The sequence below is a fragment of the Amycolatopsis sp. NPDC051071 genome, from assembly GCF_040682875.1.
Classification (GTDB): domain Bacteria; phylum Actinomycetota; class Actinomycetes; order Mycobacteriales; family Pseudonocardiaceae; genus Amycolatopsis.
In genome coordinates, this window is the sequence record NZ_JBFBBY010000066.1 from 1 (window position 1) to 42,779 (window position 42,779).

Here is a 42,779-nt window from a genome sequence, read left to right on the forward strand (position 1 = left end):
CGCCGCCCGCCCCCACCCCCCCGGGAAACGTCATGTGGGGTCCCCATAGGACGAAAAGTGTCCTATGGGGACCCCTCATGACACGTGGTCAGGCGAGAAAGAGCGACACGGACGGGCCGTCGCTGGCCTCGGGTTGGTGGTTTCGCGCGGACACCCGATGGTCGTCTTGTGTCGTTGCCTGGCGACGTCTAGCCAGATTGTCAGACAATATGGCAATCTGATGACCGTGACAGATCCGATCACCGGCCTGGGTGCGAGCATCCAGCGGCAGAGCGCCACCGAGCAGGCCGCCGAAGCCATCCGGCAAGCCATCTTGTCCGGTCGGCTGCCGCCAGGCACGCCGCTGCGTGAAGCCGCGCTCGCCGCCGAGCTCGGCATCTCCCGCAGTACTCTTCGCGAGGCCGCGCGAACCCTCGAAAGCGAGGGCCTGGTCCGCTACCAGATGAACCGCGGCATCGTCGTCGCGGACATCACCGGGCCGGATATAGCAGACATCTACGCCGCCCGCGCCGCCGTGGAACTGGCCGCGGCCGACGCACTGACCGAGCACCGGGACCCGGCGATCTACGCGAGTCTCGCCGACCTGGTCGACCAGATAGAACACGCCTTCGAGCACGGCGACACCGACGCCGCGCTCGACGGTGACCGGCTCTTCCACACCACCCTCGTCGCGGCCACCGGCAGTCCCCGGCTGCGCCGCATCCACACGCAGCTCCAGCAAGAGCAGCGCCTCGCCCTGGCGCTGGCCGAGCGATCCCGCCGTGAACTCGGCCGCGTCGCTGACGACCACCGCCAGCTGTTGGACGCGCTGCACGGCAGCCCGGAACAAGCCAGGGCGGAACTCACCGCGCACCTGCAAGCCGGCGCCGCCGAACTGCAACGGCTGCTCGACCTGCTCGCCAACCGGAACGAAAGAGAGACACCTCGTGGCTGACCACAGCACCGATGGCACCTGGGATCTGATCGTCACGCCTTGGCACCTCGACGAGCACCTCCCGGCCTTCCCGATCCCCGCCACCGCGACCGAGGTCGGCCGCCCGATCCTCCCCGACGGCCCCGTCCCCGCCCGGATGAACCTGCTGCACCGGGCCGCCGCCGACGCGGTGGCGCAAGCGGCCAAGCCGCTGGTGCTCTCCGGCGACTGCCCCACTTCCCGCGCGGCAGTGGCCTCGTTACAACGCCGCCATCACGACATGGCAGTGCTGTGGATAGACGCCCACGGCGACTTCAACACCCCGGCCATCTCGACCAGCGGTTACCTCGGCGGCATGGCACTGGCCATGCTGACCGGCCACACATCCGGCCTGTTCGACGACACGCTCGTCCTGCGCCCGGTCCCCGAAACCAGCGTCGTGCTCGCCGACGCCCGCGACCTCGATCCCGCCGAGGGCGACGCGCTCACCACCAGCCAGGTCCGGCGCGTGCCCGCCGACCCCGCCGCGATCACCGCCGCCCTCAGCCGGCTCGGCCCCGTCCCCGTCTACGTCCACCTCGACATCGACGTCATCGACGGCGCCGAACTGCCCGGGGTGCGCTTTCCCTCCGGTCCCGGCCCTTCCCTCGCCCGCATCGAGGAATGCCTGGCCGCCGCCTGCGAAACCGCCGACGTCGTCGCCGCCTACCTCGCCTGCGCCTGGCTCCCCGAGCACGTTGGCGACCAGACCAGCCGCCAGACGATCAGCCGTCTCACCGCGGCACTCGGCGCCCGCCTGGCCTGGCCCGCACCCGCCGGCAGCTGACCGCCCGCCCACCAAGGAAAGCCGATGGCCATCGAGATCATCCAGCCGGCGGGTCTAGACACCCCGCAGACCTACAGCCACGTCGTCATCGCCACGGGCAGCCGCATGGTGTTCGTCGCCGGGCAGCTGTCCGACGACGAACACGGCGACCTCATCCACCCCGGGGATTTGGCGGCACAGGCTCGGCAGGTCTTCGCCAACCTCGGCCGGGCCCTCGCCGCCGCGGGCGCGCGGCCGGACCAGGTCGCCAAGATCACGATCTACGTGGTCGGGCACCGCAGGGAGTACCTGCCGGTCATCGAGCGGGCCAGGGTCGGCCTCTTCGGCGACCACAAACCGGCCGACGTCCTGCTCGGCGCGGAAACCCTTGCCGCGCCGGGCTACCTGATCGAAGTGGACGCCATCGCGATCGTCTAGCGGCGTGGCGGGCCGGCACAGACTTGCCCCCGATCGGCGACGAACGAAGACCGATCGGATCGGCGACACAAGGCCCTGCGGTCCGGCGCGATGCGGCTGGCGTGGTCGAGGCGTGATCAGTCGGCTGGCTGCCGCGCCCCGGAGACAACTCCCCGCGCGCCGCCGGCGGGGAGTTCGCAGAGCCGCCGCGATGACGTCACACGGCGCTGAGACATCCCCCGTGAGAGCTACTCGGATTGTCCGCTCGCTGGTGATTCGTCGGCGTCGGTGCGCTTCTAGCGTTTCCCGCGGGTCGCTCAATCGTGCGGCCGTGGTCAACTGGAGGTCACCATGCAGACGATGCCGGACGCGCGCCAAGATCACCGACCTGGGCGAGCGGGCCGCATCTTGCGGTTTCCGATCGTCTGGACGCTGGTCGGGATAGTCGGTGTCGGCGGGGTGTCGGCGCTGTCCTCGGGTGGGTCGCCGGTGCTGGCGGTCGTGGGCGCCGTTGCCGCGGTTGCCGTCTACTGGGTGGTCATGCGCTACGTCGCGCGGCGAAGCACGCCGGAGATCGCGAGGGCGCGGGCCGGGATCCACGCGTTGCTCGGCATCGGGATTGGCGTCGTGTTCATCGCCACCTCGATACTCATGGTGATCAGCGAGTTCTCGTTCACCTGGGCGTCCGGGAGCGCCATGGCGACCGTGGTGAGCATCGCGGCGGTGCAGTTCGGTGCGGCGGTGACCGAGGAACTGCTCTTCCGCGGCCTGTTGCTGCAAGGGCTGGAACGGCTGTGCGGCAGCTGGGCGGCGCTGACGATCACCGCGGTGCTGTTCGGTGCCATCCACCTGGCCAACCCCGGCGCCACGCTGTGGACCGGGTTCGCGATCGCCGTCGAGGCCGGTGTCCTCATGGGCGCCGCGTTCCTGTGGCTGCGCAGCATCTGGGCGGTCGTGGGCCTGCACTTCGCCTGGAACACCCTCGAAGGGCTGATCGGCGTCCCGGTCTCGGGTCACGCGTCGCCGGGTTTGCTGATCGCCGAACCGACGGGCCCGGAGTTGCTGACTGGCGGCCAGTTCGGCTTCGAGGGGTCGATCATTCCCGTCGTCGTGGGCCTGCTGATCGCCGTGCCCATGCTCATCGCCGCTCACAAGCGCGGCAAGCTCGTGCCCATGCGGCGGCGCTTGGTTGGTTAAGGACTTTCGAAACCGACCACTAAGCTCGCCGAATGCTTGCCAGCGTGGCATCCCGCCTCAGTACCACACTCGACGGGTGGCGACACCTCTCGCTGTCTACAAAGGACAGTGTGTTGGCGGCGGTGGTGACCGTGCTGGCCTTCGCGCCTACCGTCGCCCATATCGGGCCGGAGATCGGCGATCTCCCCCGGCGCGAGCCTGGCGACCTCGGCGCGGTGGTCGGTGCGGCGCTGACGCTGGCGATGTGCCTGCCGCTCGCGGTACGCAGCCGCAGGCCGGCCGTGTGCCTGTCGGTCATCGGTACCGCGTTCGCGATCGGTCAGATGCTGAGCTACCCGGACACGTTCGGCAAGGTGGGAATTCTCCTCGCGTTGTACGCCGCCGGCGCGCACCTGGCGCGGTTCCGCCGGGGGCTTGCCGCGGTGCTGACCGCGGGTTATGTGGTGCTCACCGTGGCACTGCACAATCTTGGTTCACCGCAACGGCTTCCGGATTTTCTCGCGTTCTATCTCGTGTTGGTGGTGATCTGGCTGGCTGGCACCGGCATGCGTCGATGGCGCGCGGAAGAGGCCGAACGGAGACGGTTGGCCGGTGAGGTGGCCGCGGCCACCGAGCGGGCACGCATCGCTCGGGACCTGCACGACGTGGTCACCCATCACGTGACCGCGATGGTGGTTCAGGCCGACGCGGCGCAGTTCCTTCTCGACTCCGCGCCGGAACGAACCGGGACAGGCCTGCGCGCCATCAGCGACACCGGACGCCGGGCGTTGACGGAGCTGCGGACCCTGCTCGGCATCCTCGAGGCGACCGGCGAGTCCAGGACCGCGGACCGGACGCCGGCCATGGGAAGGGTCGCTGATCTGGTGGAACAGGCCCGGCTGTCCGGTCAGCCCGTCGAGTGGACCGAGCAGGGCGAGCAACTACCGCGGTCCGTCGATGTGGAGCTGACCACCTACCGCGTGGTACAAGAGGCGCTCACCAACGCCCTCAAACACGCGACCGGAAACTCGACCAAGGTCCTGGTCCGACACGGCAAGGACCACATCGAGGTCGAGGTGATCACCCTCGGTCCCGCGGTCGGCAGCGCGGCCACACCATCCGGTGGCCGAGGCCTGACAGGACTGCGGGAACGGGTACGCATGCTCGGCGGGGACCTGGTTTCCGGCGGCCTGCCCGACGACGGCGGCTTCCGCGTCTGGGCCATGATTCCAGGGAGCCCGACATGACCGAGCCGATCCGGGTGTTGATCTGCGAGGACCAGGAACTGGTGCGCACCGGGTACGTCACCATCTTCTCCGCGCAGCCCGACATCGCGGTCGTCGGCGAGGCGGCAGACGGCCGCGCGGCGGTGGAGGCCGCGCGACGGTTGCGGCCCGACGTGATCGTGATGGACATCCGCATGCCCGTTCTGGACGGCATCGAGGCGACCCGCCAGCTGACCGGTCCCGGCGTCGAGGTACCGGTGAAGGTGCTGGTCGTCACCACGTTCAACGTCGACGAGTACGTGTACGAGGCACTTCGCGCCGGCGCCAGCGGGTTCCTCCTCAAGGACACGCCGCCGGCGCAACTGGTCGACGGCGTCCGCACGATCGCCCGCGGCGAGTCCCTGCTGGCCCCCGCGGTCACCCGAAGCCTGATCGGCCACTTCGCCGAACGGCTCCGCCCCATCGACACCTCCCGCCCAGCACTGGACACCGTCATACGAGCACTGACCCCCCGCGAGCTGGAAGTGCTCGAACACCTCGCAGCCGGCCTGTCCAACGCCGAAATCGCCGCGGAACTGGTCATCTCCTCCGAGACCGTGAAGACCTATGTGTCCCGAATCCTCACTAAACTCACCTTGCGGGACCGTGTACAAGCAGTCGTCCTCGCCTACCGGATCGGCCTGGTATCCAACACAGACTGACACCCGCCACTTCGCACGCACGGACCGGTCTCGGGCTTCGAACCTCGATGAAGGTGATCATCTCGAGCGAGAACACCTCTCTGAGCGGATTCAAGTGGTGAGGTCCGCACTACGTGCACACACTGCGCGGGGATGAGGATCGGCCGCGCCGCCAGACCCGTACATCGAGACTCTGAGCGCGGCAGCACACCAAAGTAGGGGCGAGGGACCACTGAGTGCTGATGGGAACGGGCATGACGAACACGTTCGTCATGCCCGTCCGGTCTGCCTCTCCCGTGTTGCCGGATACTCCGGAACGGAGCGCCGACTGCGAGGGTGTCCCATGGCTCAGACCCCGCCCCCCGAGTTGTCTTCCCTTGGCCGATCCGCCCTGAGTTCGTCGGCGACCGCCGCTGCGGTGTTCGGCGTCCTGGTCGGCTGCGGCGCGGAGCTACGAGGATTCAAGTCGGCTCCCGGTCACTCGGGTTCGCTCCGCAGACCGTTTTGGTCATTGCGTTCTTCGCGCTGGTCCCGACCGCATGAAATCTACTTGCGGGACGGATGTTTGAATACTTTATTCCTGGGTATAGCGCGCCCGCTTGGGTGCGGAGACATTCCTTCCGGTTTCGTTACGTGCTGAGCGAGTGAGTTTTCGCACTGAAGGAGAAGTTGTGAATCTTCTTCCCATGTGACGGCGCCCGGCACCGGTCGTGGCGGCGCGATACCGCAGGTGGGGCCCGGATGCAAGGGTGCCGGACCATGGTTCCACGGCATGGAATTGACCGACGGCCAATTTATGATTTACTCGCTCGAATTGCGATCATGGCAATTCTATGCTTATTGATTGCGAACAAGACGATCTTCGGTTGTTTACGAATTGGTCCACTTGGTGGTATCGAAAACGGATCCAGGTAGGCACTGTGTAAGACATCTCTTGGCGAGAATGATGCGCGGCGAACTTCTCAGTGCGCCACAGCGGTCATTGGTATGTGCGCTTTTTTCCTGTGGCAGTTGATGTGCTCGGAAGGTCAGTCAAGTGTTTTCGTCAGTGGCAGAATCGTGTGTTCCCGCAACGTCCGGAAGGCAGTCGATCCGCCCCATCCCGCCAGGCAGGCTGGCCGGGGTTCTCAGTTCACTGATCCAGCGGCACCAGGTGCCGGGAGCCCAGCTCGCGGTGTGGCACGGCGACGAACTCTCGGTGGCCGAGGCCGGTGTGGAAGACGGTGACCGGCCGATGAGTGCGGATTCGACGGTGCCCGTCGGGTCCATCACCAAGGCCTTCACCGCGACGCTGGCGATGCTCCTGGTGGCCGACGGCGATCTCGAACTCGACACGCCCATCGGCGAGTTCGTCCCGGAACTGCGCGGCAGTGAGCTCGGTGGCCTGCTGACTCTTCGACAGCTGCTCGGGCACACCAGCGGCCTGCCTTCCGACCCCGCCGAACACTGTTCCAGCCGCCGCGACCTGCTCGGCTGGCTTCGCCCGGACCTGCTGGTCTGCGCCCCCGCCACCGCCTTCTCCTACTCCAGCGTCGGCTACGCGCTCGTCGGCATGCTCATCGAAGAAGCGACCGGGATGCCATGGCAGGAGGCCCTCGAAACGATCCTGATCCACCCGCTGGGCATGAACGCCGCCTTCATCGGCCGCACGGCACGGGAGCCGACCGCCAAAGGACACGCCGGCCGTCCCGGAGCCCGGCCACTGGTGGTCGAGCAGATGCTGGCCCCGGTGCTGGCTCCCGTTGGCGGCCTGGCACTGAGCGCCCGCGAACTGATCAAGTTCGGGCAGGTCCATCTGGGCAAGCCCTGTTTGCTCGATGAAGCGACCGCGAGGCAGATGTACGCCCCGGGCGCCACCGAACCGTTCGGCCTCGCCGACGGCTGGGGGCTGGGGCTGGCACGGTTCAAGGGCAAGCGCACCACGTGGCTGGGCCACGACGGCACGGCGGACGGCACGTCGTGCCACCTGCGCATCGACGGTGAAGGACAGACCGTCGTCGCGTTGACCACCAACGCCGTCGGCGGAGCGGCGCTGTGGTCCGCGGTGCTGCGGGAACTGCGTGTGCTCGGCCTGGACATCCCGGACTACCGGGCGCGCGGTGAGCGTGCCCGGCGGGTCACGGTGCCGGACGAGAGCCGCGGCGGCTACCGCAACGGGGAGCTGGAGTACGTCGTGGAGACCGACACCGAGGGCGTCGTATGCCTCACGGTGGACGGTGAGGTCCACCGCGACCTTGCCCTCTACGACTGCGGGACGATGTCGGTCCCGGACCCCGCCACCGGACTGCGGGCCGACTGCGGCCGCATCGTCCGCGATCCCCGCACCGGACGCGTCACCGCCTTGCAGGTCGGTGGCCGTCTCGCCGAGCGGGTGAGGCACTGAAGGCGGTCGCGCCGCCGTACGGCCCGAGAGGCCGTCTTCTTCCCCCTGTCTTCGTCCCACCGTCTCTTGAGGCGGTCCTCGACGCGCGCTCGGAAGGTTCGACGTTTCATGACATCCCAGGACATCGCCAGAGCCCCTCACCCTGAGCCGGCCGCGGAAGCAGGCGCGAGCCTCCCCGGACTGTTCGCGCGTCAAGTGGCGCGCACCCCGGACGCGATCGCCGTGAGCGGGGATTTCGTGCCGTTGACCTATCGGGAACTCGACGAGCGGGCCAACCGGCTCGCGCACCGCTTGGCGCGGCTCGGCGTCCGCGCCGAACACCCGGTCGCCGTGAGCCTGACGCGGTCGGCCGATTTCGTCGTCGCTGAAGTCGCGATCGTCAAGGCCGGCGGTGTCTACGTGCCGCTCGACGCGCGGGCTCCCGAAGCGCGGTCGCGCCGGGTGCTCGCGGAGGTGGGGGCTTCGGTCCTGCTCACCGACGGGGAGGATCCGCTTCCCGGCGTCCGTCTGCAGCGCCTCGACGACCCCACTCTGGAGCGCGAATCCTCCGGTTCGCCTGGCTCGGTGGTGGATCCGGACCAGCTCGCGTACGTGATGTACACCTCCGGTTCGACCGGTGTGCCGAAGGGCGTCGCCGTGACGCACCGGGACGTCGCGGCGCTGGCGGCCGACAGCCGGTTCGGTGACGCGCACGAGCGGATCCTGCTGCACTCGCCGCCGGCGTTCGACGCGTCGACCTACGAGCTGTGGGTGCCGCTTCTGAGCGGTGGCACCGTTGTGGTCGCGCCGCCGGGTGACCTCGGGGTCGAGATGTTGCGCCGGATGATCTCCGAATACGGGGTGACGGCGTTGTGGCTGACCGCCGGGCTGTTCCGGGTGGTGGCTCAGGAGGCACCGGACTGCTTCCGCGGTGTGCGGGAAATCTGGACCGGCGGGGAGGCGGTCCCGGCGGATCCGGTCCGCCGCGTCCTCGAACACTGCCCGGGCCTCGTCGTGGTCGACGGGTACGGGCCCACCGAAACGACGACATTCGCCACCTCGCACCGGCTGCCGTCACCCGATTCGGTGCCGGAACGCCCGCCCATCGGGCGGCCGCTGGACAGGATGCGGGCCTACGTGCTGGACACCGGGCTGAACCCGGTCGCCGACGGCGAGCCGGGGGAGTTGCACCTCGCCGGGACGGGGCTGGCGCGCGGCTACCAGGCGCGTCCGGGACTGACCGCGGAGAGGTTCGTCGCCGACCCGCTCGGCCCGGACGGCGATCGCATGTACCGCACCGGTGACGTCGTGCGCCGGAACGACCGTGGCGAGCTGGAATTCCTCGGTCGCGCCGACGAACAGGTCAAGATCCGCGGCTTCCGTATCGAACTCGGTGAGATCGAAGACGTGCTGCGCCGGCACGACGACGTCAGTGAGGCCGTGGTCGTGGCCAGGGAAGACCGGCCGGGCGTCAAACGGCTCGTCGCGTATCTCGTCACCCGTGGCGACGGCGGACAGGAACCGGACGGCCTGCGCGCGTTGCTCACCGAGACACTGCCGGATTACATGGTCCCCTCGGCGTTCGTCGTCCTGGATGGCTTGGAGCTGAACGCCAACGGCAAGGTCGACCGGCGCGCGTTGCCCGCACCACCGGCGGAAGCGGCGGCGTACGTCGAGCCGCGGACCGTCGCCGAGCGGCGGGTCGCCGCGATCTGGGCCGATGTGCTGGGCGGCGGCCCGGTGGGCGCCACCGACGACTTCTTCGCCAGGGGCGGTGACTCGATCCTCGTCGTGCAGGTGCTTTCCCGGCTGCGCACGGAGTTCGGGACAGAGCTGACGGCGAAGGCGCTGTTCGACGCCCCGAGCGTCGAACGGCTCGCCCGGCTGCTGCCGGAGACTCCGGACCCGGCCCGGACCGAGCCGATCCCGGTCGCCCCCGACGGCCGTCCGGTGCCGATTTCCCCCGCACAGCGACGGCTGTGGTTCCTCGACGAACTTTCCGGGAACGCCGCGACCGAGAACAACACCGGCGTCGGGCTGCGGCTCTCCGGCCCGCTGGACGTCGACGCCCTCGCCAACGCGCTCGACCTGCTCCGCGCACGCCACGACTCCCTGCGCACCACCTTCGACGTGGTAAACGACGAGGGCGTCCAGCGGAGCACCGAGTCCGCCGTCATCCCGCTCCAGGTCCGCCGACTGTCCGAAAAGGACGATCTGGACGGCGAGCTGGCCACGGAGTTGTCGCGGCCGTTCGACCTCCGGAGCGGCCCGCTGACCCGCGCCACCCTGTTCGAACTGGCGGACCGGGAACACCTGCTGGTGCTCTGCCAGCACCACATCGTCACCGACGGCGCGTCCATCGGCATCCTCACCGAGGAACTGATGGACCTCTACGCCGGGACCACACTGCCGGAACTTCCGGTGCGCTACGCCGACTTCGCCGCCTGGCAGCGCTCCCGGCTGACCGGCCCGGCATTGCGCCCGCACCTGGCGTACTGGCGCCGGCGGCTGGACGGCCTCGAACCGCTCGCCCTGCCGACCGACCGGCCCCGCGCCGCACAGCGGTCCACCGAGGGCGCGGTCCACCGGCGGCCACTGCCCGCGGCCTTGTTCGACCGGCTCACCGAACTGGGCCACGAGCACGGCGCGACGCTGTTCATGACGCTGACCGCCGCCGTGCAGATCCTGCTGGCCCGCCACAGCGGGCAGCAGGACGTCGCGGTCGGCACGGCCGTCGCCGGCCGGGACCGCGCCGAACTGGAGAAGCTGACCGGTTTCTTCGTCAACACCCTGGTGCTGCGCTCGCGGGTGGACGACGACCGGCCGTTCACCGCATTCCTCGGTGAGTTCCGGGAAACCGTGCTGGACGCCTTCGCGCACGCCGACGCGCCGTTCGACCGGGTCGTCGACGCGGTGCGGCCCGAACGCGACCCCTCCCGGACGCCCCTCGTGCAGGCCGTCGTCGTTCTGCAGAGCCCACTCGTGCGGCCACGCGATGTCGCCGGACTCCGGGTGACCGAGCACGACCTGCCCCGGCCGTCGGCCCGCTTCGACCTCGTGATCGAGTTCTGGCCGCGTAACGGAACCTTCGAGCTCGCGATCGAGTACAGCACCGGCCTGTTCGACGCCGTCACCGTCGAACGCCTGGCCGTCCGGCTGGAGACCCTGCTGACCGGGATCGCCGCCGATCCCGCCCGGCCGCTCGGTGACCTGCCGCTCACGACGGAGGCGGACCGGCGTTTCCTCCTTCCCGATAGCACCGCTGTGACCGCCGTGGACTCCGTCCCGGCAGCCTTCGACCAGCAGGTCACCCGGACACCCCATGCCACGGCGGTGACCTGTGGGGACACCTCGCTCACCTACCGCGAACTGCAGGAGCGCGCCGATCGGCTCGCCCGTCACCTGAGCGAATTGGGGGTGCGGGCGGAAGACCGCGTCGGAATCCTGATGGACCGTTCGGCCGACCTCGTTGTCGCCGTACTGGCGGTCCTCAAGGCCGGCGCCGCGTACCTGCCGCTCGACCTGCGTGCGCCGGCGGCGCGGCTGCGGCGGATCCTCGACGGCTCCGCGTTACTGCTGACCGATTCCACTTGGGTGGACGTCGCCGCCGATGTCCACCCGCGGCCGCTTCGGGTGATCGTCCCGGCGGAGCCCGGCGACCGGCCGGGCGTCGATTCGGACCCCGAGAATCTGGCGTACGTCGAGTACACCTCGGGTTCCACCGGCGTGCCGAAGGGCGTCGCGGTGCGTCACGCGGACGTCGTCGCGCTCGCCAGGGACAGCCGGTTCACTGGCGGCGCGCACGAGCGGGTACTACTGCACTCGCCGCTGGCGTTCGACGCGTCGACCTACGAGCTGTGGGTGCCGTTGCTCAACGGCGGCGAAGTCGTCGTCGCGCCGCCGGGAGACCTCGACGTCGACCGGCTGCGGCAGCTGATCACCCGGCACGGCGTGACCGCGCTATGGCTCACCGCGGGCCTGTTCCGGCTTGTCGCGCAAGAAGAACCCGACTGCTTCACCGGTGTCCGCGAAGTCTGGACCGGCGGCGACGTGGTCCCGGCGGAGACGGTCCGCCGGGTGCTCGCCTCCTGTCCCGGGCTGGCCGTGGTCGACGGTTACGGGCCCACCGAAACGACCACGTTCGCGTCCGCCTTCCGGATGACTTCAGCGGAGTCCGTGCCGGGCGTCGTGCCGATCGGCACCCCACTGGACGGGATGCGGGCCTTCGTGTTCGACGCCCGGCTACGGCTGGTGCCGCGGGGAGTGGTCGGCGAGCTGTACGTCGCCGGGCCGGGCCTCGCACGCGGCTACGCCGACCGTCCCGGGGCCACCGCCGAACGTTTCCTCGCGAACCCGTTCGGCGAGCCGGGAAGCCGGTGCTACCGCACGGGCGACCTGGTGCGCTGGCGTTCCGACGACACGCTGGAATTCGTCGGCCGCGCCGACGATCAAGTCAAGATCCGGGGCTTCCGGGTGGAGCCGGCGGAGGTCGAGTCCGCGCTCACCGAACGGGCGGACGTCGTGCAGGCAGTGGTGCTCGCGCGGACGGACGCCGGTCGCAAGCGACTCGTGGCCTACGTCGTCCCGGCACCGGGCACGGCACCGGACGCGACGGCGGTGCGTAGCTCGCTGGCGGAGGTACTGCCGGACTACCTCGTGCCGTCGGCGATCGTCCTGCTCGACGCACTTCCCTTGAGCCCCAACGGGAAACTCGACCGGCGAGCCTTGCCCGAACCGGCGCTCGACCCGTCGGCCGTCCGCCACACGGCGCCACGGACGGAACCCGAGCGCGTGCTGGCAGGCATCTGGGCCGAGGTGCTCGGGCTCGACGAAGTCGGCGTCGAGGACAACTTCTTCGACCTGGGCGGTGACTCGATCCTGAGCATCCAGGTCGGTGCCCGTGCGCGCCGGGCGGGTCTCGCGCTGAGCACCAGCGACCTTTTCCGGCACCAGACCGTCGCGGCACTGGCGGCCACGGCCACCGGGACGGGCGGAACGGCCGCGCGGGGTCCGGTGTCCGGCGAGGCGCCGTTGACGCCGATCCAGGAGTGGTTCTTCGCCACCCAGACCCGGCGACCCGAGCGGTTCGACCAGTCGCTGTCGATGGAACTCACCGCGGAGGTCGACGAGGCCGCGCTGCGCACGGCGCTGTCGGCGCTGATCGAGCAGCACGACGCGTTGCGGATGCGGTTCGAGCGACTGAACGGGCGGTGGCGTCAGGTCAATCCGCCGCCCGGCCCGGTGGACGTACTCGCCGGACCGTCCGAAGTGGATCTCGGCCGCGGGCCGTTGCTGCGGGCGTGGCTGTCCGAAGAGGACGGCCACAAGACGCTTCGGCTGGCCGCCCATCACCTGGTCGTCGACGGGGTGTCCTGGCGCGTGCTGCTGGAAGACCTGGACCTGGCCTACCGGCAGACGGTCCGGGGCGAGGCCGTCGACCTCGGACCGAGGTCGACGTCGTTCCTCGAATGGGCCCGCCGCCTGGCCGAGAAGGCCGAGGCGGGCGGATTCGCCGGAGAATCGGCGTACTGGCGGGACTTCGACGGCGACACGTCGGTGCCGGTGGACGGCGCGGGGCAGAACACCGCCGGTGCCGCCCGGTCGGTGACGGTGCGACTGACCGAAGCGGAGACGACCGCGCTGACGCGTGACGTGCCCGCCGTGTACCGCACCCGGATCAACGACGTGCTGCTCACCGCGCTCGGCCGGGTCCTGCGTGACTGGACCGGTCATGACCGCGTCGTGGTGGACCTCGAAGGCCACGGCCGCGAGGCTCTGTTCGAGGACGCCGACCTGTCCCGGACGGTGGGCTGGTTCACCAGCCTGTTCCCGGTGGCACTGGAAGCCGGTGATGACTGGGGCCGGGCGCTCAAGACGGTCAAGGAGCGATTGCGGGCGGTGCCCAGCCGTGGCATCGGCTACGGCGTCCTGCGCTACCTCACCGGGACGGCGCCGGAGATCACCCCGGCGGTCAGTTTCAACTACCTCGGCCGGTTCGACCCACCGGTCACCGACGGCGGTTTGTACGCCGCGCCGGGCCGCGAACTGACCTTGGACGTCGCCCCGGAGGAGATCCGGCCGCATCTGCTCGACGTCGTCGGCCGGATCGACGGCGGCGCGCTGGAGTTCGACTGGTTCTTCGCCGAGGGCGTGCACCACAAGTCCACAGTGGATGGTCTGGCGAACGCGCTGCTCGAAGCGTTGCGGGAGATCGTCCGGCACTGCGCCGAGCCGGGCGCGGGCGGCCGGACCCCGTCCGATTTCCCCCTGGCCGCGCTGGACCAGCGGCAAGTGGACGCGCTGGTGGGTGACGGCGGCGGGGTCGAGGATCTCTACCCGCTGACCCCGATGCAGGCAGGGATGGTCTTCCACGCTCTGGCGCCGGGTGGCACCCGGACCTACTTCGAACAGCTGACCTTCGTACTGGACGACGTTCCCGACCCGCGGCGGCTCGGTGCGTCCTGGCAGCGGGTGGTGGACCGGACGCCGGTACTGCGCAGCCGGGTCGTCTGGGAGAGCGTGCCGTCGCCGCTGCAACTGGTCGAACGCGATGTCACGCTGCCGATCACGTACCTCGACTGGACCGCACTGTCCACTGTGGAGCGTGAGGAGGCGCTGCGGCGGCTGCTGGAGGCCGACGCCGAGGAAGGGCTCGACCTGGCCCGCGCGCCGTTGACGCGGCTCGTCGTCGTCAGGCTGCCCGATGACGCCGTGCGGGTGGTGTGGACGTTCCACCATGTGCTGCTCGACGGCTGGAGTGTCTTCCAGGTGCTTTCCGACGTCATCGCACTGGCCCGGGGCGATGACGGGGCGGTCCCCGAACGGCGGCCGTTCGGGGACTACCTCGCCTGGCTGGCCCGTCAGGACGACCGGGCCGCCGAGGAGTACTGGCGGGCCGAGCTCGCCGATCTGTCCGCGGCGACGCCGTTGCCGTACGACCGGGTGGCCGCTCGCGGGCACACGACCAGTTCCGCCGACCGGGTGGCCGCCGAATTGGACGACGCCGCGTCCGACCGGCTGTACACGTTCGCGAGACGCCATCGGCTGACGGTGAACACCGTCGTCCAAGGTGCGTGGGCGCTGCTGCTGTCGCGATACAGCGGTGAGCGGGACGTCTGTTTCGGCGCGACCGTCTCGGGCAGACCACCCGAACTGCCTGGGGTGGACGACATCACCGGCATCTTCATCAACACCCTGCCGGTGCGGATGCGCGTGGACCACGGTGCCGGGCTGATCGACTGGCTGCGAGAGGCACAAGCCCGGCAGGTCTCCTCACGCCGGTTCGGGCATCTCGCGCTCACCCGGCTGCAGGGCTGGAGCGGGGTCCCGGCGGGGACGAATTTGTTCGACAGCATCGTGGTGTTCGAGAACTACCCGATCGACGAACTCGCCGACGGGCCGCGAGTACGGGAGCTGGAAGCGGCCGAGCGGACCAATTACCCGCTCAGCGTCGTCGTCTATCCGGGACGCCGGCTTTCGCTGGTACTCGGCTACGACCCGGCCCTGTTCGACGCCGGGACGGCCGAACGGCTCGCGACCCATCTGGGCGTGCTGTTGCGGGGGATGGCGGACGTAGGAGTTTCGGCGGTCACGATGCTGACCGAAGCCGAGGAAAACCGCGTGGTCCACGAGTGGAACGCCACCGGCACGGCAGTACCGGACAACGCGCCGGCGCCGTTGTTCGAAGCTCAGGTCCGGCGCACTCCGGCAGCCGTCGCGGTGGTCACCGACACCGAATCCCTGACCTACGCCGAACTTGATGCCCGGGCGAACCGGCTGGCTCACCTCCTGCTGCGGCACGGCGTCCGTGCCGAGGAGCGGGTCGCGGTGCTGATGGACCGCTCGGCCGACCTTGTCGTGGCGGAGCTGGCGATCATCAAGGCGGGCGGCGCCTACCTGCCCGTGGACCTGCGGGCACCGGCGGACCGGTTGCGCCTGCTGCTGACCGAAGCCGAGGCGAAGATCGTCGTCACCGACACGGCACGGCGGCCGCAGGCCGAGGAAGTCCACTGTGGACAGCTACTGACGGTCGCGGATGCCGCGGGCGAACCGGCGACGGCGCCGGATGTCCCGGCCGATCGTGACCAGCTCGCCTACGTCATCTACACCTCGGGCTCGACCGGCTCGCCCAAGGGTGTCGCCGCCCGGCAGCGGGACGTCGTGGCGCTGGCCTGGGACCGGCGGTTCCGGACCGGGGCGCACGAGCGGGTGCTGCTGCATTCACCGCATTCGTTCGACGCCTCCACCTACGAGATGTGGGTTCCGCTGCTCAACGGCGGCTGTGTGGTCGTCGCGCCGGCACCGGAACTGGACGTCGCGACACTTCGCCGCGTGATCGCCGAGCACCGGGTCACCGCGGCGTTCCTGACGACGGGGTTGTTCCGGCTGGTATCGCAAGAGGATCCGCGGTGCTTCGCGGGAATGCGGGAGGTTTGGACCGGCGGTGACGCCGTCCCGGCCGTGGCACTGCGCCGGGTGCTGGAAGCCTGCCAGGGCATCGTGGTCGCGGACGTCTACGGACCGACGGAGACGACCACTTTCGCGACCGTCCGGTCGATGTCGTCGGTCACCGAGGTGCCGGACGTGGTGCCGATCGGCGGACCGCTGGACAACACGCGGACCTACGTCCTCGACGCCGGGCTGTCCGTCGTGCCGCCAGGGGTCCCCGGTGAGCTGCACATCGCCGGTGAGGGTGTCGCTCGCGGATACCTCGCCAACCCCGGTCTCACGGCGGACCGGTTCGTCGCCGACCCCTTCGGCACCGGCGAGCGGATGTACCGCACCGGGGACATCGTGCGGTGGACGGCGGAGGGGCAGCTGGAGTTCGTCGGCCGCGTCGACGAACAGGTCAAGATCCGCGGTTTCCGCGTCGAGCTGGGAGAGATCGAGGCGGCACTGGGTGCGCATCCAGGACTCGCGCAGGCCGCGGTGCTCGCGCGGGAGGACAACGGCGTCAAACGCTTGGTGGCCTACGTCGTCGGCGAGAACGGCGTGCCGGACACGGCAGAACTGCGGGAGTTCCTCGCCCGCGGCCTGCCGGACTACATGGTCCCGGCGGTGTTCGTCGCGCTGGAGCGGCTTCCGGTGAACGTCAACGGGAAACTGGACCGGCGGGAGCTGCCCGTGCCCGACTTCGGCGGTCAGCGCGCCACCGCGCACGTGGCGCCGCGGCCGGGCCGGGAAACCGTGCTCGCGGACATCTGGGCCGAAGTGCTGGGGGTCGGACGAGTCGGTGCCGAGGACGACTTCTTCGCGCTCGGCGGAGACTCGATCCTCAGCATCCAAGTGGTTTCCCGAGCCCGGCAGGCCGGACTCGACCTGCTGCCCGGTGACCTGTTCACGCACCGCACCATCGCCGAACTGGCTGCTTCGGCCGTCGACGTCCACGAAACCGCCGACCGGGGCCCGGTCAGCGGCGGCGTCGCGCTCACCCCGATCCAGCGGTGGTTCTTCGCCACCCAAACCGACGATCCCGGGCACTTCGATCAACGCGTCGAGATCGAGCTACCGGCTCCGGCCGACCCCGGCGCGGTGCGCGCCGCACTGGCCGCGCTGGCCGAGCACCACGACGCGCTGCGGATGCGCTTCGAGCGGACCGGCCAAGGTTGGCGGCAGGTGAACGGCCCGGTCGATCCCGCGGCCTACCTCCTGGACACGCCGGTGGATCGCGACCTGGCCACCCGGCCGATGCTGCGCGCGACGCTGTCCGCGCCCGGCAGGCTCACCTTGTTCGCGCACCACCTCGTGGTCGACGGCGTGTCTTGGCGGGTGCTCCTGGAGGACTTCGACAAGGCCTACCGGCAAGCGGTACGCGGAGAAGTCGTCGACCTCGGCCCGCGCGGAACCTCCTTCCAGGAGTGGGCGGAACGGCTGACGGAGCACACCGCCGCGGGCGGGTTCGACGAAGAACTCGGTCATTGGCGCGCCACGGCCGCGGAGTCCGCCGTGCCGGTGGACGGCGACGGTCCGAACACCGTCGCGGCGATGCGAGAGGTCACCACCCGCCTCGGCGCCGAGGAGACCGCGGCGCTGCTGCGCGCGGTGCCCGACGTGTACCGGACGCAGGTCAACGACGTGCTGCTCACCGCGCTGGGCCGCGTACTGGCCGACTGGACCGGCCGGGACCGGGTGCTGGTGGCTCTGGAGGGACACGGCCGGGAGGAGCTGTTCGACGGCGTCGACCTCTCACGGACCGTCGGCTGGTTCACCACCCTGTTCCCGGTCGCGCTCGACGTCCCGGACGACTGGGGCACGGCGCTGAAGTCGGTCAAGGAGCAGCTGCGGGCGGTGCCCCGGCGTGGCATCGGCTACGGCGCCCTGCGTTACCTCGCCGGGACGGCGCCGGAGATCGCCCCTCAGGTGAGCTTCAACTACCTCGGCCGGTTCGCCGCGGAATCCGGCCGTCTCGAATCGGACGACAGTCCGCGCTCGGTCCGCGCGCATCTGCTGGACGTCGTCGGCCGCGTCGAAGGCGGCGAACTGGAATTCTCCTGGTACTACGCCGAGGGCGTGCATCGGGAAGAGACGGTCGTCCGGCTGGCGAAGTCGCTGGTCACCGCGTTGCGTTCGATCGTCGCACACTGTGCCGAGCCCCGTGCCTGGGGCCGCACGCCGTCGGACTTCCCGCTCGCCCGGCTCGACCAGGCGACGGTGGACCGGCTCGCCACCCCCGACGTCGAGGACATCCACCCGCTGACGCCGATGCAGTCCGGCATGGTGTTCCATGCCCTGTCACAGGGGGAGGAGCGGGTCTACTTCCAGCAGGTGGCGTTCGTCCTTGACGGCGTCACCGAGCCGGAGGTCCTCGCGCGGACCTGGCAGCGGGTCGTCGACCGGACGCCGGTGCTGCGCACGCGGATCGTCTGGGAGGGTGTGGACGAGCCCGTGCAGGTGGTCGGGCGTGAGGTCACCGTGCCGGTCATCCACCACGACTGGCGCGCACTGTCCGAAGTGGAGCGTGAAACCGCCTGGCGTGCCGTCCTCGACCGCGACCGGGCCGAAGGGATGGACCTGGCGGCCGTGCCGTTGCTGCGGCTCACGCTGGCGCGGTTGTCCGGCACCGAGGTCCGCGTGCTGTGGACCTTCCACCACGTGCTGCTCGACGGGTGGAGCGTGTTCGGCATCCTGTCCGACGTCTTCGCCTGCCACGGCGCGTTCACCCGCGGGGAAGCCGAGAAGCTGCCCCGGCGGCGGCCGTTCCGCGATTACGTCGAGTGGCTCGCGAATCAGGACGACCGGCTCGCCGAAGCGCATTGGAGGACCGTTCTCGGCGATCTCACCGCTCCCGCGCGGCTGCCATTCGACCGGCCGCCCGCGCAGGCTCACACCACTCGCTCGTCGGAATGGCTGACCGTCGAACTGGACACGGACGAGACCACGCGCTTGCGTGAGACCGCCCAGTGCGCCGGGCTGACGCTGAACACACTCCTGCAGGGCGCGTGGGCGCTGGTGCTCGCGCGGTACACCGGCGACCGCGACATCTGCTTCGGCACCACGGTTTCCGGGCGGCCGGTGGATCTGCCGGGGGCGGACGACATCGCCGGAATCTTCATCAACACCTTGCCGGTCCGGGTCACCGTGGCGGGTGCTGTCAGCGCGTCGTCGTGGCTGCGGGGCCTGCAGGCGGGCCAGGTCGAATCCCGCCGGTACGGGCATCTGCCGCTGACCCGGCTGCAGGGCTGGAGCGGGGTGCCCGCCGGGGCGAACCTGTTCGAAAGCCTGGTGGTGTTCGAGAACTACCCGATCAACGAGGAGGCGGCCACCGCGCACGGCCTGCGGTTGCGGGCGCTGGACGCGGTCGAGACGACCAGCTATCCGCTCAGTGTGGTCGCTTCACCGGGCGACCGGTTGTCCATCGACCTCGGTTACGACCCGGATCTGTTCGACCCGGCCACGGCACACCGGATCGCCCGGCAGCTGACCGGAGTCCTGCGGGCCCTCGGTGAGGATCTCGGACGGTCGCTGGATGAGATCGACCTGCTCACCGACGCCGAACGGCGACAGGTCCTCGTCGAGTGGAACGACACGGCGAGCCCGGTGCCCGAGCGCACGCTCGGTGAACTGTTCGCCGAGCAGGTGCTGCGAACGCCGGACGCGCCCGCGCTGACCGCCGACGGTGTCGAGCTGAGCTATGCCGAGCTGGACGCTCGTGCGGACCGGCTGGCACAGCGACTGGACCTCGGGGTCGAGGAGCTGGTCGGCGTGCTCATGGAACGCGCGCCCGAGCTGGTGGTCGCCGAACTGGCCATCGTGAAGGCGGGCGGGGCGTACCTGCCACTGGACACCCGCGCACCCGAAGCACGGCTGAAGACCCTGCTCACCGGGGTTTCCGCGCTGGTCACCGACCGGGAGTGGGAGCCGGTGGCCCGGTCCCTCCACGCCGGACCGGTCCTGGTCGCCGAGGACGCCGACGCCGCGCCGTCCACGCCGCGCCGCCTGCCGGCGCCTCATCGGGACAACCTGGCGTACGTCATCTACACCTCGGGCTCCACGGGAACGCCCAAGGGAGTGTCGGCGCGCCACCGCGATGTCGTGGCGCTGGCTTGGGACCGGCGGTTCCGGACCGGGGCGCACGAGCGGGTGCTGCTGCATTCACCGCATTCGTTCGACGCCTCCACCTACGAGCTGTGGGTGCCGTTGCTGGCTGGCGGTTGTGTCGTCGTGGCGCCACCCGGTGACCTCGACGTCGACACGCTCGCCCGCGTCGTCGCCGAACATCAGGTCACCGGCGCTTTCCTGACGACAGGGTTGTTCCGGCTGGTGGCGCAAGAGGCCCCGGGTGCTTTCGCCGGGATGCGCGAAGTCTGGACCGGCGGTGACGCCGTCCCCGCCACCGCGTTGCGCCGGGTGCTGGAAGCCTGTCCGGGCACGGTGGTCGCCGACGTCTACGGCCCCACCGAGACCACGACCTTCGCGACCGTGCGCCTGATGTCGTCGATCGGCGAGGTGCCCGATGTGGTGCCGATCGGCGGACCCTTGGACAACACCCGGGCCTACGTCCTCGACAGCGCGCTGCGGCCGGTGCCGCCGGGGATCCCTGGCGAGCTGCATCTGGCGGGGGAAGGGCTGGCCCGCGGTTACCTTGGCAGCGCCGGGCTGACCGCCGACCGGTTCGTCGCCGACCCCTTCCGGGCAGGCGAGCGCATGTACCGCACCGGGGACGTCGTGCGGTGGACGGCGGAGGGGCAGCTGGAGTTCACCGGCCGGGTCGACGAGCAGCTCAAGATCCGCGGCTTCCGCGTCGAACCCAGTGAGATCGAAGCGGCGCTCGCGGCCCATCCCGGTCTGGCACAGGCCGCCGTGCTCGCCCGTGAAGACCAGGGCGTCAAACGGCTGGTGGCCTACGTCGTCGCCGAGACGGACGCGCCGGGCACGGCCGAGCTGAAGGAGTTCCTCGCGCGTGACCTGCCGGACTACATGATCCCGGCCGCGTTCGTCCCACTCGAGGAGCTTCCGTTGAACGTCAACGGGAAACTCGACCGGGCGGTACTGCCGGCGCCGGACTTCAGCCGGCCGGTGACCGCGTGGACGGCGCCCGGCACGGACGCGGAACGTGCGCTCGCCGAGATCTGGGCCGAGGTGCTAGGGGTCGAAGGAGTAGGGGTCGAAGGAGTAGGTGTGGAAGCCGACTTCTTCGAGCTGGGCGGCGATTCGATCCTCAGCATCCAGGTGGTGTCGCGAGCCCGGCGGGCCGGACTGCGGTTACTGCCGAAGGACCTGTTCCGGTATCCGACGATCCGGGCACTCGCCGCGAGCGCGCAAGGCCCGGCGCCGACCCTCGCCGAACAGGGCCCGGTCACCGGCGACGTCCCGCTCACCCCGATCCAGCACTGGTTCTTCGCGACCCAGCCCGAGCAGTTCGACCAGTCCGTCCTGGTCGAACTCGCCGAGGACGTCGACGAGGCCGCGCTCCGCGCCGCACTGACCACCGTCCTGGAACAGCACGACGCCTTGCGGATGCGGTTCGTGCGCACCGAGGACGGCTGGCACCAGCACAACGCGCCACCGGAGCCGGTGGACGTGCTGCGCACCGACGAGATGTCCACAAAGGACTTCGACCTGCGGAACGGCCCGTTGTTCTCGGCCGTCCTGTCCCGTCCGCGCGACGGCGGACCGCTGCTTTCCCTGGCCGCACACCACCTGGTGGTCGACGGCGTGTCGTGGCGGATCCTGCTGGAGGATCTCGAAACCGCCTACCGCGGTGGTGGCCTCGGCCCGAAGACGACGTCGTTCCGTTCGTGGGCGTGCCGGCTCGCCGAGCACACCGCGGCGGGTGGCTTCGACGACGAACTGGCGCATTGGCGGGCCGTCCCGCGGCCTGCCGCGCTGCCCGCGGACCACGACGGCGAGAACACGATCGGTTCGGCCCGCTCGGTCACCGTCCGGCTCGATCCGGACGAGACCAAGGCGTTGCTGCGGGACGTGCCCGAGGTCTACCGCACGCAGGTCAACGACGTGCTGCTCACCGCGCTCGGCCGGGTGCTGGCCGACTGGACCGGACAACGGGAGGTCGTGGTCGACCTGGAGGGGCACGGCCGCGAGGACCTGTTCGACGACGTCGACCTCTCGCGCACGGCGGGCTGGTTCACGAGCATGTTCCCGGTCGCGCTGCAGGCCCCCGCGGACTGGGGTACCGCGCTCAAGACGGTCAAGGAACGGCTGCGGGCGGTGCCCCGGCGCGGCATCGGCTACGGCGCCCTGTGCCACCTCGCCGGGACCGCGCCGCGGATCGAGGCACCGGTCAGCTTCAACTATCTCGGCCGGTTCGACTGGGACCTCGGCGGCCTCTACCACGCCATGCGCGGGGGACTGGACGCCGATCTCGACCCGGCGGCGACGCGGACGCACGCTTTCGACGTCGTGGCCAGGGTGGAGCGGGACACGCTCGAAGTGTCCTGGTCGTATTCGGCGAACCTGCACGACGAGTCCACTGTGGACGCGTTGGCGGCCGGTTTTCTCGCCGCGCTGCGGGGCATCATCGAGCACTGCGCCGAACCCGGCGCGGGCGGCCGGACACCGTCGGACTTCCCGCTCACCGCACTCGGCCAGTCCCAGGTGGACCGGCTGGTGGGTGACGGCCGCGACGTCGAGGACGTCTACCCGCTGACCCCCATGCAAGGCGGGATGGTCTTCCACGGGCTGTCACAGGGCGAGCAAGGCCTGTACTTCGAGCAGGCGACCTTCGTCCTCGACGGCGTCACCGACCTCGACGTGCTGGCCAGTGCGTGGCAGCAGGTGCTCGACCGCACCCCGGTGCTGCGGACCGCGTTCGTGTGGGACGGCCTGACGGAACCGGTCCAGGTCGTGCATCGCGACGTGACGCTGCCGATCCGGCGGCTCGACTGGACCGATCTGTCCGAAGCCGAACGCGCGAATCGGCTGCGGCGTCTGCTGGCCGAGGACCGCGAGGAGGGCCTCGACCTCGCCCGCGCACCTTTGATGCGCGTCGCGCTCGCCCGGCTATCGGATACCGAAGCGCAGGTGCTGTGGACCTTCCACCACGTCCTGCTGGACGGCTGGAGCGTGTTCGGCGTGCTCGCCGACCTGTGCGCGGCACACGACGGCGGAGCACTGCCGTCCCGGCGTCCCTTCCGGGACTACCTGGAATGGCTGGGCGAGCGTGACGTTGACCATGCGGCCGACGAGGCGGAGCGGTTCTGGCGGCGCACCCTCGACGGCGTGGCGGAGCCGACACCACTGCCGTGGGACCGGGCGCCGTCGGAGAACCACACGACCTGTTCGGCGAGCTGGTTGCCGTATTCGCTGGACGAAGCGGATACCGCCCGGCTCGACGGCTTCGTCAAGCGGCACGGGCTCACGCTCAACGTCATGGTTCAGGGCGCCTGGGCGCTGCTGCTGTCGGTCTACAGCGGACGCCATGACGTCGTGTTCGGTGCCACCGTGTCCGGCAGGCCCGCCGAACTGTCCGAAGTGGACGGCATCCTCGGCATCTTCATCAACACCCTGCCGGTGCGCGCCGACGTCGACCGTTCGGCGAACGTGGCCCGATGGCTGAAGGACCTGCAGAACGCCCAGGCGGAGGCGCGCGGATTCGACTTCGTACCGCTGAGCAGGCTCCAGACCTGGACCGGTCTGCCCGGTGGCGTGAATTTGTTCGACAGCCTCGTGGTGTTCGAGAACTATCCGATCACCGGCGACGCGGCCGCCGAGCACGGCTTACGCGTCCGCGATCTCGCGGCCCTGGAGACGACGAACTTCCCGATCACCGTTGTCTCGTCGCCGGGGCCGCGGCTCGGGGTGGAACTCGGCTACGACCCCGGTCTGTTCGACCGGGCGACCATCGAAGGCATCGCCGGGCGGCTGCTCCTGCTGCTGCGCGAACTCGCCACCGACGGCGACCGCCCGCTGGGCCGGGTGCCGGTGCTCGACGCGGACGAGGAACGGCTCGTGCTGAGCGACTGGAACGACACCGGCGACGAGCCGGCGGCACGCTCGCTGCCGGAGCTGTTCGCCGGACAGGTCCGCGAACGTCCGGACGCGCCCGCGGTCGTGTCCGGCGGCGAGAGCCTGAGCTACGCGGAGCTGGACCGGCGAGCGAACCGACTGGCGCACCGGCTGCTCGCACTCGGTCTCCGGCCGGAGGACCGGGTCGGCCTCGCGGCTGAACGGTCGAGCGCGTTCGTGGTCGCCGAACTCGCCATCGCCAAGGCGGGTGGTGTCTACGTGCCCCTCGACACCCGTGCCCCGGACGAGCGCCTGCGGCTGCTGCTGACCGGCGTCGAGTACGCCGTCACCGACGAGACCTGGCTGAACACCCTTTCGCGCGTGCACAAGGGACACGTCGTGGTCGAGCCGGAGACGGGTCCGGACCACGATCCTGGTGTGCCGGTCGATCCCGAGCAGGTGGCGTACCTGATGTTCACCTCCGGTTCCACCGGGACACCGAAGGGGGTCGCCGTCCGTCATCGCGACGTCGCCGCGCTGGCGGCGGACCGGCGGTTCTCGGGCGGCGCGCACGAGCGGGTGCTCCTGCACTCGCCGCCCGCCTTCGACGCCACCACCTACGAGCTGTGGGTGCCGCTGCTCAACGGCGGCACGGTCGTCGTGGCACCGCCCGCCGACGTCGACGCCCACGCCGTGCGGCACGCGATCGCCGAGGACGGAGTGACCGGTCTCTGGCTCACCGCGGGCCTGTTCCGGGTGCTGGCCCAGGAGGCGCCGGACTGCTTCACCGGCCTGTGCGAGGTCTGGACCGGTGGCGACGTCGTCCCGGCCGCCACCGTCCGGCAGGTGCTGGGCGCCTGCCCCGGTCTGCGGGTGGTGGACGGCTACGGTCCCACCGAGACCACCACCTTCGCCACATCGTTCCCGATGTCCACTGTGGACGAAGTACCGGCCGTGGTGCCGATCGGCCGTCCGCTGGACGGGATGCGCGTCCAGGTACTCGGTCCCGACCTGACGCCGGTTCCGCCAGGGGTCCCGGGAGAGCTGTTCATCAGCGGAGCCGGGCTCGCCCGTGGCTACTTCGCCCGTCCAGGCCTGACCGCGGATCGCTTCATCGCCGATCCGTACGGGCCGCCGGGTACGCGGATGTACCGCACCGGGGACCTCGCCGCCTGGACCGCCGACGGACGGGTCCGGTTCCTGGGCAGGCTCGACGACCAGGCCAAACTCCGCGGCTTCCGGATCGAACCGGGTGAGGTCGAAGCGGCGCTGGCCGCCCACCCCGCGATCAGCCAGGCCGCGGTGCTCGTCCGCGAGGATCGGCCGGGCGTCAAACTGCTCGTCGCCTACCTGGTGGGTGACGACCTGCTCGCGGAAGAGCTGAAGGCCTTCCTCGGCCGGACGCTGCCGGACTATCTGATCCCGTCGGCGTTCGTCCAGCTCGACACGCTTCCCTTGAGCCGCAATGGAAAGCTCGATCGGCGTGCGTTGCCCGTGCCGGCTCCGGCCGAGTCGCGACCGGCCTACACCGCCCTGGAGACCGACACCGAACGTGTCGTGGCGGGAATCTGGGCCGAGGTGCTCGGGCTGGAGCGAGTCGGCGTGGGGGAGAACTTCTTCGACCTCGGCGGGGATTCGATCCGGAGCCTGCACATCGCCTCCCGGGCGAGCGCGGTGTTCGACATCCGGCTCACCCCGCGTGACGTACTGACCGCCCGCACCGTGGCCGTACTGGCCGAGACGGTCGAGGAGATGATCCTGCGGGATCTCGAACTCCTCGCCTCCGGTGACCCCACCACCGAACTGTGAGGACACGCCCATGACGTCATCCAGATCCGACCGTATCGCGGCGCTGTCTCCCGAATTGCGGGAGAAGCTGCGCACCAGGATGGCAGGCGCGGACGGGCGGGCGGACGTGCTCCCCACCGCGGATCGTGACCGCCCGCTGCCGCTGTCGTTCGCCCAGCGGCGGCTGTGGTTCCTCGACCGGCTCCACCCGGAGGACGCCGAGTACAACAGCGCGCTGGCCTTACGGCTCACCGGGCATCTCGACATCCCGGCACTGGCGGAGGCCCTGCGGGCGCTCGTGGAACGACACGAATCGTTGCGGACCACCTTCGACGAGGTGGACGGCGAAGGTGTGCAAACCGTCCACCCACCGGCGGGCCTGCCGCTGCCGGTGGTGGACGTCGCCGCCGATGTCCTCGACCGGGTGCTGCTCGAGGAATACTCGCGGCCGTTCGATCTGCAACGTGGGCCGTTGGTGCGGGCATGGCTGGGCAGGACCGGCCCCGAGGAGCACGTGCTGCTGATGTGCGTGCACCACATCGTCACCGACGGCTGGTCGATGGGTGTGCTCACCGGTGAACTCGCCGAGCTGTACAACGCCGGTGTCCGCGGTGAGCGGGCCGTGCTCCCGCCGCAGCCGGTCCAGTACGCCGACTTCGCCGCGTGGCAACGGAAACGCCTGACCGATGCCGTGCTCGCGGAACGGCTCGCCTACTGGCAGCGCAGGCTGGGCGGGCTCGCCCCGCTGGAACTGCCCACCGACCGGCCGCGACCGGTGACCCGGACCACCGAGGGCGCGGTTCACGAATTCCACCTGTCGCGGGAGACCGCCGCCCGGCTGGCCGAACTGGCACGGTCGGTCGAGACCACACTGTTCACCGCCGTGCTCGCGGCCTGCAAGGTGCTGTTCGCGCGCTACGCCGGACAGGAGGACGTGGCCGTCGGCACGGTCGTCCAGGGTCGCGACCGGCCAGAACTGCAGCGGGTGGTCGGGTTTTTCGTCAACACCGTGGTGCTGCGGTCCACTGTGGACTTGTCACGGAGCTTCCGCGAACTGCTGGGCGGAGTGCGGGAGACGGTGCTCGACGCCTTCTCCCACGACGACGTCCCGTTCGAGCGGCTGGTCGACGCCGTGCACGCGGACCGCGATCCCAGCCGGAACCCGCTGTTCGACGTGATGGTGCTGCTGCACAGCGCCTCCGGGGCGAAGCCGGCTTTCGACGGGCTCGCGGCCGAAGACGTCGGCGTCGCGCGGAAATCGTCGAACTTCGACCTGACCGTCGAGTTCGAGGAACGCGACGGCGCACTCGCCGGGCTGGTCGAATACAGCACGGCGCTGTTCGACGCGGACACCATCGACAGGCTGGTGTCCCATCTGGCGGTACTGCTGGACGCCGTCACCGCCAGGCCGGACCGGCCGCTGGCGGAGCTTCCACTGGCGACGGACGGCGAGCTGCGCCGGATGCTCGTCGAGTGGAACGACACCGGCATCGACGTACCGGACACGACCGTCGTGGACCTCCTCGACGCTCAGGCCGCGACGACGCCGCACGAGACCGCTCTGGTGTTCCGCGACGAGTCGCTGGACTACGCGGAGCTGACCCGGCGCGTCGACGAACTCGCCGGCGAACTGGTGCGGCGGGGAGCCGGACCGGAGCGGATCGTCGCCGTCATGCTGCCGCGGTCCGCCGAGGCCGTGGTGGCGCTGTTCGCCGTGCTGAAGGCGGGTGCGGTGTACCTGCCGGTCGACCCCGGTCTCCCGGCGGAGCGCGTCGAGACGCTGTTGCGTGACGCGGACCCGGTCGTGGTGGTGGACGAGGACTTCGAGTGCACAGGGCCCCCGGCGGCGCTCACCGGTCCTCACCCCGGCCAGGCCGCGTATGTCATCTACACCTCCGGGTCGACGGGCAAGCCGAAAGGCGTCGTGGTCGAGCACCGCGCGCTGGTGAATCTGCTGGCCAACCACCGGCGTGTCTTCGGCACCGGCCGGCTGCGCGTGGCGGGCACGGCGGCGTTGTCGTTCGACACGTCGTGGGAGGGGCCGCTGCTGCTGGCCGACGGTCACGAACTGCATCTTGTGGACGACGACACCCGGCTGGACCCGGACGCACTCACCCGGTACGTCACCGGCCACGGGATCGACTTCCTCGACCTGACCCCGTCCTATCTGCGGCAGCTGCTTCCCGCCGGGCTGCTGGACGGACCGCACCGCCCGAAGCACCTGATGCTCGGCGGTGAGGCGATCGGGGCGACTCTGTGGCGCGAGCTGACGGAGCTGCCAGAGACGACCGCCCACAACTACTACGGTCCGACCGAGACCACCGTCGACGCCGTGTGCACGCCGGTGTCCGGTGACCGGCCGCTGATCGGCCGCCCGCTGGGCAACTTCCGCGCCTACGTCCTCGACGAGACGCTGTCACCCGTACCGCTCGGCGTACCGGGACAGCTCTACCTCGGCGGCGCCCAGCTGGCTCGCGGTTACCTCGGCCGGCCGGGGCTGTCCGCGGACCGGTTCATCGCCGACCCGTTCGGTAAACCCGGCACCCGGATGTACGCCACCGGCGACCTCGTCCGCTGGACCGGGGACGGAGCGCTGGACTACCGCGGCCGGTGCGACGAGCAGGTCAAGATCCGCGGGTTCCGCGTCGAACCCGGCGAGGTGGAGGCCGCCCTGCTCCGTCACCCCGCGGTCGCCGAAGCCGCGGTGGTGGCGAGGGAGGACCGGAACGGCAAACGGCTCGTGGCTTATTTCGTGCCGGGCGGGGGAAGCCCGGATCTCGGCGAGCTCCGGCGTTTCCTGGCCGGGTCGCTGCCCGACTATCTGGTGCCCTCGGCCTTCGTCCGGCTCGACCGGTTGCCGCTGACCCGGCACGGCAAACTGGACCACGCCGCCCTGCCGACGCCGGACTTCTCGGCCGCCCGCGCGCGGTATGTCGCCCCGCGCGACGATGTGGAGCGGCTGGTGACCGGCGTCTGGGCGGACGTGCTCGGTGTCGAGCGGATCGGGATCGAGGACAACTTCTTCGACCTCGGCGGGGATTCGATCCTCGGCATCCGTGTCCTGTCCCGGCTTCGGGCCGCGCTCGGGGCCGAGGTCCCGGCGCGGCTGCTGTTCACCGCGCCCACTCCCGAGCGGCTCGCCGCCGCCCTGCCTCGTTCCGCCGGGCGCGAGGTCGCGATTCCGGTACTGGACCGGACGAACGGCGCGTTGACGGCGCCACTTTCGTTCGCCCAGCAGCGCTTGTGGTTCCTCGACGAGTTCGAGCCGGGCAGTACCGAATACGTCTCGCCCATGGCGTTGCGGCTTCGCGGGGACCTCGACACCGGCGCCCTTGACCGGGCGTTGACCGCGCTCGTGGCCCGGCACGAGGCCCTGCGCACCACCTTCGACACCGTCGACGGGCACGGAACACAGGTCGTGCATCCGCCGTCGGAAGTCCGTGTCCCGCTGACCGACCTCAGTAGACTGTCCGAAGAGGACAGACGGCGGCGGCTGGCCGCCGCACTGGCCGAGGCGTCGGCGGCGCCGTTCGACCTGCGCCACGGTCCGCTGCTGCGCACCCGGTTGCTCCGCCTGGCGCCGGAGGAGCACGTGCTCACGCTGGTGCTGCACCACATCGTCACCGACGGCTGGTCGAGCGGAGTGCTCACCGGTGAGCTGAGCGCGTTCTACACCGCTTTCGTGCGCGGCGAGCGCCTCAGCCTGCCCGACCTGCCGGTGCAGTACGCCGACTTCGCGGTCTGGCAACGCGAACGGCTGGCCGGGGCGATGCTGGACGAGCAGCTGGCGTACTGGCGTCACCGTCTCGAAGGCGTCCCGCCGCTGGAGCTGCCCACCGACCGCTCCCGCCCGGGCGTCCGCACCAAGAACGGCGCGTTGCTGGAGTTCAGTGTCCCGGAGGCCACCACCGCGCGGCTGAAGGAACTCTCCCGGCGTCAGGACGGCACGCTGTTCATGACCCTGCTCGCCGCCTGCCAGCTGCTGTTCGCCCGCTGGGCCGGCCAGGACGACGTCGCGGTCGGCACGGTCACTTCCGGCCGGGAACGCGCCGATCTGGAAGGACTGATCGGTTTCTTCGTCAACACCGTGGTGCTGCGGTCCGAAGTGGACCTTTCTCAAACCTTCGACGCGTTCCTCGACGGCGTCCGCGAGCTGACCTTGGACGCCTTCGCGCACCAGGACGTCCCCTTCGACCGCGTGGTCGACGACCTGCAGCCGGTCCGTGACACCAGCCGCACCCCGCTGTGCCAGGTCATGGTGGTGCTGCACAACACTCCCGAGGGCAACGCGGCGCTGCCAGGGCTCGCCGTCGAGGAACTGGCGCCGCCGGTGGTGACCGCGACCTTCGACCTGATGATCCAGTTCCAGGAGGTCGCCGGGCGCCTCGACGGGGTCATCAACTACAACACCGATCTCTTCGATCCAGTCAGCATCGAACGGCTGTCGGGCTGGTTGCGCGTCCTGCTCGACGGCGTCGCGGCCGACCCGAAGCGCCCGATGGCGCGGCTGCCATGGATCACCGACACCGAACGCGCCCGGGTGCTACGGGAGTGGAACGGCCACGAGACCTCCGGCCAGGACACCACGCTGCCCGAACTGTTCGAGGCGCAGACCCGGCGGACCCCGGACGCCGTGGCCGTCACCCATGCCGGAGCCGGCCTCACTTACCGCGAGCTCAACGAACGCGCCAACCGCCTCGCGCACCGGCTGATCGAGCTCGGCGCCGAACCGGAACGGCTGGTCGCGCTCGTGCTGCCGCGCTCGATCGAGCAGGTCGTCGCCATGGTGGCGGTGCTCAAATCCGGCGCCGGATACCTGCCGATCGACCCCGCCTACCCGGCCGCGCGGATCGAGGGCATGCTCGCCGACGCGAACCCGGTGGCGGTGCTCGACGACCGCGAGGCGCTGGAGGCCGTCGAGTATCCGGCCACCGACCCGGCCGTGCGGCTGACCGCGGACAACGCCGCCTACGTCATCTACACCTCCGGTTCGACCGGCAAGCCCAAGGGCGTCGTGGTTCCGCATCGCAACGTCACCCGGCTCTTCGCGGCCACACGGGACTGGTTCCGCTTCGACGAGCGCGACGTGTGGACGCTGTTCCACTCTTACGCGTTCGACTTCTCGGTCTGGGAAACGTGGGGTGCGCTGCTGCACGGTGGCGAACTCGTCGTTGTCGGCCAGGACGTCGCCCGCTCGCCCGAGGACTTCCTCGCCCTGCTCGCCGCCGAAAAGGTGACGGTGCTCAATCAGACGCCGTCGGCCTTCTATCAGCTGATCCAGGCCGACCGCGAACAGCGGCCCGGGTTGAGCCTGCGGACGGTGATCTTCGGTGGTGAGGCGCTGGACCCGGCGCGGCTCGGCGAGTGGTACCGGCGGCATCCGGCCGGGCCGGAGCTGGTCAACATGTACGGGATCACCGAAACCACCGTGCACGTGACGCACCAGCCGCTGGCCTCGGCGGACACGGCGAGCACCATCGGCGTGCCCATCCCGGACCTGCGGACCTACGTGCTCGACGGCACGCTCGCCCCGGTCCCGCCCGGGGTCACCGGCGAGCTGTACGTCGCGGGCGCGGGCCTGGCCCGCGGCTACCTCGCTCGTCCTGGCCTGACCGCGGACCGGTTCGCCGCCGACCCGTTCGGTGCGCCCGGAACCCGGATGTACCGCACCGGCGACCTTGTCCGCTGGACCGGCGAGGGCGTGCTGGAATACCAGGGCCGCGCCGACCACCAGGTGAAGATCCGGGGCTTCCGGATCGAACTCGGCGAGATCGAGGCCGCGCTGGCCGCGCATCCGGACCTCGGCGAGGCCGTCGTGGCGGCCCACGAGGCGGACGGAACCCGGCGGCTGGTCGCCTACCTGGTCCCGGCGCCGGGCGCCTCGGTGCCGGGGACCACCGCGCTGCGGGAGTTCCTCGGCCGCACGCTGCCGTCGCATATGGTGCCCGCGGTGTTCGTCGGCCTCGAGGCGCTTCCACTGAACGCCAACGGGAAGCTCGATCGCCGGGCTTTGCCCGCGCCGGACGGGCACGTCGAGGCGGGCAGCCGGTACGTGGTACCGCGGACGCCGGCCGAACGCGAGCTCGCCCAGATCTTCTCAGCGGTGCTTGGCGTCGAGCAGGTCGGCGCGGAGGACAACTTCTTCGGTCTCGGCGGCGATTCGATCCTCAGCATCCAGGTCGTGTCGAAGGCCCGTAAGGCCGGGCTTTCCCTGTCGTCGAAGGACATCTTCCTCCACCAGACCGTGGCCGAGCTGGGTTCGATCGTCGAGGCACGGGTGGTACCGGAGGTGGTCCGGGCCGTTGAGCCGTCCGGGCCCGCCCCGCTCGGGCCGATCCAGTCGTGGTTCTTCGCAAGCGGCCTCGACACCGGCCACTTCACCATGTCCGTCCACATCGGACTGCGGACGGACGTCGACCCCACGCGCCTGTCCGAAGCCGTCGGCCGGGCGATGGCGCACCACGACGCCCTGCGGATGCGGTTCTCGCTCGCGGCGGGCGAGTGGGTCCAGGAACAGGCGGCGCACGAGGACAACGCGCCGCGAATCGTTCGGTTGTCCACCGCGGACGAAGAGGGGATGCACGCCGCGGCGCTCGCCGCGCAGAGTTCACTGGATCTCACCGGCGGGCCGTTGTGGCGGGCGATCGTGTTCCTGCCCGGCGACCAGGCGCCCCGGCTGTTCCTCACCGTGCACCACCTCGTCATGGACGGCGTGTCGTGGCGTGTCCTGCTCGCCGACATCGAGGCCGCCTACCGGGGCGAAGACCTCGAACCGGCCGGCACGTCCTACACCGCGTGGGCGCGGTCGCTGGCCGGTCACGTCCGGGCGGGCGGGTTCGACGAGGACCTCGAATACTGGAAGACCGTGTTCAGCGACGCGAGTCCGGACCTGCCGGTCGACCGGCCCGGCCGCAACGAAGCGGGCTCGGCGCGCACGGTGTCGGCGAGCCTCGGCCGGGCCGAAACGGCCGCGCTGCTGCACGACGTGCCCTCGGTCTACCGGACGCAGGTCAACGACGTCCTGCTGGCGGCGCTCGGCCGGGTGCTGGCCGGGTGGACCGGCCGCGACCGCGTGGTGATCGCGGTGGAAGGCCACGGCCGCGAGGAGATCGTCGACGGGCTCGACCTGTCCCGCACGGTCGGCTGGTTCACCGCCCAGTTCCCGGTCGCGCTCAGCCTGCGCCCGGCCGCGGGCTGGGGCGAGGAGCTGAAGTCGGTCAAGGAACAGGTGCGCGCGGTGCCGAACAAGGGCGTCGGCTACGACGCGCTCCGCTATCTCGGCCGCGAAGGAACCTCGGCGAACCTGCTGCGGGACGACCCGGCGCCCCGGATCTCGTTCAACTATCACGGGCAGTGGGATGTCGCGCCGTCCGGCGAGAGCCTCTACCAGGAGCGGCACGAGCCGCTCGGCCGGGACATCGCCGACGCGAGCCCGCGGACGTACCTGCTGGACGTCATCGGTGTCGTGGAGGACGGACGGTTGCGGCTGTCCTGGGAGTACTCCGCCGACCTGCACGACGAGGCGACGGTCCGGCGGCTGGCCGAGGGCATGATCGAAGGTCTGCGGGAGATCGTCGCGCACTGCGCCCTGCCGGACGCCGGGGGCCGCACGCCGTCGGACTTCCCGCTGGCCCGGCTCGACCAGTCCCAAGTGGACCGGATCGCCGGCGACGTGGAGGACGTCGAGGACATTTACCCGTTGACCCCGCTGCAGGCGGGCATGGTCTTCCACAGCCTCGTCGACGCGGATTCGACGGCGTACTTCGACCAGTTCCGGCTCCGGCTCTCCGGTATCGCCGAGCCCGTCTTGTTCGGCGAAGCCTGGCAGCAGCTCGTCGATCGGACGCCGATCCTGCGCAGTTGCGTAGTGTGGGAGGGCGTCGACGAGCCGTTGCAGGTGGTTCGCCGTCATGTTCCGGTGCCGGTCCGGCAGCTCGACTGGCGTGGACTGTCCGAAGAGGACCAGCAGACCGCTTTGACGGAGCTGCTGGCGGCCGACCTCGCCGCGGGTATGGACCTGACGACCGCGCCGCTGATGCGCCTGGCGATCGCCCGGCTGACCGACGACGAGGTCCAGTGCGTGTGGACCTCGCACCACGTCCTGCTCGACGGCTGGAGCACCGCGCAGGTCTTCGGCGAGGTGTGCGAGCGCTACGCGGCCCTCGTCGGCGGGCGGCGGCCGGAAGTGCCGTCCCGCCGCCCGTTCCGCGATTACCTCGGCTGGCTGGCCGAGCAGGACGGCCAGGAGGCCGAACGTTACTGGCAGCACGTCCTCGCCGGTGTCGAGGCACCCACGCCGTTGCCGTACGACCGGCCGCCGGTCGAGGCCCACCGCGCCGAATCGGGTGAAACGGTGCTGCTCGAACTCTCTCCCGAGGAGTCGCGGCGGCTGCACGCGATGGCGAAGCGCACGGCGCTGACCGTCAACACCGTGGTGCAGGGCGCCTGGGCGCTGCTGCTGGCGCAGTACAGCGGCGAGCAGGACGTGCTGTTCGGCACCACCGTGTCCGGGCGTCCGGCCGAACTGCCCGGGGTCGAGTCGATGATCGGCATGTTCATCAACACCGTGCCCACCCGGATGCGTGTCCGAAGTGGACAGACCGTGGCGGACTGGTTGCGCGAGGCGCAGGCGGAGCAGGCGGACTCGCGGCGGTTCGACTTCCTGTCACTGGCACAGTTGCAGGCGCTGACCGACGTGACGGCGGGGACCGGCCTGTTCGACAGCGTGGTCGTCTTCGAGAACTACCCGATCGACGACGCGGCGGGTGGCGACGGCGTCGTGGTGCGGGACGTCGATTCGCTCGACACCACGAGCTTCCCCCTGAACCTGACCGCGTACCTGCACGAACGGCTCGGACTGGAGCTGTCCTACGACCCGCGGTTGTTCGACGCGGCGACGGCCGAACGGCTGGCCGGGCAGCTGGCCAGGCTGGTCCGGCTGATCACCGAGGAACCGGACCGCCGCGTCACCGAGTTGTCCCCGCTCGGCGACGCGGAGCGCCGCCGGCTGCTGGTGAACTGGAACGACACCGCGATCGACGTTCCCAAAGGCACGGTGCTGGACGTGTTCCGCGCTCACGTGGCCCGCGCCCCGCACGAGACCGCGCTGGTCTTCCGGGACACCGTTCTGGATTTCGCGGCCCTGGACGAACTGTCGGATCGGCTGGCAGGCCACCTGAGCGCGCAGGGCGCCGGTCCGGAGCGGGTGGTCGCCGTGGTGCTGCCCCGTTCGGTCGAGTCCGTCATCGCGGTCCTCGCGATCTTCAAGGCGGGCGCGGTGTACCTGCCGGTGGACCCGGATCTGCCGGCCACGCGGTTCGAGTGGCTGCTGCGGGACGCGAAACCGGCTGTCGTACTCGACGACCCGGCCCGGATCCGCGCATGGTGCGACCGGCCCTCATCAGCCGAGTTACCCGGCGCCGAGGCCGACCACGCCGCGTACGTCATCTACACGTCCGGGTCGACCGGGCTGCCCAAGGGCGTGGTCGTCGAGCACCGCGCGCTGCTGAACCTGCTGGCCGACCACCGCCGCGGCTACCTGTCCGACGCCGCCGAGACCCGGATGCGCGCGGCCCTGACCGCGGCGTTCTCCTTCGACACCTCATGGGACGGCCTGCTGTTCCTGGTGGACGGACACGAGCTGCACGTCCTCGACGACGACACCCGCGTCGATCCACACGCCGTCGCCCGCTACGTCGACGAGCGACGGATCGATTTCCTCGACCTCACGCCGTCCTACCTCCAGCGGTTGCTGGCCGACGGGCTGCTGGCCGGTGCGCACCGGCCCGGCACCCTGATGGTCGGCGGCGAGGCGATCGGCGAGGCGTTGTGGCGTGACCTGGCGGGCATACCCGGCACGGCCGTCTACAACTACTACGGCCCCACCGAGGTCACGGTGGACTCGGTGTTCCGCCGCGTGCACGGGGACAAGCCGCTGATCGGGCGGCCGAGCGGGAACGTGCGGGCCTACGTGCTGGACCGGTCGCTCTCGCCGGTCCCGGCCGGTGTGCCGGGTGAGCTGTACCTCGCCGGGCACCAGCTCGCCCGCGGCTACCTCGGCCGTCCGGGCCTCACCGCCGACAGCTTCATCGCGCACCCGTTCGGCGGGCCCGGCGAACGGCTGTACCGGACGGGCGACCGCGTCCGCTGGACGACCGGCGGCGAACTGGACTACCTTGGCCGGCTCGACGAGCAGGTCAAGATCCGCGGCTTCCGCGTGGAGCCGGGTGAGATCGAAGCCGCTCTCCTCGGGCACCCCGCCGTCACCGAGGCCGTCGTCATCGCCCGCGAAGACGAGCCGGGGAACCGTCGGCTGGCCGCCTACGTCGTGCCCGGCGACGAGGCACCCGACAGCACCGAACTGCGGGCCTGGCTGCGCCGCACCGTGCCCGCCCACCTCGTGCCGTCCGCCTTCACGGTGCTCGACCGGCTGCCGCTGACCCGCAACGGCAAGGTCGACCGGCGCGCGCTTCCCGCACCGGAAAGCAGCGGCACCGGTACCACGTACGTGGAACCGCGGACCGCCGTCGAGGCCACGCTGGCCGGGATCTGGTCCGATGTGCTCGGGGTGGAGCGGGTCGGTGCCGAGGACAACTTCTTCGAACTGGGCGGTGACTCCCTCCTCAGCATGCGAATCGTGTCGCGGGTACGGGCCGCGTTCGGCACGGACGTGTCACCGCGCGCCTTGTTCTCCGACCCGGTACTTGGCCGGTTCGCCGCCGCGCTGGCCGATCAAGGGCCGGCGGGCAGGGCCATCCCGGTGACCGATCGCGACGGCCCACTGCCGCTGTCGTTCGCGCAGCAGCGTCTGTGGTTCCTCGACGAGTACGAACCGGACAGCGTGGAGTACGTGTCGCCCACGGCGTTGCGGCTGCGGGGCGAGCTCGACGTCGCGGCGCTCACCGACGCGCTGACCGCCTTGGTCACCCGGCACGAAGCACTGCGGACGACGTTCGACACGGACAGCGGACACGGTGTCCAGCTCGTCGGTGCGCCGTACGCCGTGGAACTGCCGCTGGACGACCTCAGTGAACTGTCCGAAGAGGACCGCCGCGCCGTGCTGGAACAGACGCTGGAGCGCGAAGTGCGACAGCCGTTCGACCTGCGGACCGGCCCGCTGCTGCGGGCGAGGCTGATCCGGCTGGCACCGGACGAGCACGTGCTCGTCCTGACGCTGCACCACATCGTCACCGACGGCTGGTCGTCCGGCGTGCTCGTCGGCGACCTCGACGCGTTCTACACGGCGTTCGTCCGCGGCGCGGAGCCGGAACTGCCCGACTTGCCGATCCAGTACGCCGACTTCGCCGTTTGGCAGCGGAAGGTCGTCGAAGGGGAGCTGCTGGCGGATCAGCTCGGTTACTGGCGCGACCGGCTCGACGGCGTGCCGCCGCTGGAACCGCCCACCGACCGGCCCCGGCCCGCGGTGCGCACCACGAACGGCGACTGGTACGCGTTCGAGGTCCCGCCCGGATTGGTCACCGCGCTCAAAAGTCTCGCCAGAGGTCAGGACGGCACGCTGTTCATGACCTTGGTCGCCGCCTGCCAGGTGCTGCTGGGCCGGTGGTCGGGGCAGGACGACGTCGCGGTGGGCACGGTGACATCCGGCCGGGACCGGCCGGAACTGGAACGGCTGATCGGTTTCTTCGTCAACACCCTGGTGCTGCGGTCCACAGTGGATGCCACAACGACATTCCGGGAGTTGCTGACGTCGGTCCGGGAGACCGTCCTCGGCGCCTTCGCCCACCAGGACGTGCCGTTCGAGCGGGTCGTGGACGCCGTGCAACCCGAGCGTGACGTCAGCCGTACGCCGCTGTTCCAGGCGATGGTGGCCTTGCAGAACACCGGCGACCCCGTGCCCGACGGCGGCGCACTGGCCGCCGAGGAGATCGCACTGCCCTCGGCGACGGCGGCGTTCGACCTGCTCGTGCAGTTCGAGGAACACGACGGCGGCCTGCGCGGCGCTGTCAACTACAACACCGACCTGTTCGACCGGGCCACCATCGAACGGCTGACCGGCTGGCTGCGGCTCATCCTCGAAGGCGTCACCGCCGCCCCGGACCGGCCGCTCGGTGAACTGCCGCTGCTGACCGCCGGTGAACGGCACCATCTCGTGCACACGCTGAACGACACCGGGCGGGCGCTGGGCACGGCCACGCTGCCGGAACTGGTGCGGGCACAGGCCGAGCGGGCCCCGGACGCGCCCGCGGTCACCGACATCGGCGTCACCCTCACCTATGCCGAACTGGAGCGGCAAGCCAACCGGCTGGCCCACCGGCTGATCGCGGCCGGGGCCGGACCGGAACACCGGATCGGGATCGTGCTGCCGAACTCGGCCGAACTGCTGGTGGCGTTGCTCGCCGTGCTCAAATCCGGTGCCGCCTACGTCCCGATCGACCCGATGTACCCACCGGAACGCGTTTCCGCCGTGCTCGGCGACTCCCGGCCCTTGGCGGTGCTCGACGACCGGGAAGCGGTACTGGACACCGCGGGGTGGCCGGAGACCGACCCCGGCGTTCAGCCCTTACCCGACCACCCCGCCTACGTGATCTACACGTCCGGGTCGACCGGCAAGCCCAAGGGCGTGATCACCACCCACGGCGGGCTGCTGAACTTCCTCCACTGGGCGGCCGAGACGTATCCCAGCCTGAGCGGAACGACCGTGCTGCACTCGTCGGTCTCCTTCGACCTCACGGTGACCACGCTCTACGGCACGCTGCTCGCGGGCGGCCGGATCCGGGTGGCGGGCACCCCGGCACAGCGACCGCCCACCTTCCTCAAAGCCACGCCGGGTCATCTGCCGCTCCTCGACCTCATGGACGACGACGAGCTGTCGCCGACCGATGAGCTGGTGGTCGGCGGGGACCAGCTGCTCGGCTCGGTGGCCGACGCCTGGCGCGCGGACCACCCCGGCGTGGTGGTGATCAACGAGTACGGCCCGACCGAGACCACCGTCGGGTGCATGGAGTACCGGGTCGGGCCGGGACAGGAACTGGCCGCGGGCGCGGTCCCGATCGGTCATCCGATCTGGAATACGCGGCTGTACGTGCTCGACGCCCGGCTGGACCCGGTCCCCGCCGGGATCGCGGGCGAGCTGTATGTCGCGGGCGAAGGACTGGCCCGCGGGTACTTCGAGCTGCCGGGGCTGACCGCGGCCGGGTTCATCGCGTGCCCGTTCGGCGAGCCGGGGGAGCGGATGTACCGCACCGGGGACGTCGTGATCCGGCAGCACGACGGCGAACTGGTGTGTCTCGGCCGCGTCGACGAGCAGGTCAAGATCCGGGGCTTCCGGATCGAACCGGGTGAGGTCGAAGCCGCCTTGCGGAGCCATCCCGACGTCACCGAAGCCGTCGTCGTGGGCCGCAGGGACGACGGGCAGACGCGTCTGGTCGCCTATCTGGTGCCCGTGACGGACACCCCGGACGCGGCCGCGCTGCGGGAGTTTCTCGGCCGTTCGCTGCCCGAGTACATGATCCCGTCGGCGTTCGTGCCGCTCGACGCGCTTCCGTTGAACCGCAACGGCAAACTGGACCGCAAGGCGCTGCCCGAGCCGGCCGCGCCGGTGGTGGCGGCGACGTCCAGGGAGCCGCAGGGGCCGGTGGAACGGGCGCTCGCCGACATCTGGGCCGAAGTCCTCGGCCTCGACCGGGTCGGCGCCCACGACGGGTTCTTCGAGCTGGGCGGGGACTCCATCCTCAGCATCCAGGTGGTGCACCGCGCCCGGCAGGCGGGCTGGCGGATGACGTCGAAGGCGTTGTTCCGGCACCGGACCGTCGCGGAACTGGCGAAGGTCGTCACCCCTGTCGAAGCCGAACCGGACGAGCGGGAGGCCGTCGCCGGGGAAGTACCGCTGACCCCGATCCAGCGATGGTTCTTCGACGTGCACACCGCCAATCCGCACCATTTCAACCAGTCCGTTCTCGTCGAACTGGATCCGGCCACGGACCCGGGGGTACTGGAGCAGGCGCTCGACGCCGTCGTCGCACACCACGACGCGTTGCGGATGCGTTTCGAGTGCGTCGAGGGGGAATGGCGGCAGCGGAACGAACCCGTCGGGTCGACGACGGGCCTGCGGATCGAGACCATGTCCACAGTGGACGACAGTGATCAGCGGGCGCTGATGGAGGAGGTCGCCGACGAGGCGCACACCGGATTCGACCTGTCCGCGCCCCCGCTGCTCAAGGCCGTGCTGTTCGCCCGCGAACCGGGGCCGCTGCTGTTCCTCACCGCGCATCACCTGGTGATCGACGCGGTTTCCTGGCGGATCCTGCTGGAAGACCTCGAGCGCGCCTACCGGCAGACGGCCGACGGCGGACCCGTCGACCTCGGCGCGAAGACGACGTCGTTCCGGGACTGGTCGCGCCGGCTGCGGGAGTTCGTCGACGGCGGCGGACTCGACCACGAACGCGACCACTGGTCACGGGCACTGCCGACCCGCGATCTGCCCGTCGACCGGGCGACGCCGGTCCCCGGCACCCCGGCGGAGTCCGTGACCGTCCGGCTCGACGCCGGCGACACCGACGCGTTGCTGCACCTCGCCCCTGGCGCCTACCGCACCCGCATCAACGACGTCCTCCTCGCGGCGCTGGCCTGGGCGCTGGCGCGGTGGACGGGTGACGAGCAGGTCGCGGTGGACCTGGAGGGCCACGGCCGGGAGGAGATCTTCGACGACGTCGACCTCACCCGCACGGTCGGCTGGTTCACCACACTGTTCCCGCTCGCGCTCGAAGTCAGCACCGCGGACGAGCCGCGCTGGCGTGACCTGGTGAAGTCCGTGCGCAGGCAACTGCGGACGGTGCCCGGCAACGGCTTCGGCTTCGGCGCGCTGCGCTACCTGCGGTTCCCCGACCTGGGTGGGCGTTCCCCGCAGATCTCGTTCAACTACCTCGGGCAGGGCGACGACACCGCCGCCGGAACCGGGCTCTACCGGGCATCGCACGCGCCGATCGGCCGTGAGCAGGATCCCGCGGACCCGGGTGGCCATCTGCTGGAGGTGGTCGGCGGCGTCCAGGAGGGACGGCTCGAGTTCTCCTGGTTCCACCGCCCGGACCGGCACGACCGGGCAACGGTGGAGTCGGTCGCCGCGGACTTCGCCACGGCCCTGCGCCGGATGGCCCGGGACTGCCGGGGAGAACGAGCGTGACGACGCTGCTGTCGCGCAACCGCGACTACCGCCTGTTGTGGGGCGGCCAGGTCATCTCCGAGACCGGTTTCAGCACGTCGATGATCGCCTTCCCACTGCTGGTGCTGGCCGTGACCGGCTCGGCGGCGCAGTCCGGGCTGGTGCTCGGCGCGGTCGCGATCGCCCAGCTCGCCGCCGGATTGCCCGCCGGGGCGCTGGTGGATCGCTGGAACCGCAAGAAAATCATGCTGGTCTGCGAGGCCGTGCAGGGTCTCGCGGCCGCCGCCCTGGTCGCGGCGCTGTGGTGGGGGGTGGCGAACGTGGCGATGATGATCGCCGTCGCCGCGGTGATGGGGCTGTGCCGCGCGTTGTTCGAACCCGCCGAGGAGGCGAGCTTGCCCCGTCTGGTCACCGTGGACCAGGTGCCGTCGGCGGTGGCGATGAACGCGGCGCGGTCGAGCGCCGGGCAGCTGTCCGGCACCGCGCTCGGCGGGTTCCTGTTCGCACTGGGCCGGATGGTGCCGTTCGTCTTCGACGTCATCGCCCACGTGGCCGCCTTCACCGCCCTGCTGTTCGTGCGGCTTCCACCGAAGCCGGTCGAACACCGGACGGTGACCCCTCATCTGGGCCGGGAGATCGTCGCGGGGCTGCGCTGGGTATGGCGTCAGCCGCATGTGCGGATCACCGCGGTGTGCGCGATCTGCCTGAACCTGTTCTTCAGCGCGTACTACCTGGTGATCATCGTGCTGGCGGACTCGCGCGGTGTCCCGGCGGGCGAGATCGGCGTGATGGCCGCGATGCTCGGCGGCGGCGGCATCCTCGGCGCGCTGGCCGCGCCGTACCTGCACCGTAAGCTCAGCCCGTACGTGGTGATCATCAGCGTCTTCTGGGCATTGACCGTGCTCACCCCGCTGGCGGTGTTCGTCCACAATGGATACCTGATGGGCCTGTTGTTCGCGGCCATGGCGTTCCTTCCGCCTGCCGCCAACACCACCATCAGCACCTATCAGCTGCTGCTCACCCCTGACGCGCTGCGCGGACGGCTCGGCGGCGTGATGGGCGTGACCGGCGGCCTGGCCGCCGCGGCGGGGCCGGCGCTCGGCGGCTGGCTGGTCGACGCGGTGCCGGGTGGCACCGCCGTGCTCGTCTGCGCGGGCGCGATCGCCGCGGTCACCCTTCTGGCCACCTTCAACCCCACGCTGCGCCGGTTCCCCCGACGAGTCGACGAGACCACCGCGGACCTGCCCGAGAAAACGGAAATGCTGGATACGAAAGGAAAGTCGAATGGCTGACGAAAACACCTACCAGGTACTGATCAACGACGAAGAGCAGTACTCCCTCTGGCCGTCGGAGAAGGAGATCCCGGCGGGCTGGCGTGCCACGGGACACCGCGGCAGCCGTCAGGAGTGCATGGACCACGTCGACAAGGTCTGGACCGACATGCGTCCGCGCAGCCTCCGCGAACGGATGGCTTCGCAGTAGACGCGCCGAGCTTGACCCCCGTGCGCCGGTGCACGGACATGGGCAGATGCGTGGCTCCGGAACTTGGTCACCGGAGCCACGCATTTGGCGAACACACCACGGTGGCTCTTAAGCGAGTGCGGGCACTGTTCTGCTCCGCACGGCGTAACCGTCCGCCCAGTACGGTATCGGCCTGATGACCGGGGGTGATGGGCGTGGCAAGGTGAGCGGAGCCCTGGACACGGCGGCGTACTTCGCCCAGTTCGTCGCCACCGTGGAGACTGGGTCCGTCGGACCTGTGCCCACCCCACCCGGCGTGACGACGCAACGTGGCTAGGGCGTGTCTGGCAAATCTGTTCGATGGGGTTCGTGATCCAGGTGGTTCCTGGTGGTGTGGGCCCTTCGGCCTCGTACCGGGTCGTACTCGGT

At 70.4% G+C, this 42,779-nt stretch carries 11 protein-coding genes; all 11 read left to right on the forward strand.

Annotated elements, in window-relative coordinates:
- Positions 1 to 226: 226 nt before the first annotated feature.
- Complete coding sequence (locus AB0M65_RS21695; protein ID WP_364030124.1) at positions 227 to 934, forward strand: GntR family transcriptional regulator; 708 nt, start codon at positions 227 to 229, stop codon at positions 932 to 934.
- Positions 927 to 1,739 (forward strand): arginase family protein, encoded by an 813-nt coding sequence (locus tag AB0M65_RS21700; protein WP_364030127.1) that lies wholly within the window; start codon positions 927 to 929, stop codon positions 1,737 to 1,739. Before AB0M65_RS21695 ends, AB0M65_RS21700 begins: the two co-directional genes overlap by 8 nt.
- A 24-nt stretch (positions 1,740 to 1,763) precedes the next feature.
- Complete coding sequence (locus AB0M65_RS21705; protein WP_364030130.1) at positions 1,764 to 2,156, forward strand: RidA family protein; 393 nt, start codon at positions 1,764 to 1,766, stop codon at positions 2,154 to 2,156.
- A 387-nt stretch (positions 2,157 to 2,543) separates the two neighbouring features.
- Entirely contained in the window at positions 2,544 to 3,332 is a 789-nt protein-coding gene (locus tag AB0M65_RS21710; RefSeq protein ID WP_364030133.1) for a CPBP family intramembrane glutamic endopeptidase, read from the forward strand.
- A gap of 110 nt (positions 3,333 to 3,442) precedes the next feature.
- On the forward strand, positions 3,443 to 4,558 hold the full coding sequence (locus tag AB0M65_RS21715; RefSeq protein WP_364030136.1) for a histidine kinase: 1,116 nt from the start codon (positions 3,443 to 3,445) through the stop codon (positions 4,556 to 4,558).
- Positions 4,555 to 5,238: a response regulator transcription factor gene (locus AB0M65_RS21720; RefSeq protein WP_364030139.1), complete on the forward strand. Its 684-nt coding sequence runs from the start codon at positions 4,555 to 4,557 to the stop codon at positions 5,236 to 5,238. The genes AB0M65_RS21715 and AB0M65_RS21720 overlap by 4 nt, the downstream gene beginning before the upstream one ends.
- A gap of 1,117 nt (positions 5,239 to 6,355) precedes the next feature.
- Positions 6,356 to 7,600, forward strand: coding sequence for a serine hydrolase domain-containing protein (locus tag AB0M65_RS21725; RefSeq protein ID WP_364030154.1), 1,245 nt, complete (start codon positions 6,356 to 6,358; stop codon positions 7,598 to 7,600).
- 108 nt (positions 7,601 to 7,708) lie between these two features.
- Positions 7,709 to 25,792, forward strand: a complete 18,084-nt coding sequence (locus AB0M65_RS21730; protein ID WP_364030142.1) for a non-ribosomal peptide synthase/polyketide synthase — start codon at positions 7,709 to 7,711, stop codon at positions 25,790 to 25,792.
- A gap of 10 nt (positions 25,793 to 25,802) precedes the next feature.
- Positions 25,803 to 40,910, forward strand: a complete 15,108-nt coding sequence (locus AB0M65_RS21735; RefSeq protein ID WP_364030145.1) for a non-ribosomal peptide synthase/polyketide synthase — start codon at positions 25,803 to 25,805, stop codon at positions 40,908 to 40,910.
- Positions 40,907 to 42,181, forward strand: a complete 1,275-nt coding sequence (locus tag AB0M65_RS21740) for an MFS transporter (RefSeq protein WP_364030148.1) — start codon at positions 40,907 to 40,909, stop codon at positions 42,179 to 42,181. The genes AB0M65_RS21735 and AB0M65_RS21740 overlap by 4 nt, the downstream gene beginning before the upstream one ends.
- Positions 42,174 to 42,371 carry an MbtH family NRPS accessory protein gene (locus tag AB0M65_RS21745; RefSeq protein WP_364030151.1) on the forward strand — a complete coding sequence of 66 codons (198 nt, stop codon included), beginning with the start codon at positions 42,174 to 42,176 and terminating at the stop codon, positions 42,369 to 42,371. Before AB0M65_RS21740 ends, AB0M65_RS21745 begins: the two co-directional genes overlap by 8 nt.
- The last annotated feature ends 408 nt before the right edge of the window (positions 42,372 to 42,779 follow it).

Bases quoted from the DNA above. Each gene is read 5' to 3' on its own strand.
- AB0M65_RS21705 (WP_364030130.1), top strand. From the start codon at position 1,764: ATGGCCATCGAGATCATCCAGCCGGCGGGTCTAGACACCCCGCAGACC.
- AB0M65_RS21745 (WP_364030151.1), top strand. From the start codon at position 42,174: ATGGCTGACGAAAACACCTACCAGGTACTGATCAACGACGAAGAGCAG.
- AB0M65_RS21735 (WP_364030145.1), top strand. From the start codon at position 25,803: ATGACGTCATCCAGATCCGACCGTATCGCGGCGCTGTCTCCCGAATTG.
- AB0M65_RS21730 (WP_364030142.1), top strand. From the start codon at position 7,709: ATGACATCCCAGGACATCGCCAGAGCCCCTCACCCTGAGCCGGCCGCG.
- AB0M65_RS21720 (WP_364030139.1), top strand. From the start codon at position 4,555: ATGACCGAGCCGATCCGGGTGTTGATCTGCGAGGACCAGGAACTGGTG.